Source organism: Micromonospora sp. MGP-C2 (genome assembly GCF_057766525.1).
Genome location: NZ_JBYMEN010000002.1, coordinates 456,044 through 511,595 on the forward strand (window position 1 = coordinate 456,044; position 55,552 = coordinate 511,595).

Annotated in this window: 54 protein-coding genes and 1 pseudogene (2 of these 55 cut by a window edge); 32 read left to right on the forward strand and 23 right to left on the reverse strand. The window is 71.0% G+C overall.

Features of this window, described 5'->3' with window-relative positions:
• Both AC3CF1_RS01625 and AC3CF1_RS01630 read left to right on the forward strand, forming a co-directional pair.
• Positions 1-216: the end of a winged helix-turn-helix domain-containing protein gene (locus tag AC3CF1_RS01625; protein WP_488449362.1), read on the forward strand. 369 nt of this gene lie to the left of the window's left edge; only the last 216 of its 585 coding nucleotides appear in the window; its start codon lies beyond the left edge, outside the window; its stop codon occupies positions 214-216.
• On the forward strand, positions 217-1,473 hold the full coding sequence (locus tag AC3CF1_RS01630; protein ID WP_488449363.1) for an MFS transporter: 1,257 nt from the start codon (positions 217-219) through the stop codon (positions 1,471-1,473).
• Between the two features lie 90 nt (positions 1,474-1,563).
• Here AC3CF1_RS01630 and AC3CF1_RS01635 read toward each other — a convergent pair whose 3' ends face one another.
• Positions 1,564-2,637 carry a glycoside hydrolase family 43 protein gene (locus tag AC3CF1_RS01635; protein WP_488449364.1) on the reverse strand — a complete coding sequence of 358 codons (1,074 nt, stop codon included), beginning with the start codon at positions 2,635-2,637 and terminating at the stop codon, positions 1,564-1,566.
• 133 nt (positions 2,638-2,770) lie between these two features.
• On the reverse strand, positions 2,771-3,934 hold the full coding sequence (locus AC3CF1_RS01640; RefSeq protein WP_488449365.1) for a S66 peptidase family protein: 1,164 nt from the start codon (positions 3,932-3,934) through the stop codon (positions 2,771-2,773).
• Between AC3CF1_RS01640 and AC3CF1_RS01645 the strand changes: the two genes are divergently transcribed.
• The 3 genes from AC3CF1_RS01645 to AC3CF1_RS01655 all read left to right on the forward strand — a co-directional run bounded on the left by AC3CF1_RS01645 (position 3,879) and on the right by AC3CF1_RS01655 (position 5,456).
• Complete coding sequence (locus AC3CF1_RS01645; RefSeq protein WP_488452156.1) at positions 3,879-4,211, forward strand: hypothetical protein; 333 nt, start codon at positions 3,879-3,881, stop codon at positions 4,209-4,211. The two genes, AC3CF1_RS01640 and AC3CF1_RS01645, sit on opposite strands and share 56 nt — an antisense overlap.
• Positions 4,212-4,502: 291 nt before the next feature.
• Entirely contained in the window at positions 4,503-5,246 is a 744-nt protein-coding gene (locus AC3CF1_RS01650; RefSeq protein WP_488449366.1) for a LolA-like protein, read from the forward strand.
• A gap of 21 nt (positions 5,247-5,267) precedes the next feature.
• Positions 5,268-5,456, forward strand: coding sequence for an SbtR family transcriptional regulator (locus AC3CF1_RS01655; protein ID WP_488449367.1), 189 nt, complete (start codon positions 5,268-5,270; stop codon positions 5,454-5,456).
• A gap of 17 nt (positions 5,457-5,473) precedes the next feature.
• On the opposite strand, the gene AC3CF1_RS01660 is transcribed toward AC3CF1_RS01655, so the two are convergent.
• Together AC3CF1_RS01660 and AC3CF1_RS01665 are read right to left on the reverse strand one after the other, a co-directional pair.
• Positions 5,474-6,640, reverse strand: coding sequence for a HEAT repeat domain-containing protein (locus tag AC3CF1_RS01660; RefSeq protein WP_488449368.1), 1,167 nt, complete (start codon positions 6,638-6,640; stop codon positions 5,474-5,476).
• Between the two features lie 408 nt (positions 6,641-7,048).
• Positions 7,049-7,768, reverse strand: a complete 720-nt coding sequence (locus AC3CF1_RS01665) for a DsbA family oxidoreductase (protein ID WP_488449369.1) — start codon at positions 7,766-7,768, stop codon at positions 7,049-7,051.
• Between the two features lie 116 nt (positions 7,769-7,884).
• Here AC3CF1_RS01665 and AC3CF1_RS01670 point away from each other — a divergent pair, with 116 nt between their 5' ends.
• Positions 7,885-8,316 carry a winged helix-turn-helix transcriptional regulator gene (locus AC3CF1_RS01670; RefSeq protein ID WP_488449370.1) on the forward strand — a complete coding sequence of 144 codons (432 nt, stop codon included), beginning with the start codon at positions 7,885-7,887 and terminating at the stop codon, positions 8,314-8,316.
• A 93-nt stretch (positions 8,317-8,409) separates the two neighbouring features.
• On the opposite strand, the gene AC3CF1_RS01675 is transcribed toward AC3CF1_RS01670, so the two are convergent.
• Together AC3CF1_RS01675 and AC3CF1_RS01680 are read right to left on the reverse strand one after the other, a co-directional pair.
• Positions 8,410-8,790 (reverse strand): hypothetical protein, encoded by a 381-nt coding sequence (locus tag AC3CF1_RS01675; protein ID WP_488449371.1) that lies wholly within the window; start codon positions 8,788-8,790, stop codon positions 8,410-8,412.
• 128 nt (positions 8,791-8,918) lie between these two features.
• On the reverse strand, positions 8,919-9,548 hold the full coding sequence (locus AC3CF1_RS01680; protein WP_210794195.1) for a TetR/AcrR family transcriptional regulator: 630 nt from the start codon (positions 9,546-9,548) through the stop codon (positions 8,919-8,921).
• A gap of 60 nt (positions 9,549-9,608) precedes the next feature.
• On the opposite strand from AC3CF1_RS01680, the gene AC3CF1_RS01685 reads away from it, so the two are divergent.
• The 4 genes from AC3CF1_RS01685 (at position 9,609) to AC3CF1_RS01700 (ending at position 12,475) form a co-directional block, all read left to right on the forward strand.
• Positions 9,609-9,911 (forward strand): antibiotic biosynthesis monooxygenase, encoded by a 303-nt coding sequence (locus tag AC3CF1_RS01685; protein ID WP_141909251.1) that lies wholly within the window; start codon positions 9,609-9,611, stop codon positions 9,909-9,911.
• Positions 9,908-10,903 (forward strand): ATP-binding cassette domain-containing protein, encoded by a 996-nt coding sequence (locus AC3CF1_RS01690; protein WP_488449372.1) that lies wholly within the window; start codon positions 9,908-9,910, stop codon positions 10,901-10,903. Before AC3CF1_RS01685 ends, AC3CF1_RS01690 begins: the two co-directional genes overlap by 4 nt.
• Complete coding sequence (locus tag AC3CF1_RS01695) at positions 10,900-11,727, forward strand: ABC transporter permease (protein ID WP_488449373.1); 828 nt, start codon at positions 10,900-10,902, stop codon at positions 11,725-11,727. The genes AC3CF1_RS01690 and AC3CF1_RS01695 overlap by 4 nt, the downstream gene beginning before the upstream one ends.
• A gap of 64 nt (positions 11,728-11,791) precedes the next feature.
• Entirely contained in the window at positions 11,792-12,475 is a 684-nt protein-coding gene (locus AC3CF1_RS01700) for a class I SAM-dependent methyltransferase (protein WP_488449374.1), read from the forward strand.
• Here AC3CF1_RS01700 and AC3CF1_RS01705 read toward each other — a convergent pair.
• Positions 12,465-13,067, reverse strand: coding sequence for a TetR/AcrR family transcriptional regulator (locus AC3CF1_RS01705; protein WP_210794191.1), 603 nt, complete (start codon positions 13,065-13,067; stop codon positions 12,465-12,467). The two genes, AC3CF1_RS01700 and AC3CF1_RS01705, sit on opposite strands and share 11 nt — an antisense overlap.
• Before the next feature lie 134 nt (positions 13,068-13,201).
• Between AC3CF1_RS01705 and AC3CF1_RS01710 the strand changes: the two genes are divergently transcribed.
• Entirely contained in the window at positions 13,202-13,558 is a 357-nt protein-coding gene (locus tag AC3CF1_RS01710; protein ID WP_488449375.1) for a DUF4267 domain-containing protein, read from the forward strand.
• A gap of 19 nt (positions 13,559-13,577) precedes the next feature.
• Here AC3CF1_RS01710 and bla read toward each other — a convergent pair whose 3' ends face one another.
• Together bla and rph are read right to left on the reverse strand one after the other, a co-directional pair.
• Entirely contained in the window at positions 13,578-14,516 is a 939-nt protein-coding gene (gene bla, locus AC3CF1_RS01715; protein WP_488449376.1) for a class A beta-lactamase, read from the reverse strand.
• On the reverse strand, positions 14,513-17,158 hold the full coding sequence (gene rph / locus AC3CF1_RS01720; RefSeq protein ID WP_488449377.1) for a rifamycin-inactivating phosphotransferase: 2,646 nt from the start codon (positions 17,156-17,158) through the stop codon (positions 14,513-14,515). Before rph ends, bla begins: the two co-directional genes overlap by 4 nt.
• 213 nt (positions 17,159-17,371) lie before the next feature.
• On the opposite strand from rph, the gene AC3CF1_RS01725 reads away from it, so the two are divergent.
• The 3 genes from AC3CF1_RS01725 to AC3CF1_RS01735 all read left to right on the forward strand — a co-directional run bounded on the left by AC3CF1_RS01725 (position 17,372) and on the right by AC3CF1_RS01735 (position 19,719).
• Positions 17,372-17,815: a DUF5990 family protein gene (locus AC3CF1_RS01725; protein WP_488449378.1), complete on the forward strand. Its 444-nt coding sequence runs from the start codon at positions 17,372-17,374 to the stop codon at positions 17,813-17,815.
• A 148-nt stretch (positions 17,816-17,963) separates the two neighbouring features.
• A complete protein-coding gene (locus AC3CF1_RS01730) occupies positions 17,964-18,632 on the forward strand; it encodes a HEAT repeat domain-containing protein (RefSeq protein ID WP_488449379.1) in 669 nt (222 codons plus the stop codon).
• Positions 18,633-18,639: 7 nt separating this feature from the next.
• On the forward strand, positions 18,640-19,719 hold the full coding sequence (locus AC3CF1_RS01735) for a HEAT repeat domain-containing protein (RefSeq protein ID WP_488449380.1): 1,080 nt from the start codon (positions 18,640-18,642) through the stop codon (positions 19,717-19,719).
• Between the two features lie 39 nt (positions 19,720-19,758).
• Here the strand turns inward: AC3CF1_RS01735 and AC3CF1_RS01740 are convergent, their stop codons facing one another.
• Entirely contained in the window at positions 19,759-21,267 is a 1,509-nt protein-coding gene (locus tag AC3CF1_RS01740; RefSeq protein WP_488449381.1) for a DUF1996 domain-containing protein, read from the reverse strand.
• A 207-nt stretch (positions 21,268-21,474) separates the two neighbouring features.
• Positions 21,475-22,521 carry a saccharopine dehydrogenase family protein gene (locus tag AC3CF1_RS01745; protein WP_488449382.1) on the reverse strand — a complete coding sequence of 349 codons (1,047 nt, stop codon included), beginning with the start codon at positions 22,519-22,521 and terminating at the stop codon, positions 21,475-21,477.
• A 94-nt stretch (positions 22,522-22,615) separates the two neighbouring features.
• Between AC3CF1_RS01745 and AC3CF1_RS01750 the strand changes: the two genes are divergently transcribed.
• A complete protein-coding gene (locus AC3CF1_RS01750; RefSeq protein WP_488449383.1) occupies positions 22,616-23,569 on the forward strand; it encodes a helix-turn-helix domain-containing protein in 954 nt (317 codons plus the stop codon).
• Between the two features lie 88 nt (positions 23,570-23,657).
• Positions 23,658-24,194 (forward strand): hypothetical protein, encoded by a 537-nt coding sequence (locus AC3CF1_RS01755; RefSeq protein ID WP_488449384.1) that lies wholly within the window; start codon positions 23,658-23,660, stop codon positions 24,192-24,194.
• Between the two features lie 8 nt (positions 24,195-24,202).
• Here the strand turns inward: AC3CF1_RS01755 and AC3CF1_RS01760 are convergent, their stop codons facing one another.
• The 4 genes from AC3CF1_RS01760 to AC3CF1_RS01775 form a co-directional block, all read right to left on the reverse strand.
• On the reverse strand, positions 24,203-26,254 hold the full coding sequence (locus tag AC3CF1_RS01760; RefSeq protein ID WP_488449385.1) for an amylo-alpha-1,6-glucosidase: 2,052 nt from the start codon (positions 26,252-26,254) through the stop codon (positions 24,203-24,205).
• A gap of 3 nt (positions 26,255-26,257) precedes the next feature.
• Complete coding sequence (locus AC3CF1_RS01765) at positions 26,258-26,620, reverse strand: SCP2 sterol-binding domain-containing protein (RefSeq protein WP_488449386.1); 363 nt, start codon at positions 26,618-26,620, stop codon at positions 26,258-26,260.
• An 80-nt stretch (positions 26,621-26,700) separates the two neighbouring features.
• The gene (locus tag AC3CF1_RS01770) at positions 26,701-27,909 is read right to left on the reverse strand and encodes a WD40/YVTN/BNR-like repeat-containing protein (protein ID WP_488449387.1); all 1,209 of its coding nucleotides are present in this window, start codon (positions 27,907-27,909) and stop codon (positions 26,701-26,703) included.
• On the reverse strand, positions 27,896-28,477 hold the full coding sequence (locus AC3CF1_RS01775) for a sigma-70 family RNA polymerase sigma factor (protein WP_488449388.1): 582 nt from the start codon (positions 28,475-28,477) through the stop codon (positions 27,896-27,898). The genes AC3CF1_RS01770 and AC3CF1_RS01775 overlap by 14 nt, the downstream gene beginning before the upstream one ends.
• Before the next feature lie 46 nt (positions 28,478-28,523).
• Here AC3CF1_RS01775 and AC3CF1_RS01780 point away from each other — a divergent pair, with 46 nt between their 5' ends.
• From AC3CF1_RS01780 to AC3CF1_RS01795, 4 genes and pseudogenes are all read left to right on the forward strand, one after another.
• Complete coding sequence (locus tag AC3CF1_RS01780; RefSeq protein WP_354981481.1) at positions 28,524-28,688, forward strand: hypothetical protein; 165 nt, start codon at positions 28,524-28,526, stop codon at positions 28,686-28,688.
• A 164-nt stretch (positions 28,689-28,852) separates the two neighbouring features.
• Entirely contained in the window at positions 28,853-29,803 is a 951-nt protein-coding gene (locus AC3CF1_RS01785; RefSeq protein ID WP_355160382.1) for an SRPBCC family protein, read from the forward strand.
• A 28-nt stretch (positions 29,804-29,831) separates the two neighbouring features.
• On the forward strand, positions 29,832-31,004 hold the full coding sequence (locus AC3CF1_RS01790) for a zinc-dependent alcohol dehydrogenase (protein WP_355160381.1): 1,173 nt from the start codon (positions 29,832-29,834) through the stop codon (positions 31,002-31,004).
• A 284-nt stretch (positions 31,005-31,288) separates the two neighbouring features.
• Positions 31,289-31,573: pseudogene (locus tag AC3CF1_RS01795) on the forward strand (DUF2267 domain-containing protein); the annotation flags it as partial.
• A gap of 118 nt (positions 31,574-31,691) precedes the next feature.
• On the opposite strand, the gene AC3CF1_RS01800 reads toward AC3CF1_RS01795, so the two are convergent.
• A complete protein-coding gene (locus tag AC3CF1_RS01800; RefSeq protein WP_088948006.1) occupies positions 31,692-33,170 on the reverse strand; it encodes a glutamate-cysteine ligase family protein in 1,479 nt (492 codons plus the stop codon).
• A gap of 155 nt (positions 33,171-33,325) precedes the next feature.
• Here AC3CF1_RS01800 and AC3CF1_RS01805 point away from each other — a divergent pair, with 155 nt between their 5' ends.
• Positions 33,326-33,664 carry a DUF3817 domain-containing protein gene (locus tag AC3CF1_RS01805; protein WP_088948007.1) on the forward strand — a complete coding sequence of 113 codons (339 nt, stop codon included), beginning with the start codon at positions 33,326-33,328 and terminating at the stop codon, positions 33,662-33,664.
• A gap of 50 nt (positions 33,665-33,714) precedes the next feature.
• Here the strand turns inward: AC3CF1_RS01805 and AC3CF1_RS01810 are convergent, their stop codons facing one another.
• Positions 33,715-34,263 (reverse strand): hypothetical protein, encoded by a 549-nt coding sequence (locus AC3CF1_RS01810; protein ID WP_172862027.1) that lies wholly within the window; start codon positions 34,261-34,263, stop codon positions 33,715-33,717.
• A gap of 142 nt (positions 34,264-34,405) precedes the next feature.
• Here AC3CF1_RS01810 and AC3CF1_RS01815 point away from each other — a divergent pair, with 142 nt between their 5' ends.
• From AC3CF1_RS01815 to AC3CF1_RS01825, 3 genes are read left to right on the forward strand one after another with little or no spacing between them, the layout of a single operon-like run.
• A complete protein-coding gene (locus tag AC3CF1_RS01815) occupies positions 34,406-35,530 on the forward strand; it encodes a baeRF2 domain-containing protein (RefSeq protein WP_354981479.1) in 1,125 nt (374 codons plus the stop codon).
• Positions 35,523-37,277, forward strand: coding sequence for a thiamine pyrophosphate-binding protein (locus AC3CF1_RS01820; RefSeq protein WP_210794172.1), 1,755 nt, complete (start codon positions 35,523-35,525; stop codon positions 37,275-37,277). The genes AC3CF1_RS01815 and AC3CF1_RS01820 overlap by 8 nt, the downstream gene beginning before the upstream one ends.
• Positions 37,278-37,326: 49 nt before the next feature.
• Complete coding sequence (locus tag AC3CF1_RS01825; protein WP_488449389.1) at positions 37,327-38,445, forward strand: iron-containing redox enzyme family protein; 1,119 nt, start codon at positions 37,327-37,329, stop codon at positions 38,443-38,445.
• A 230-nt stretch (positions 38,446-38,675) separates the two neighbouring features.
• Here the strand turns inward: AC3CF1_RS01825 and AC3CF1_RS01830 are convergent, their stop codons facing one another.
• Positions 38,676-38,906, reverse strand: a complete 231-nt coding sequence (locus AC3CF1_RS01830; RefSeq protein WP_099853162.1) for a CDGSH iron-sulfur domain-containing protein — start codon at positions 38,904-38,906, stop codon at positions 38,676-38,678.
• Between the two features lie 275 nt (positions 38,907-39,181).
• Between AC3CF1_RS01830 and AC3CF1_RS01835 the strand changes: the two genes are divergently transcribed.
• Both AC3CF1_RS01835 and AC3CF1_RS01840 read left to right on the forward strand, forming a co-directional pair.
• On the forward strand, positions 39,182-40,552 hold the full coding sequence (locus AC3CF1_RS01835; protein ID WP_488452028.1) for a hypothetical protein: 1,371 nt from the start codon (positions 39,182-39,184) through the stop codon (positions 40,550-40,552).
• 223 nt (positions 40,553-40,775) lie between these two features.
• Positions 40,776-41,918, forward strand: a complete 1,143-nt coding sequence (locus AC3CF1_RS01840; protein ID WP_088948013.1) for a SigB/SigF/SigG family RNA polymerase sigma factor — start codon at positions 40,776-40,778, stop codon at positions 41,916-41,918.
• A 66-nt stretch (positions 41,919-41,984) separates the two neighbouring features.
• Here AC3CF1_RS01840 and ctaD read toward each other — a convergent pair whose 3' ends face one another.
• From ctaD to AC3CF1_RS01865, 5 genes are all read right to left on the reverse strand, one after another.
• Positions 41,985-43,976 carry an aa3-type cytochrome oxidase subunit I gene (ctaD, locus tag AC3CF1_RS01845; protein ID WP_354981477.1) on the reverse strand — a complete coding sequence of 664 codons (1,992 nt, stop codon included), beginning with the start codon at positions 43,974-43,976 and terminating at the stop codon, positions 41,985-41,987.
• A 124-nt stretch (positions 43,977-44,100) separates the two neighbouring features.
• Positions 44,101-44,829 (reverse strand): STAS domain-containing protein, encoded by a 729-nt coding sequence (locus tag AC3CF1_RS01850; RefSeq protein ID WP_354981476.1) that lies wholly within the window; start codon positions 44,827-44,829, stop codon positions 44,101-44,103.
• A gap of 90 nt (positions 44,830-44,919) precedes the next feature.
• Entirely contained in the window at positions 44,920-45,378 is a 459-nt protein-coding gene (locus AC3CF1_RS01855) for a DUF4383 domain-containing protein (protein WP_088948016.1), read from the reverse strand.
• A 94-nt stretch (positions 45,379-45,472) separates the two neighbouring features.
• The gene (locus tag AC3CF1_RS01860) at positions 45,473-46,630 is read right to left on the reverse strand and encodes a glycosyltransferase (protein ID WP_088948017.1); all 1,158 of its coding nucleotides are present in this window, start codon (positions 46,628-46,630) and stop codon (positions 45,473-45,475) included.
• Positions 46,631-46,652: 22 nt separating this feature from the next.
• Positions 46,653-47,636: a glucosyl-3-phosphoglycerate synthase gene (locus AC3CF1_RS01865; protein ID WP_255509123.1), complete on the reverse strand. Its 984-nt coding sequence runs from the start codon at positions 47,634-47,636 to the stop codon at positions 46,653-46,655.
• A 223-nt stretch (positions 47,637-47,859) separates the two neighbouring features.
• Between AC3CF1_RS01865 and AC3CF1_RS01870 the strand changes: the two genes are divergently transcribed.
• The 6 genes from AC3CF1_RS01870 to AC3CF1_RS01895 all read left to right on the forward strand — a co-directional run.
• A complete protein-coding gene (locus tag AC3CF1_RS01870) occupies positions 47,860-48,870 on the forward strand; it encodes a Gfo/Idh/MocA family protein (protein WP_488449390.1) in 1,011 nt (336 codons plus the stop codon).
• On the forward strand, positions 48,863-49,951 hold the full coding sequence (locus AC3CF1_RS01875; protein WP_327644062.1) for a zinc-binding dehydrogenase: 1,089 nt from the start codon (positions 48,863-48,865) through the stop codon (positions 49,949-49,951). The genes AC3CF1_RS01870 and AC3CF1_RS01875 overlap by 8 nt, the downstream gene beginning before the upstream one ends.
• Positions 49,952-50,003: 52 nt before the next feature.
• Positions 50,004-51,809 carry an ABC transporter ATP-binding protein gene (locus AC3CF1_RS01880; protein WP_355160820.1) on the forward strand — a complete coding sequence of 602 codons (1,806 nt, stop codon included), beginning with the start codon at positions 50,004-50,006 and terminating at the stop codon, positions 51,807-51,809.
• Positions 51,810-51,932: 123 nt separating this feature from the next.
• Complete coding sequence (gene secA2 / locus AC3CF1_RS01885; protein ID WP_141909283.1) at positions 51,933-54,224, forward strand: accessory Sec system translocase SecA2; 2,292 nt, start codon at positions 51,933-51,935, stop codon at positions 54,222-54,224.
• Between the two features lie 180 nt (positions 54,225-54,404).
• Positions 54,405-55,145: a GAF and ANTAR domain-containing protein gene (locus AC3CF1_RS01890; RefSeq protein WP_327644065.1), complete on the forward strand. Its 741-nt coding sequence runs from the start codon at positions 54,405-54,407 to the stop codon at positions 55,143-55,145.
• Between the two features lie 366 nt (positions 55,146-55,511).
• Positions 55,512-55,552, forward strand: the 5' end (the start) of a protein-coding gene (locus AC3CF1_RS01895; RefSeq protein WP_328534464.1) for a DUF2231 domain-containing protein. 451 nt of this gene lie beyond the right edge of the window; only the first 41 of its 492 coding nucleotides appear in the window; the start codon lies at positions 55,512-55,514; its stop codon lies off the right edge, out of view.

Sequence of the window (55,552 nt, forward strand, 5' to 3'; positions counted from 1 at the left end):
CAGCATCAGCAGCACAAGCTGACCGACGAGTGGCAGGAGAGCGCCACCTTCCACAGCTACACGCTCTCGCTCAACCCGGAGGAACTACGGCACCTCACGCTGACCCTGGACGCCGTCATCCGGCCGTACCTGCGTCCGTTGCGCAACGCGCCTCCGAGCGACGCCCGGGCCGTCACCCTCAACCTCCAGGCATACCCGACGCCTGAGTTCATCTAGATGGTGGCGCTGCTGCGACACCGCGGATTCGTCCTGATCTGGGCTGCCGGGCTCTTCTCCAGTGTGGCGAGCTGGCTTCTGCTCACCGGCCTGCCGATCTACGTGTTCGGGGTGACCGGCTCGGCGTTCACCACCTCCGCGGTCTTCTTCGTCGAGCTGCTGTGCGGCGTCACCCTGGGATCGTTCGCCGGTGCTCTCGCCGACCGATTCGATCGCTTCCGGCTCATGAGCTGTGTCGCCGTGCTGCAGACGGCGGTGGTGATTCCCCTGCTCGGTCAACCTGACCACCAACTGTGGGTCATCTCCCTGGTCGCAGGCGCCCAGGCGGTGCTCACCCAGACGTTCGACTCCGCCCGCAACGCCGCGTTGCCACGACTCGTCGAACCCGCGCACCTGGTGCGCGCCAACAGCGTGGTGGCGCTCAACGTCAGTGTGGGACGGCTCATCGGAGGTTCGCTGGGCGGCTTCGCGATCACCCGCGACGGCACCCGCTACCTGGCTGTCGGCAGCGCCGTGGCCTTCGTGATCACGGCAGCTCTGATCGCCGCCGGCCGTCGGGCCGCGCACCACCACGCCGCAGGACAGGCGATTCCGGACCGTACATCGTCATTCCTCACCGAGTGGCGATCCGGCCTCAAGGCGATGCGACGCAACCGCGTCGTGCGGGTGACGCTTCTGAGCGTGGCGCTCGGCGGCATCGCGCAGGGCCTGTTCGTGGTGCTCTTCGTCGTCTTCGTCAGTCGTGCGCTGGATGCCGACGGCACCCTCACCGGTGTGCTGCGCGGCGTCCAGGCGATCGGCGGGGTGGCGGGCGGGCTCATCGTCGGCATGCTTGGCGCGCGGCTCAGTCCCCGGCTGCTGATGAGCCTCGGCGCGACCACGTTCGCCCTGATCAGCCTGGTCATCTGGAACGGGCCGGCGGTCACCCGTCAACCCGAGTGGTACATCCTGCTGTTCATCCTGGTCGGCGCGCCTGGAATCGCGTACGCCAGTGGAGCCTTCGCGCAGATCCAACAGAGCGTGCCCGACACCGAGCTGGGCCGGGCCTTCGGCGCCTACTTCGCGATCTACAACGCGTCGCAGGGGCTGGGCATGGCCGCCGCCGGCCTGCTCGGAGACGCGCTCAGCGTCGTGCTCGTGCTCAACGTGCAGGCCGTGCTGTACCTGGCGTCCGGTGCCGTCGCCTACGTGGGCCTGCGCTCCGTTCGGCGGCGGCGCCCCACCGAACGGCAACCCGCCACCGTCGACGTCGGGTAGGCCCCGGTCACCGGCCGCAAGCGGGTGCACCCGAAGCGTCCACAGTGTGACGTCGGCTGCGGTTCGGTGTCGGCCGCTGGCGCGCCCGGATCACTCGAAGAACTTGATGCTGAACCCGGTGTCGGCCGTCGGGCCGGGCACGTTGGCGCGGCGGTAGGTGGTGTTGCCCCACCAGCAGAAGGTGCCCGTATACCAGTGCCGGTTCGCCCAGGAGTACGCGGTGCCCTTGGGTACGCCGTGGTACATCAGCGGGAACCTCGGCCCGGCGGGCGGGCTCGTGGCGATGTCGCCGTTGAGCAGGACGAAGCTGTGGTGGCCGGGCCCGTTCACGTACAGGGTGGGATCCCAACCGGCCATCATGGTGGCCCGGTTCGAGCCGAACAGGCAGCCGTTCGACTTGTACCAGTCCCACACGTACGTGGGGTCGCCTCCGGCGCGCAGTCTCAGGTCGGCGAGGCAGTACTGGTCACTCCAACTGCCGTTGGCGGAGTAGACGATGTGTAGCTGCCCGTTGGGGTCCCTGATCGCCTCGGGGGACTCGTTGATGAACGGGTTGCCCACGACGCGCTCCCAGCTCTCGCGTGGCTGGGAGATGATGTACCGGCTGCCGGTCGGGGTGAGCGGGTCGCTCATCCGGCTGAGGTAGATGTTCTGCTCGACGTTCGCGTCGCCGGCCCAACCCGACCAGACGAACCACCGCTGCCCGTTGAAGGTGAACAGGCTACCGTCGATGGCCCACTTGCCGCCGGGCAGCGCGAGCTGGCGCTCAGCCGTGTAGCCGCTGGCCGGTGACGCCGAGTGGATCGCGTACATGCGGTGGGCGGTGCCGCGCCCGGCCGAGAAGTAGATGTAGTAGCGGCCACCATCGGTGACGATCTCCGGGGCCCAGACCTCACCGAGGTTGCGGCTGTCCGTCCACACCTGCCGCGCGGCTGCAGCGGCCAGCGCGTCGGGGGAGGCCGCCTGCCGGACGGCGATCCCGCCGTTGAGCGACTGGACGGAGATGTAGGTGGCACCGACGCGGATCACGCTCGGGTCGGCGGCCCGCAGGCTGGTCTGCCCGGCCGCCGCCGGCCCGGCACCGACCAGGGACAGACCGGTGGCGAGCACGACAGTCAGCAGGATGGAGAGGAGTCGCGGAAGGGTTCGGTTACCGACGTTCACGATCGGGATTCCTCTCCTCGAACTGACGTGATAGATAGCCATAGATTAGTTGAGGACGTGGCCAGCCACAGCGTTGGTTGCCAGAACCTGAACCGACCGCGGGCACATCGAGGCTGCGGGCCTTCTGATCGGCTCAGCGGCTCGATGCCGTGGTCGGGTGCGGCCGCACCGCCGGTTCGAGCAGCGACAACGTCCGCTGCCCCGCGTCGACGGCGACGCGGATGCCGACCGGCATCGGCAGATTCGGGCCGGCGTGTCCGAACTCGACGTTGCCCAGGACCGGGATGTCACGGTTGCCGAGGACGTCGAGGACTATCTCCGGCAGGGTTGGAGACTGGTCGGGCGCCCCGAGTCCGTCGATTGCATGCGGGACTCCCACGACCATGCCGGCGATCCGATCGAGGATGCCGCAGTGCCGCAACACCTGCAGATCGCTCCACACCCACGACGCGTAGCCGCCCATCTCCTCCCAGAAGAGCACCGCGCCGTCGAACCAGTCGAGCGGCAGCGCGTACCGCGTCGCCTGCGTCCGCATGATGCGATTGAGCACCCCACCGATCAGCGGGCCCTCGGCGCGACCGGCCCGCCAGCACTCCCACGACGGCGTGATCGGCAGCGTGCCGATCGCCTCCGTTCCGGTCAGCAGCGTTACGTAGAGCTTTTCCAGCTCGGCTTGGCGCGCTGCGGGCGCACGCTGCCATGCCCCGCCGAGCCCGGGTGTGGCCATGTCGGCGTGGAACCCGACCAGACCCGTGCGTGCGTAGAGCACCAGATGCAGCAGTGAGATGTCGCTGTAGCCGAGGATCGGCTTGGGATCGGCAACGATCGCGTCAACGTCGATCAGGTCGAGGTAGCCGAGCGCCGTCTGACCGCCGTCATGCGCCACGATGGCGCGCACCTCAGGGTCACGCAGCAAAGCGTTGAACTCTGCGGCGATCTCCGTCGGCGTGCCCGCGCTCCACCAATGGTGACGCCCCGCTTCGAGCAGCGGTGCTCGGCGTACGCGGAATCCCATCCGTTCGAGCACGGCCACCGACTGATCGAGATCGGGCTCGTAGACGGCTTGCAGTGGCCCGGACAGCGACGCGATGACAACGAGGTCTCCGGGCCTCAGAGCACGAGGCCGAAGGAGTTGCGGGAGCACAGGACCAGGCACCGCCGCAGTGTTCCAACACGGTACGAACCGTGCAACCTTGTTCGATCTCTGACCACGGCGCACAGGTGCGCTAGCGTCTGGGCCCATGGACTCCGTGGACGTGGCCTTGGCCGTCGTTTGCGCCGCCGCCAACCTGGCCATGGCCGCCGTTCTGCTCGTCAAGAGCCGTGGCGGCACGACGGTGCCCCTGATCTTCGGCCGCCCGCAGCACCTTCCACGCCTGCGGGCCGCGATGTACGCCTGCATCGGGCTGGGGTTGGGCGTGGGCTGGCTCGTCAAGGACGTCTTCCCGCCGCACTCCACGGGCGACACGGTGGTGTACAACGTGGTGAGGGTCCTGTTGGCGGCTGGTGTCGTCACCGCACTGCTGAGCGCCTTCCGGTACCCGCGGTCCCTCAGTGACAAGGCCGCTCGCTAGGCGTTGGCCCGCTGTGCCTGACGGCGAGGCACACGGACGCGGACAGCGTCGGGCCGGCTGAGGTTCGGTGCTGGCCGTTGACGCGTACCTTGATCGCCATGATCGCCCGCGCACCCCCGGCGCCGGCCGGCGTGGCGCGACTGGCCACCTTCGTCGGCCTGAGGTGGTCGATCATGCAGGTGTGGTGCCCGATCGGGGATGGATCGCGACTTTCCTGCCCCACCACAACCCCCTGATCGACCGGCAGGATCGGTAGGCTGCGCCGGTCGTCGATCAACGGGGAGTTCGATCATGGTTCGCAGATGGCTGCTCGTCGGCCTGCTCGTGCTGGTGGCCGGCTGCGACTCGGGCGGTGACGCCTTGCCGGAACCGACCCCTGCTGACCCGCTTGCGCAGGTGCGTGCCGCAGCCGCCAGGACCGCCGGGGTGCCGGCGCACGTGACGTTGAGCGTGCCCAACGTCGAGGTCGTCGGGGACACCGACCCGGCCGGCAGAGCACTGACCCTCACGGTCACCACGGGTGCCGACGGCGAGACCGTCGAGTCCAAAGTGCGGGTGGTCGGCGACGACGCATGGAGAACGCTGGGCAGTACCTACCTGCCAAACCTGGACCCGACGAAGTTCATCTGGTTCCGGACGTCGGAGTTCGCCACGGCGTCCCTGCTGCATCTGGGGGACACGTTCGACCCCGCGGGGATCAAGGGCCTCTCCGCGGCGATGACGGCCGCCACGCGTACGGGTGAGGGCACCTACACCGGCCAGCTCGACTTCACCGTGGCGCCAGCCGGGGTGTCCCGGGGCCTCCTGCCAGCGACGGCTGAGCAGTTGGAGCACCACGGTGGCGTGTCGCAGTCCGTGCCGTACGAGGCGTCGGTGGACGCTCAGGGCTACCTGACGTCGCTGACGGTCATGCTGCCGACCTACGCGAGCACGGCCACGTTCTCCGACTTCGGCAAGCCGGTCAAGATCGAAAAGCCCCGTGAGGTCGAGGTTGTCGAAGTGCCGGACGCGTTGCGCCGCGTCCTGTCGAGCTAGGTGGTGCGTCGGAGCCGTGGTGTGTCGGAGCCAACGACGGCCCACCGGGCGCGGGGCGACGTCACCATCAGCCATCTGCTCGCGCTGATCACCGGCATCGCCCTGGCCACGGAACGCCATCGGGATCCTGCCGCCGAAGCGAACCGGCTACTCGCCTTGGCGGTAGCGGGAATCAGCCCCACGCCGAGGAGCGCCGTCACCACGGGGTGAGCAGGCGACCCCCATCCCTACCCTTTGGCGGTGGCGCGACCTTCCAGGATCCTCTCCACGTCGTACACCTGCCATCGGCGCGAGTCTGTGGGACCCAGTTCGGAACCCATTTGGCGTAGCACCTCAAGGCCGTGCCGATCCCCGCGAACAGCGAGGCCAAGGGCTGCGTAGAACCGTGCGTTCAGATGGTCGTCGGTCAGGTGCGCGGCCAGCAGTTCGCGAATCGCCGGAGTGTCGATGCCCGACTCAGCCAAGATGGACAGAGCGCTGGCGCGGACTCCGCCGTCGCCGTCCGACGCGAGTTGGACGACCGTCGCCACCACGTTCGGCGGCGTGTCGAACGTCTTCGAAGACGGATTTGCGTACATCCCCAGGCGCGGGTGCTCGCCGATGGCGTTGCCGAGCACGCCAGCGACGTGTCCACGGATGATCGGGTCGGGGTGACCAGCATGGTGCAGGACGTCCGTCAGGTCACCATGGTCGGTGTACTCAGCGAACGCACCGATCACGTTGTTCAGGGCGATCTGATCCTCTTCGGCGTGCATTCGTGTCCTGAGCACCTCCAGCGCCTGCGCCTTCAAGGGTTGCTCCTGGCAGCCCAAAGAGTGCAACAGCTCGGTGGCGAATCTCCTTGTGCCCACTGACGGGTGTGCCACAAGGTCGGCAGCCCAGCGGAAACTGTCCTCAGCACCCCGATGCTGCGCCAGGACGACCTGGGCTTGGCTCCAGTCGCACGACTCCGGGTCCGCGTAGAAAAGGGCACGGGCCAACAACTCGTCGCGAGAGACAGGTATGTCGAACTGATCTTCGAGATGGGTGATGATCGCCCGATGGGCGATCTGCGTCTCGGCCTTGCGCCCGTCGGCGAGGGTCACCCGGATCCTGGTCGCCTGCGGCCATGGCCACTCGTGCCGGATCGCGATCCGCACATGCTCGACGAAGGCCGGCTCGTCCTGATGCGCACTGAGCCGACGACGCAGGTCCAACTCCGGGTCGAGGCTCAGCCACGCTCGGGCGATCTCCAGTGCACCGCGCGTCAGGTGCTGTGGGACCTGCTTACGCCACGGTGAGCCGCTGTACGTCAGCTCCCACAGGACCTCGTACGCTCCGAAGTCGGCCGCCCAGGACACCGGATCGACGCCGTCCTCCCACGGGCGGGCCGGATCGACCCCGGCGTCGAGCAAACTGGCGACGACATCAGCGTCACCGGCGAACGCCGCCGCACGGAGCAGCCTGCTGCCCTCGTCACCCGCGAGCGCGTCCGCCGGCGCCGTCCGCAACAGCTTCTCGACGGACTCGGTATCGCCGGCCTGCACCGCCGTGAGCAACTGAGCATCCATTCAGCCATCCTTTCCTAATGGACGCCGGCGGCCGATCGAGTTTCACAGCGCTGTCCTGCCGACGCCGCGCGGGCGTACCTTCAGGCGAGTGACCAGCGCGTCGGCCGAGGTCCGGCGGCCCGGCGTGGCGACCGGCCACGCTCGTCGGCCTGACCCGATGATCGGGGCCGATCATGGATTTGGTGCCCGTTTGCAGACGGGTCGCGGCTCTTGTCACCCACCACAAGTCCATGATCGACGGGCGCGGGCGGCTCAGCTGGTGCGGTCGGGTGCGGCACAGCCGTCCGGGGTGCACACGTCACCGGTGCCGGCAAGGGTCGGCAGTGGTTGTGGCGTGGGATGGCTCTCGGCCCACGCCTTGGCGATGACCGCGAGCAGGTCGTCGATGCCGATCGCCCCGGGAACGGCGAAGCGGCCGTCGAACACGAGGAAGGGCGCGCCACGTGCCCCGAGGCGTTCTGCCTCGCGCTGGTCGGTCGCCACCCGGGCGCGGTAGCGGCGGCTGCGCAGGGCCTCAGCGGCGTCGGCGCGGTCCAGGCCCACCTCGGCGGCGAAGTCGAGGACCTCCTCGGCGGTCCACAGCTTGCGGGCCTGCCCGAAGTGCGCGCGGAACATCGCCGTCCAGATCTCGGTGCCGCGGCCCTGGTCGGTCGCGTAGGCGAGCAGTTCGTGGGCCAGGTCAGTCGGCCCGAGCGTGCGGTCCACCGCGTGGTAGGGAGTCAGGCCCTCTGCCTCGGCGGCCCGTTCGATGGGCCGCAGGACCCGGTCGACGGTCGTCGCGGGGGCCCCGGCCATCGTGATCAACTCTCGTTGACTGACGCCCTCGCGGGGCAGGTCGGGGTGAAGCTGGAAGGACCGGTGGACCACCTGCACCTGATCGCCGTACGGGAACTGGTCCAGGGCCTGGTGGAGCCGGTGGTCCATCAGCCCGCAGTACGGGCAGACGATGTCCGACCAGAACTCGATCTTCATGGCACTCCTCCTCTATTCTCACTTCTTGTTCGTAACGCCATCATGCATGAGAATTGGAAGGCCACAAAAGGTACATTCATGTTCGTGGCAAGGGGCTGACGGAGAGGTGGCAGGGGATGAGCGCAGGGGATCTTCGGCGCAGGCGCACCAACGTCCGGGCTAACGTCCGGGCAGTTCCGGGGCCCTGTGCGCACTGGAACGACGACGATGCCGACTTCATCCGCGAGGTCCTGGACCTCGTCGGCGACAAATGGAGTGTGCTGATCATCGGCACGCTCGCCGACGGGCCGGTCCGCTACTCGAATCTGGGTGACGCGATCCCCGGCATCTCGCAGCGCATGCTGACGCTGACGTTGAAGCACCTCCAGCGCACCGGCCTCGTCACCCGGACCTCATATCCCGAGGTTCCGCCCCGCGTCGAGTACGCCCTCACCGAGCTGGGCAGGTCACTGCTCTCCACCGTCCTGGCCCTGGCGGCCTGGTCGGCCGACCATCATGCCGAGATCCGCCGCCACCAGACGACGTACGACAACGGCAACACGGACTGACGCTGGTCGATCATGAAGTTGTGGTGCCCGTCCGGGGATTAATTGTGGCTTTTGCGGACCACCACAACTCCATGATCGACCGGGTTCGGGGCCTCATTGAGCCGCCCGACGCCGGGCGAGCGCGTCGCGTACGGCGAAGATGACCAGTGCGAGCGGCACGAAGACCCACAGTTGAAGAACGCTGTAGCGGCGCAGGTCCCGGTCGATGTCGACACCGGTGAGTTCGGCGTCGAGGGCGCCGGGCCTCGTCAGTGCGATCGCGTGGATGGACAGTGGCGCGTAGTTGAGCCCCGCCCCGGTGAACCACAGGCCGATCGCCCGGCTGCCGAGGCCGCTCGACGACGCCAGCAACCAGATGCCCAACGCCACCATGGCAACCACACCGACCAGGAACTCGGCCAGGATGATGCGCCGTCGGCGGGCGGTGCCTCGGGTGCCGTGCATGTCGACGGCCGCCAGGCGACGAACGTTCATCGAACGATGATGCCACCGGCGGGCAGATCACCGGGCCTCGCTCGCGCGCCCACCCGTACGTCAGGGCACGGGTTGGTGGCAAGACGCGGTTCGGCCGGTCATGAGTTCGCGGTAGTCGAAAGCTCGTCCTAGGCGCAGAGCTGCGCGTGGAGCGTGTCGTAGACCCACTGTTCCCAGCGATCTTGGGTCCAGGCTCGTTCGCGGACGAACAGCAGGTACAACTGCGGGCTCAGTAGGCCGAAGAGCAGGTCGGCAGCGTGCTCGACGGGCAGGTCGGCCTTAGCGCCGGGCTTGGCCACGAGGCTGCGCGCCGCGACGGTCTGGACTTCGAGTCGCGGATCGGCGTCCTGCGGCCACATGCTGGCCAGACTCGGATCCTGCGCGCCGGCGGCGCTTAGTACGTCCATGATCGGCGCGACCCGCTGGAGCACCTCGCAGGTGCCTCGCACGTGTGCCCGCAAATGCGCCTCGGCAGTGTCGGTCGCGAGGGCGTCGAGGAACCAGGTCCGCTGCATCGTGGAGATGGGCTCGTCGTCGCCGGCGATGGTGACGTCAACCAGTTCCTTGAGCAGCGAGGGCTTGTTGCCGAAGGCGAAGTAGATGGTCTGTACGGCGACGTCGCCGCGCTCGGCGATGCCTTGCAGCGTCGTGGCTCCGTAGCCCTGAGCGACGAACAGTTCGTAGGCGGCCTGGAGGATCCGTCGCCGGGTCTGCCGGGACTTCTCGCCTTTCTTGCCGGTGCTCTTGACCCGTTGCATACCTGTACCTTAACACTAGAGTTAAGCTCTAGAGAACGACTCTAAAGAAGAGGTGCGGAGATGGCTCTCATCCGGACGACACGATTCACGGCCGACCCCGCTGACGCCGACGCGGTGCTGGAGCGGCGCACGAAGCTCATCGAAGCGATCCGGGCGGCATTCGCCGGTCCGACCGAGACCCGACTGATCCGCGTCGACGAGCGGACCTGGGTGGACATGTGGCGGTGGGACTCGCCCGAGGCCCTGCAAGCGGCCCTCACCGGAGCGCCGAGCCTGCCCGAGGCCGCCGCGGCGTTCGCCGTCGCCCGTGATGTCAGCGCGGAGCAGGGCGAGCTGGTCGACGAGGACGGCTGGACCCGATGACGAACTCCAGCGACCTGGCCGTCGAAGCTACGGGCCTGGTAAAGACGTTCGGCGCGACCCGAGCCGTGGACGGTATCGACCTGAGCATCCCCGCGGGCTCGGTGTACGGGTTTCTCGGTCCCAACGGCGCCGGCAAGACGACCACGATCCGCATGCTGGCCACGCTGTTGCGCCCCGACGCGGGTAGCGCGCGGGTGTTCGGCCACGACGTGGTCAGCCACGCCGCTGCGGTACGTGACCGGATCAGCCTGACCGGCCAGTACGCCTCACTCGACCATGGGCTCACCGCGCGGGAAAACCTCGTTCTCCTCGGTCGGCTGCACGGCCACTCCCGTGCTGGTACGGCAGCCCGGGCCGAGGAGCTGCTGAACGCCTTCTCTCTGACCGAGGTGGCCGACCGTCTGGTCGAGACGTACTCCGGCGGCATTCGGCGCCGGTTGGACATCGCCGCCGGGCTCATCGTGACCCCCGACCTGCTGTTTTTGGACGAGCCCACCACCGGGCTGGACCCGCGCAGCCGCAACGACGTGTGGAACGTGGTCCGGGTCCTCGTCGCCGAGGGCGCCACGGTCCTGTTGACCACCCAGTACCTCGACGAGGCGGACCAACTCGCCGACCGCATCGCCGTCATCGACCACGGCACCCTCATCGCCCAGGGCACCAGCAGCCAACTCAAGGCATCGGTCGGAGGTGGCACCCTGCACGTCCGTCTGGCCGAACCTGACGACTGGGCCGCCGCCGAACGGTTGCTGACCCAGGCGTTGCACGGGCCTGTGGCGCTCGGCTCCGATCCAGCCGCCGTGACCGCACAGGTGCCGGAAAGCGGGCCGGCCGCCACCGCGGCAGCGGTGCACGCGCTGGCCGAGCTGTCGCGAGCCCGGGTCGAGGTCACCGAATTCACCCTCGGACAGCCCAGTCTGGACGAGGTGTTCCTCGCCCTGACCGGCCGTCCGGCCACTGTGGACGCCGCCCGGAAGGAGAAGACCGCATGACCACGCTCGACAGTGTCACCGGCGCCCGACGGTCCGGGGCGGTGCTCGCCACCCGCCCGCGACCGTCCCGGCCCAGCACCCTGACCGCCAGCCTGGCGTTCACCCGACGCGCTCTGCTGAAGATCAGGCGCACCCCCGTCCAGATCTTCGACATCGCCGTCCACCCGGTCGTGTTCACCCTGATGTTCACGTACCTGTTCGGCGGCGCGGTCGGCGGATCGACCGGCGCGTACGTCGGCTACCTGGTCCCGGGGATCCTCGTGATGACACTGCTGGTGACCACCGGCACCACCGGCGCCGCGCTCAGCATCGACCTCGCCAGCGGCGCGTTCGACCGGTACCGCACGCTGTCGATCCGACCCGCCGCACCACTCATCGGGGCAATGCTCAGCGACACCGTACGGTACGTGCTCGCCTCGGCGGTGGTCGTGGGGCTCGGTCTCGCACTGGGGTTCCGCCCACACGGCAACGTCCTCGGTGTGGTGGCCGCGGTGCTGCTTGTCGTCACCTTCAGCGTCAGCCTGTCCTGGGTGTGGACAACGCTGGCGCTGCTCATGAAGTCACCCGGCGCCGCGCTCGGCGTGACCCAGGCGCTGCTGTACCCGCTGTCGCTGTTCAGCAACATCTTCGTCGACCCGGCCACGCTGCCCGGATGGCTGCAAGCCTTTGTCGATGTCAACCCGGTCACCCACCTGGTGACCGCCGCCCGAGAGCTGATGGCCGGCGGCACACCCGGCCTCCAGCTCGCCTGGATCCTGATCGCCTGCACGGTGCTGACGGCGGTCTTCGCGCCGCTGTCGGTGCGCCTGCTCCGCAGCAGCTGACGACACATCACGGCACCGAGGGGTGCTGGCCGCACCCCTCGGCCGCCGACTCGAAGGAGACAAGATGATCGACACGACAGCCGCTGAGCAGCGCTGGCTGAGCACCCTCTGGCCCTTCGTGCAAGCTCACCTGCCACCGGCACCATCCCATGTGGTGGAGATCGGATGCGGCCCGACCGGCGGCTTCGTCCCGGCCATGCGGGAGCACGGCTATGACGCCGTGGGCGTGGATCCAGCCGCACCGCCCGAGCCTGGCTACCATCAGACGGAGTTCGAAAACCACGAGGGGACCCGCCCGGTCGACGCGATCGTGGCTTGTGCCTCGCTGCACCACGTCAGTGACCTCGACCGGGCACTCGACCGAGCCGCGGCGGCCCTCGCGCCGGGCGGCGTGCTCATCATCGTCGAGTGGTCGTACGAGAAGTTCGACGAGGCAACCGCACGATGGAGCTTCGACCGGTTGCCCGGCAACGGCGAGCACGGCTGGCTACACCACCACCGGGAGCTGTGGCTCGCATCTGGGCAACCCTGGCAGACCTACCTCGATGACTGGGCCGAACGCGAGGGCCTGCACAACGGCCACGCCATCGTCCAGGCGCTCCAGGCCCGGTTTCACACCCGGCTGCTCACCGAGGCCCCCTATCTCTTCCCCGACTTGTACCCCAGTTCGGTAACCCACGAGCGGGCGGCCGCACACCGAGGCGAGATCCGAGCCACGGGCATCCGTTACATCGGAGTCAAGCCGTGACGGTCGCCGCGCCGCCCGCATTCGGCGCGGTGAACTGGGTGACGAGGAAGTCGAGTCGTGCGTCCTGGCCCTCTGGGGGGATGCGGCCGGTCTCCGACAGGACGGCCATGCCGTGCAACGCGCTCCAGGTGACCTCGGCGATCAGTTCGCGGCGCTCGTCGTCCGGGTCGAAGCAGCTCACGAACTCGTCGAAGCCCGCCCGCAGGGGAGCCGGTGTCTCGGGGCTGGCGAACCTCAGGTCGGTGGGCAGGACGAACATGGCCTGGTAGAGGGCGGGTCGTTCGGTGGCGAAATCCAGGTAGGCGCGGCAGACGGCACGCAGGGCCTGCCCCGGCTCGGGGGCGGCCAGTCGCGCGCGGCGCAGGTGGGCGGCGAGTTCGCCGAAGCCGTCGATGGCGACGGCGCTCACGATCGCTTCCTTGCCGTTGAAGTGGCTGTAGAGCACCGGCTGGCTGTATTCGACGCGTTCGGCCAGGCGTCGCGTCGTCACCGCCTCCCAGCCCTCGGTCTCCGCGAGTTCGCGCGCGGCCGTGACGATCAGCTGGTGACGGTGGGCGCGTTCGCGTTCGCGGCGCTCGTTGATGCCGGACATGACTGCATCCTAGCAACGCTTGACTTCCTGTCGAAGCTAGATCTAGCGTTGCTAGCACAACTAGCGCCGGCAACAATCGCTGCGGGCGCTGCCGTCAACAGGGGAGACAACCCATGCTCACCACCGTCGCCACCGTGCTCGCCGCACTGATCGACGTAGGCATCATCGTCATCGGCGCGCGCGTCTTCTGGGCGCCGCAGGCCGCAGTCGGGTTCGGCATCCCCGGCACGCCGACCGACGACAGGGCCTTTCAGGCCTGGCTCACCGTCAAGGGCGTGCGCGACATCGCGTCGGGGCTCTTCATCTTCGTCCTGATCATCGGAGCGACATCGCACCTGTTGGGTTGGTTCATGCTGGCCGCCACCCTCATACCCATCGGGGACGCGCTGATCGTGCTGCGCAGCAAGGGCCCAAAGGCGATCGCGTACGGCGTCCACGCGAGCACCGCCCTGGTGATGCTGGCGATCAGCGTGCTCCTGCTCGTCGGCTGAGCGCGTGCCGGCCGAGCGCTCACAGTTGGGCGACGACCACAGTGGTGGCCTGGGCGATGAGCGCGTCGTCGGGGGTGGCGTCCAACTTGTCACGGCTGGACAGCACGGCGACGACGATCGGGGCACGATCGGGCGGCCAGATCACCGCGATGTCGTTGCGGGTGCCGTACCCTCCGGTCCCGGTCTTGTCCCCAACCACCCAGCCGGCGGGCACCCCGGCGCGGACCAGCGCCGCGCCGGTGGTGTTGCCCTTCAGCCAACCGAGCAGCACGTCGCGGTCCGCGGGCGTCAGGGCATCCCCCACTGTGTACGCCCGGAGGTCGCCCGCCAGAGCCCGCGCCGTGCTGGTGTCCCGTCGGTCGCCCGGGGTCGCCTCGTTGAGGGCGGTCTCGTAGCGGGCCGGGTCGGTGACCGTGTCGCCGATCCCGCGCAGCTTCTTCTCGAACCCCTGCGGGCCGCCGAGGTGACGCAGCAGCAGATTCCCGGCCGTGTTGTCGCTGTAGCGCACGGCGGCGTCGGCGAGGGCACGCAGGCTCATGCCCTCGGCGACGTGCTTCTCGGTGATCGGTGCGTGCGACACCAGGTCCTGCGCCGAATAGCGCACCACCCGGTCCAGCTCGGCGTCGGTGGTGCCGTCCAGCACCTCGGCGGCGGCCAACGCCTTCCACGTCGAGGCGTACGCGAACCGCTCGTCGGGTCGGTGTTCCACAGTGCGGCCGGTGCCCGTGTCGACGGCGTAGACGCCCAGTCGCGCCTGGAACGTCTGCTCCAGCCGCTGGAACTCCTGCTCGGCGGCCGGCGACGGGCTGGCCGTCACCTCGGGGCTGGCCGTCGTGCGCGCCTCGGGGCTTGGCGTCGTGTGCGCCTCGGGTGCGTCGCCGGTGCCGCACCCCGCCAGCGACACCACTGTCGACGCCGTCGCCACGACGGCCACCAGACGTCGGACAGACATCGTCATCGTCGTTCCTCCTCCTGCGCCGCCGACCCGGGCAGAATCTCGACGTACCCGTCGCTGCCGTGCACCCGGATCCGCTGCCCGTCGCGGATCAGCCGGGTGGCGTCGAGCACGCTCACGACAGCCGGCAGGCCATACTCCCGTGCGATCACCGCGCCGTGCGTCATCAACCCGCCGACCTCCGTCACCAGGCCGGCGATGCCGACGAACAGCGGCGTCCAGCTGGGGTCCGTGTGGGTCGTGACGAGGATGTCACCCGCTTCGAGATCAGCCTGGGCCATGTCGAGGATGACGCGGGCGCGTCCTTCGACAGTCCCGGCGGACACCGGCACCCCGATCAGGGCGCCGGCCGGCACGTCGTCGCGTCGGTAGGCCCCGGTGATGACCTCGCCGTCCGAGGTCAGCACCCGGGGAGGCGTGAGCGCCTGGTACGACCGGAACGCGTCCCTGCGCTGCCGGATCAGCTCGTCGTCCACCCGGTGCGAGCGCACGACCTCGTGGAACTCCTGGAACGTGAGGTGGAAGACGTCTTCGGTCTCGGTGAGCACACCGGCCCGCACGAGGCGCTCCGCCTCGCCCAGCAGGGCCTGCTTGTAGACGAAGTAGCGGCTGACGATGCCGTACTTCGGGTACTCCCGATAGCCGACGAAGGTCCGTACCCGGTCGATCATCCGCTCGGTCTCGTCGGCCTTCTGCTGCCCGTCCGGCAGCGCCCGCAGGCGCGTCAACACCTCCTGCGCCTTCTGGTGCGCCCGCTGCTGCCCCTGCTCGAAGCGCCGTCTGGCGGCGCCCGGCTCGAAGAGCCGGACGTTGTCGAGGATCACGGGCACGAGCGTGCTGGGTCGTTCGCTCCACCGCGGCCTGGTGATGTCGATCTCGCCGACGCAGCGCATGCCGTACCGGTCGAGGTACGCCTCGATGGCGTCGCGCGCCTCGGTCCCACCCGCGAGTTTCGGCAGCTCGTCGAGGAAGCCGTCGTCCTCGACGCCCCGCAGGAACGCCACCACCTCCGGATGCGGACGGATCGCGTCGGCGACGTCGAGCAACGCCAGGCCCATCTCCGACGTGATGTTGCCGGGAGCCGACAGGGTGAGGGTGTCCGCGGCGTTCTTCTCGCCCAGCCACTCGTACAGCCGGTCGTTGAGCCACCAGGTGGCCTCCATGCCAGCCATGATCGCCTGCATGTTCAGCGGCTCACCGAGGACCCGCTTGTGCTCCCGGAAGGCCTCCAGCAGGAAGTCGAACAGCGCCGTACCGGTCACCGTCGCGATGTCGCGCCGCAACGCGGCGATGGACCCCTCGCTGCGCCCGATCAGTTCGGTCACGATGGCCGGGTCGGTCTCGATCGGGGCGGACGCGCCGCCGGTCGTCGGCCTGCCGGGACCACCGTCGTCCGGGAGCGTCGGAATGAAGTCCGGGCGATCGAGCAGCGTTTCCAACGCGTCGCGCATCAGCGGATCGGACTTCCCCGCCATCTCCAGGAAGCCGGTGCGGCTCGCGGGTGAGGCAAGCAGCCGAGTGGCGTCGACGAACAACCTCCCGCCGGCCTCCAGCATCGGGGCCATGGCCGTCAACTGCCACATCGAGAGCCCCAGCGGCCTCATCGCATCGGTCATCATCTGCTGGTGACCGACCGACAGGTAGACGTGGTTCTCCTGGTCAGCGGCCGCGGGAATGGGAAACAACGTGGTGATCGGCCGGCTCTGCACGATCTGGAAGTCGTCGTCGACCAGGCACCATTCGATGTCCTGCGGACGCCCGAAATGCGCCTCGATCCGTCGCCCGAGCCGCACCAGCCGCACGACCTGCTCCTCGGTCAGCGCCGGCTGCTCCTGCCGCTGCCTGTCGATCGCCACTTCCCGCGTACCGCCGCCAGGCAGAGCAGCGACGGCACGGTGTTTGGCGGCGACCGCGCCGGTGACGACCTCCCCGTCGCGCACCGTGAAGACGTCCGGGTTCACCAGGCCGGACACCAGGGCCTCGCCGAGCCCGAAGCTGGCGTCCACTGTCGCGACCTTCCGGTTGCCCGAGACCGGGTCGGCCGTGAACAGGATTCCGGCCGCATCCGGAAAAACCATCTGCTGTACGACGACAGCCATGTCTACCGCGCGGTGGTCGATGCCGTTGCGCAGGCGGTAGATGATGGCCCGCTCGGTGAACAGCGAGGCCCAGCATCGGCTGACGTGTCGCAGGACCGCCTCCGGCCCCACCACGTTCAGGTAGGTGTCCTGCTGGCCCGCGAAGGAAGCCGTGGGAGTGTCCTCTGCCGTCGCGCTGGACCGCACGGCGTAGGCGGCCTCCTCGCCGAACCGGGCGAGCGCGCGGGTGATCGTGGCCGCCAGCTCGGCCGGAATCGCGGTCTCCTCGATGCTCCGGCGGATCTCCGCGCTGAGCGCGCCGATCGCCTCCCGGTCGTCCGGGCCCAGGCGCGACAGCTGATCGAGCCGGTCGTCGATCGACGGTGCCTCCGCCATGACCCGCCGGAAGGCGGCCGTCGTCACGCAGAACCCGGCCGGCACGCGGACGCCGTCGATCCGCGACAGCCCGCCCAGGTGCGCGGCCTTGCCACCGACGACCCCTACCTGCGTCTCGTCAACCTCCCGAAGATCCAACACCGGTGCGAGGTCGCTGCGGTCCCCGTCCATCGACAACACACCCACGTCATGCCCCCCGTTACGTCCTGATGCTGGTCCGGCCGCAGATTCTGCGCCAGGACCGGGGTCTTGCCGCAAGCCCCCAGGTGCGATATACGTTAGAAGTGGCAGGGAGAGTTATCTCCTTGCCTTTGCTTTTTGTCCAGGGCGGTGCGGTGACCCGCCTGGCCGCCGCACACCCTCGTCCGGCCTAGAGTCGCCAGCATGCGGATCCGGATCGACGGCAGCGACCTCCCGGGGCGGCGCGCCGGGGCGGAGGCCGACGCGCTGCGGCTGGGCAACGTGCACGTCGGGGTCCAGCGCAAGGCCGAGGTGGTCGAGCTGGTGCCGGCCGACGCGGCGACGGCAACCTGGTGCTTCGAGGTGTCCAGCCGCGAGATCGACGGGATGCTCGACGTCGGCGGCCCCTGGGTGCACGGGCGGCCCGGGGCGCGGTTCCTGTATCTGAGCTGGGGAGCGGTGACCGAGGACGGCTTCGCGATGTTCCGACGAGCGAAGTTGATGTTCACCGACATCCCGACCGAGCTGCTGCGCGCCGCACACGAGGGCAACGGGACACTCGTCGGCCAGGTCGGGTTGACCGATGCCACGGGCGGACCACTGTCCGCGCGCGTCCGACCTCCCGGTGTCGCCTGGACGGTGGAGTGACGTCTGCCGTGGCGCGGCCGACGGCGCTGGTCGGTGTCGTCCGTCGACCAGCCAGCGCCGCACTCCGGGTGACCCGCGGGCCGCCCCTCGGCCGCCTTGACCTTGACACAGTGGCAAGGTCTTCAGTGGGGTCCGGGAGGTGGTCCCGATGACCAGGCCGGAAAAGGACACGAACACGATGCGGGCGCTCCAGGCGCTGGAGAACGCCGACCCGTCGGTGCGGCTGCGCGCGGCGCTGGCGGTCGGCACGGCCCCGGACCCACTGTTCGTCGACACCCTCGTCGAGCGGTGCGCGATCGAGCCCGAGTTCTCCGTACGCGAGATGCTCACCTGGGCACTGATCCGCCACCCAACCGCGCTGACCGTGCCGAAGCTCACCGACCAACTCACCTCGGAGCGTGCGCAGGCCCGGAGCCAGGCGTTGCACACGTTGTCCAAGATCGGCGATCGGCGGGCCTGGCCGGCGCTGACGCGGGCGCTTCTGACCGACCCGGACGACGAGGTGGCCCGAAGCGCCTGGCGGGCGGCGGTCGTCCTCGTGCCGCCGGGTGACGAGACCGAGTTGGCCGGCGTGTTGGCGACACAGCTCGGGCGCGGCATGCGGGACACGCGGTTGAGCCTCAGCCGGGCGCTGGTCGCGCTCGGTGCGGTGACCATGCCGATCCTGCGCGCCGCGATGACGGATCTCGACCCGCACGTACGCGCGCACGCGATCGCGACGGAACGGCTGGCGCGGGACCCGGATGCCGGTGTCGAGTTCGCGATCGAGGAGGCGAAGCGCGTGGTGGCCCTCGGCGCGATCGGTGAGAAGGGATGATGCGCAGGTGTTGATCGGTGACGTGGCGCGCCGGTCCGGGGTCAGCGCCCGCATGCTCCGGCACTACGACTCGCTCGGCCTGGTCCGGCCGACCGGTCGGAGTGGCGCCGGCTATCGGGAGTACTCCGACGAGGACATCCGGCTGATCTTCCAGGTCGAGAGCCTGCGGTCCCTGGGTCTGTCGTTGCGTGACGTCCGGCGGGCACTCGACGATCCCGGCTTCGCACCCTCCGACCTCGTCGACGACCTGATCCAACGGACGCGACAGCGCATCGCGGATGAGCTGGACCTGCTCACCCGACTGCGTCGGATCGGTGCCGCCGAACCCGCCGACTGGGAGGACGTCCTCCAGGTCGTCGCGCTCCTTCAGGCGCTGGGCTCGCCGAGCGCGGGCAGGCGTCAACGCGCGGCCCTGTCCTCGCTCGACGGGGCTCCGGTGCCCGTGGAGGCACTCGTCGAGGCGGCGCTCAACGAGTCCGACCCGAACGTCGCCGGAGCCCTGCGATGGGCGCTGGCACAGTCGGGGGACGGGGGCCTGGCGCTGCTCGCGGACGGCCTCCGCTCACCGCAGGCCGACGTACGCGAGCGTGCCGTCCAGACCATCGCCGAGATCCCGCACGACGCGGCGGCCGACGCGCTGCGCGACGCCCTCGCGAGCCCCGACGTCGTGGTCCGCAGGTACGCGGCGCTGGCGCTCGGTGCACGGGGGGCGGCGGACGCGGTCCCGACGTTGATCGACATGGTCGTCGAGGAGACGAAGGACGCCGAAGCGGCCGACGTGTTGGGCGTGCTGGCGACCGATCCCGCGGAGGCGGACCGGATCGCGACGACCCTCGTCGACTGCCTCGCCCGGGGGAGCCTGACCCCGTCCGCGCGTCGGCGGCTGACCGAGGCGCTGGCGGACATCCCGGGTAGCACCGCCGCACGCGCGCTGGTGGGCCTGTCGCAGGACGACGACCGTGCCGTCGCGCTGACGGCGACATCCATCCTGACGCTCCGCGAGGGGGCCGGGAAGCTCCGCGACGGGACCGGAAGGCGTCGCCACGGGGCTGGGCCGGGCCCGATGCCGGACGGCCCCCTCGACTGAGCGAGAGGGCCGTCCGTCGACAACGGGTGGACGCGCTGGTCAGCCGCCGGCGAACGTCGTGTCGATGCCGCACTTGGCGTTCTGGTTGAGGCAGGACTTCACCAGGTCGGCGAGGCGCTCCGGCTCCCAGGCGTTCATGAAGTCGCCGTGCATGGAGGACGGCTTGCCGGAGGAGAGGCTGAGACCGTCACCGCCCAGCGACTCGTAGTTGACCATGAAGGACAGGTCCGGCACCGCCACCGGGTACTTGCCGGTGCAGACGCCGTTCACCGGGTCGCCCATGTGCGACTTGTGGTCGGGCGAGTCGATGTTCCTGCCATCCCAGCAGTCCTTGAACACGAGCTGGAAGATCAGATTGCCGCCCGGGGCGCACCTCGGCCAGTTGCCGTCGGCGCTGCGACCGATCTCGGCGCTGCCCGCGCACCAGAACTGGTTGCTGCCGGCGTTCTTGGGGGTGTCCACCTGCCGCTTGGCGTCACCCTCGACCACCACCAGGCCCGGCGGGAAGGGCTTGACGGTCGACGGGTCCTTGACCCGTGAGCCGTAGTAGACGCGCATGCTCTTGATCGGGACCGGCTTGCCGTCCTTGCGCAGCTCCGGGGTCCAGTAGGCGCTCTTGTCTCCCGGGGCGTTGCAGGTGTTCGCCGCGGCGAACAGCTTGTCCGTCGTGGTGAAGGCGTCGACCTTCGGGCCGAAGAAGGTGTGCATGTGCGAGGCGCCCGACAGGCCGGGCAGGACGATCGGGTCGTCCGCGGCGGAGTTCGCGACACCGCAGTCGGTGTGGAACTCCGGCACCCGGGTGGTGCCCGGCGGCACCGCCTTGGGCTTGAGCGCGTTGAACGCGGCCAGCTCCTTGTTCCACTTGGCCTGGTCGACCGGCACCCAACCGCCGGCCGGCGCGGTCGGCGGCACCGACGAGGAGGGTGACGCCGACGGGGTGGCACTCGGCGCGGACGAGGCGGTGGGCGTCGGCGAGGCGCTGGCCGACGCGCTCGGCGACGTGCCCGCCGGGGGACCGAACGTGAACCAGTTGAGGTTCACGAAATCCGACGGCGAGGTGCTCCTCATGACGGCGAAGACGGTCTGCGCGCCGGTCGGCACACCGGACGCCTTCGCCGTGACGGTCTTCCACTGCTGCCACCCGCCGGTCTGCGCGATCGGGAAGCTGGCCAGCAGCTGGCCGTCCTGCGCGCCGAGGTGCAGCTCGACGGTGCCGCCGGTGGCGTTGTGCGAGGAAACCCGGGCCGCCAGGTCGACGCCGGTGATCGACACATCGTCGTACCGCAGCCAGTCGCCGTTGGCCAACCAGCCGACGTTCCGGCCGCCGCCGGTGTCGCCGGTGCCCTCGGTCTGCGCGCCGGAGTGCGCCGCGAAGGCCTCCGCCCGGACCCGGCCGGGCACGTCGACCTCTTCGGCCTGGGCGCCGGCGATGTAGATGCCACTGGCGCCGAGCGCGGCGACGACTGCGGAGGCGAGCGTGATGCGAGTGAGGCGACGACGTTTCAGCGCCCGGTCCGGGGGTGCGACGTGCGCGGGGGGAGTCCGCATTACCAGTGTTGTCCTTCGAGTCGGCGATAACGCTCCGGTCGGAAGAAGTATGTGCACGTCAGGAGCCTGCATCAACTCGCGGGGAAAGAATTAAGGAGGCCCCTCCGCAAAGGCGCAGGTGGCCGGCTCCGGCGCTCGGGATAACAATTTTTCACGCGCGCGGTCTTAAGTTTTTTTAAGTCTCCGGCGCGCCGCGCTATTGGATTATTACGCATTCTGGGTAACGAGTTCGGGCCGATTTTCGTCGGGGTGCCGGTCGACGGAAATTGAGGGCGACAGCGCGCGGAGGAAATTGGGCGCGTCGAAGATCTCGCCGGCGGAGGCGACACCGCTCGTCCTCGTCTGACCGGCGAGGATGCGGCGGACCGCCTCGACGGCCAGGGGTGCGCTGACCGCGTAGATGTCCCGGCCGGTGGCGACGACACGCCGTCGCGTGTCGCCGCGCCGCACCACGACGTCGACGGTGAACGTCTGCGCGGAGCGGCCCGACTCGTCGGCCGCGACCGGTGCCTGCGCGGCGGCCAGGTCGGTGGCGGCGTCGGCGGCCATGTAGGTGCGGACCTCGGGGATGGCCAGGTGGCTCGGGACGGTGACGACGTCGGCCATGGTGAATTCACCGAGCACCCGGCGCCGGCCCAGCGGCGGGGGAAAGTCCCACACCAGGCTCGGCAGATCGTGCTCGTCGACGTGGTACTCCAACCGGCCGCCGGTGTAGCGGACCCGACGGCCGTCGCGGCGCTCGCGGGAGACGGCGCCGGCGGCGACCGTCCCGGCCGTCGGGTGCCAGCTGCTCAGTCCGTACGCCACGTGCGCCTCGTCGGCCGACGTCCAGTCGCCCATCGCCGTGGTGACCAGCAGGTCGCCGAGCCCGCCGAAGAACGCCATCGCCGGGACGACCGCGATGCCAGCCGCACGGGCGGGCTCGCCGAAGTTCGCGAACGTGTCGACGTTCGCCTCGATTTCGGCCGCCACGTCCACGTACGGGATCCGGGCGCGCAGCGCGGCCTCGATCACCGGCGCGGCGGTCGAGGCGAACGGGCCGGCGCAGTTGATGACCGCGTCCGCGCCGATCAGTGCCTGGTCGAGCGAGGCCGGATCGTCGACCGACGCCACCCGGTAGGCGAGCCCCGACGCCGCCAGCCTGCTCTCGTCGCGGCCGAGCAGCAGCGGCACGAACCCGCGCTCGCGCAACTCCGTCACCACGAACCGTCCGGTGTGCCCGTACGCCCCGAACACCGCTACACGCTGACCCATTGCTGCCCCCTGAGAAGATCGACTGAGTACAGCCTCCAGCAGCGGCCGATAACCGACCAGTGTCGGGAACGCCATTACCCGTACAGTTTCGGACATGACCTTTGTCGCGATCGCCGCCACCGACGGGATGCTGCACTTCGAGGTGGGCCTGGCCTGCGAGGTCTTCGCCCGCGACCCCACCGGCCAGGCGGACCCGTGGTACGAGGTGGTGGTCTGCGGTCCCGGCCCGGTCCGGGTCGGACGGTTCCAGATGGAGCCCGACGACGGGCTGGACCGACTCGCCCGCGCCGACACCGTGATCATCCCTGCGGTGGAGGACGTCGACGTGGACGTGTCGCCCGCCCTGCTCGACGCGGTGCGCGCCGCCCACGCGGCGGGCGCCCGAATGGTCTCGCTGTGCACCGGCGCGTTCGTGCTGGCCGCCGCCGGGGTGCTCGACGGGCTGCGCGCCACCACGCACTGGGCCCACACCGAGGCGCTGGCCGCCCGCTACCCCCGGGTGCGGGTCGACCCGGACGTGCTCTACGTCGACAACGGCACCGTGCTCGCCTCCGCCGGCAAGGCCGCCGCGATCGACCTGTGCCTGCACCTGATCCGCCGCGACCACGGCTCGACGGTCGCCAACGCCGTCGCCCGCCGCCTGGTCGTGCCGCCGCACCGCGCCGGCGGTCAGGCCCAGTACGTCACCACCCCGGTGCCCGCCCGCGACGACCACCCGCTCGCCGCCCTGTTCCCCTGGGTGCTGCAACGGATGGACCGACCGCTGACCGTCGAGGACCTGGCCCGGCAGGCGAACATGAGCTCGCGCAACCTGGCTCGGCACTTCCGGGCGGTCACCGGCACCACCCCGCTGCTGTGGCTGTCGACGCAGCGGATCCGCCGCGCCCAGGAGCTGCTGGAGAACACCGACGACAGCGTCGACGTCATCGCCGAGGCGGCCGGCCTGGGCACCGCCACGACACTGCGGCGGCACTTCCACCGCACCGTCGGCGTGCCGCCGGACGCGTACCGGCGCACCTTCCGGGCCACCGGGCCCGCCGGGGGTTGAGCCCTGACCGGGGTACGCGCAAAGGGGCGTCGCTCGTCGGCGTCGGGCAGAATGCCAAGTTCCTGCTCTGCTGGCGGTCGGGGGTCCGATGGGCTACAGCTTCGAACACGTTGATCTGCCCGAACCCGCCGCTACCGCGCGCGCCCACGCCGAAGCGTGCTTAGACCTGAACGGGTCGTGCGGCAACTGGCCACAGTGCTACGACGAGTACTCGTCGCTCGCCGACGCCTACCAGTTCGCCCTGAACATCGCCGGCATGGGGTTCTGCCGGGAACGCATGCGATGGGCCGGCATGACCTACCAGGCAACGCCGCAGCCCTTTCCGGACTGGCCGTTCGACAGCGTCGCCGACTGGCGCAACGACCAGCGTCGACGCGACGCCTACAAGGAGGCCGAACGGGCGGCATCCGCGCAGACCAGCCCCGGCAAGGTGGGGATCCCCGAGTTCAAGTTGACGAGCAACGGCCCCTGGGTGGTGGGCGAGACCGAGATCGAGCAGGCGTTGATCCTCTACGACGCGTCGCCGACGAGCCTGCGCGCCGAGTGGGAGACCGACGAGCTGTGGGTGGCCTGGCTCGACTGGCTGCGGGAGACACGTACCCACGGCGGCTTCACCGTCAGTTGAGCGTCTCGCTAGCGCTGGTTGGGGCGGTGACGTGCGAAGGCGTCGGCCTTGCCCCAGCGGCCGGGGATGTCCAGGAGCGCGATCCGCCCGAAGGCGGCCGGTAGCGCGGGGGCCACGGCCAGGTGGTCCTCGTGCGGATCGAGGCCGAGCATGGTGCGGATGAGCAGCATGCACGCTCCGCTGGACCACGCCTGCGGGCTGCCGGCGGTCGGGTACCGGACCGGGTACCGGGTGGTGTCACGGTCGAACCCGCCGAACGCCTCGGGCAGCCGACCCTCGAAGTAGGTGGCGGCGGAGAGGATGCTCTCGGCGATGCGGCCCGCCTCGGTGGTGAACCCGTACCGGCGCACACCCCAGGCGATGAACGAGTTGTCGAACGGCCAGACCGTGCCGTTGTGATAGCCGAGTGGGTTGTAACGGCCCTGCCCCTCGGCGAAGGTGCGCACACCCCAACCGGAGAAGAGTCTGGGACCCATCAGGTGTTCGACGACCCGCGGGGCCCGCTCCGGCGGCACGATCCCGCTCCACAACAGGTGCCCGATGTTGGACGACAGGCTGTCGACCGGAGTGCCGTCGTGGTCGAGCGCGAGGGCGTAGTAGCCGCGGTCCTCCAACCAGAAGTCCCGGTTGAAGCGGTCGTACAGCGCCGCCGCCTCGCGCTCCAACTGGTCGGCGAAGTCCGGGTCATTCCAGACGGTACGGGCCAGCCGCGCTCCCCGGATCTTGGCGTCGTAGGCGTACCCCTGGGTTTCGCAGGTGGCCCTCGGGAAGCCCGGCAGCCGCCCGTCGGCGTAGGAGATGCTGTCCCAGGAGTCCTTCCAGCACTGGTTGTCCAGGCCGGTGGCGCGGTTACGTCGCTGGTACCAGATGTAGCCGGTGGAGGTCAGGTCCGCGTACTGGTCGATCCACGCCAGGGCCGCTCGCGCCTCCTGCTCCAACTCGGTCACCAGCGCAGTGTCGCCGCTCCACCGCTCGTACTCGTCGAGCAGCACGACGAACAGCGGCGAGGCGTCCACAGTGCCGTAGTAGGGGGAGTGCGGCTGCTCCTCGAACGCGGCCGACTCCCCGTAGCGCAGCTCGTGCAGGATCCGGCCGGGGTCCTCCTCCAACACGTCGTCGGTGCGGACGCCCTGCAGCGACCCGAGGATCCGCAGCGTCGGTGGGGTCAACGACGGGGTGACGGCCAGGGTCTGCAGGCAGGTCAGCAGGCTGTCGCGGCCGAAAAGGGTCATGAACCAGGGCAATCCTGCCGCGGGTACGGCGGCGCCGCTGAGCGAGAGCGGCGCGAAGCGCAGCGCCGCCAGGTCCACCAGGCTGCGGTGGTACACCTGCTTGAGGGCGACGCTGTCGGTGTCCAGCGTCGGGGCCGCCTCGACCCAGGCCCGCAGGCTGGTGGGCAGGGTGGAGGCGTCCGGCCGCTGAGCCCGCAGAGCCGAGCGCAGGTCGACGCCGTCCGGACGCAGCGCCCTCATGTCAGCCTGCAACTGCGTCGACCACTGCTCGCCAGGGCGCAGCCTGACCCGGAAGCGGATGCCGTCCGGGTCGAACTCGGCCGGCTCACTCGCCGACACGACCACCTCACGTTGGTAGGTGCCGCGCCGGTAGCCCAGGCGCAACTCGTTCGGACCCACGTGGGTGTAGTGCGTGCCGACCTTCTCACCGACGTCGAACTTGATCTCGAAGATGTCGGCGAAGTCGGCTGCCACCTCCAGGCGTACGTCGAGGTCGGTGTCCTTGTCGCCGTAGTTGAAGATCGTCAGCGATTCGGTCAGGTCCGGGCCGATACGCCGGCGCCGGATGGCCGACAGGTCGGCCTGCACGTAGTCGACCGCCGCGCCCGGCACCACGAAGAACGTGACCTCGTAGTACTGGCTGTCGTCCACCGACAGCGCGGTCATGCACTCGCCGTTGACGAAGAGCATCCAGCGGGACAGGAAGCGCGTGTCAGCGGCGAACAGCCCGACCGGCGTGGCGGGAGAGGACTCCACATCGCCGCTGGAGTCGGACACCATGAAGGTGTTCCCGTCGATGCACGCCACAGTGCCCGCGATGTCCCTCATCGGTCACCTGCCGCTGTCGTGGTCGTCGCGCTGAAGCGGCCTCGCCTCGCGCGGGAAGAGCCGCCCGAGTCGCAGCGCCAGGCCGAGGTCACCGTCGACCAGGATGTCCCCGCGGGTGATCGCCGCCAGGCCGTTCACCTCACCTCGCGCCATCGCGTCCGCGACCTGCGCGGACACCTGGATCACGGTGGTGGCGGGACCACCGTTCCTGGTCACCCGCATCCGGCCATGATCGATTTCCAGGAGCCACTGCTCCAGGTGGCCTCCGTCCCGGATGTCGAACCGCACGCTCCCGCAGACCTTGCTGAACCGTGGGTCCCGGCCGGCAACGGTCAACCGCTCGAAGAAGGCGTTCGTCGCCGTCATCCCACCTCCCCGACCGCCGGTAGCAGCGGATGCCGGCTACCCGGTACGGGTCACTGTTAACGCCGGGCGGCACGCCGTTTTCATGGTTTGAGCGCGAAGCGGGTCCAGGTGGTCGCGTCCGTGGTGACGATCAGATGGTCCGGCTCGCCCGTCGACCCGTCGTCGCGCCCGAAGAGCCAGGCGTAGCCGGGCACCACACTGACCGACCCGACAACCGTGCCGTAATCACGCGCGACAGTGAAGCGCCGCCCGTCGTCCCGGCTGACCAGGAGCCGCGCGAGCTCGTTCGGCTCGGTGCCCCCGTTGGTGGTGATCGCGAGCAGGGAGCCGTCCGACCCCACCGTGAGGTCCCACGTCCGCTGCGGCAGGTCGGCGCCGGTGTCCGTCCAGGTCTTCGCGCCGTCCGTGGTGTGCAGCAGCCGCATCCCGCCGCTCGTCGTCCGTGGCTCCGCCAGCGCGTACCCCTCGCGGTCGTTGAGCCCGACCACCGCGAGCACGTTCGCGTCGTCGCCCGCGTCCCAGGTGGTCCAGGTCGCGCCTCTGTCGGAGCTGCGGGCGACGGTCGACCCCGAGGCGCCTCCCATCCGGTACACCGCCCAGATGGCGCCGCCGGCAGCGGGGTAGAGGCTGAACAGTGGACGCCACGAGGGTGCCGTGGTGAGGCGGTACACGGTCCCGTTCGACGGATCCACAGCGAGTGGTTCGGACAGTGGCTCACAACCGAACCCGCAGAAGACCGGCCGGGCCGTCGCCGGAAATCGTGGTACGGGAACGATCGCGGAATTCCCGTCCCGCCAGGTGCGACCGTAGTCGGTGGAGAGACGGGGCAGCCCGACGTCGCTCACCAGGTAGGACCGGTCACTGAGCACGGAGACCTCGACAGGACCGGACGGTGTCGCGGTGCGGGAACTGGCCACACACCTGGTGCCCTGGAACCGGGCCGCGTCCCAGTCCGACCAGGTCCGGCCGCGGTCGCCGGTGTACGCGAAGCGCACGACGCAGCCGTCCTCCGACACGTCGACGTCGACCCCCGACTCGGGCCCGGTCAGCGTGAAGTTGTCCCCGTGCACGGGCGACGGTTGCGCGGGGACCACCGGGTCCGCGCCGTCCGCCCCCGCCACCAGCGGCAGGACGGCCAGCCCGGCCAGTGCGACCAGTGCGGCCGCCATCATCGCGACCGACCGGTGCCGGCGGGACCGGGCGGTGGACCGCAGCGCGTCGAAGGGCGGCGGCGACACGGCCTCGGTGAGGGTGTTCACGTCGAACCCAGAGAACTCACGACCGGACATCGATCCTCCCGGTTTCCGTAGCGTCGGTGGCGCACTTGGTGCCAGTGCCAGTGCCAGTGCCAGTGCTGGTGGTGGTGTCGGAGGTGTCGGTGTCGGTGAGCAGCGCCGCCAGGGCGACCCGGCCCCGCGACAGCCTTGACTTCACAGTGCCGGACGAGACGCCCAGCGTGGCCGCGACCTCGTCCACCGGCAGATCGACGAGGTAGTGCAGAGCCAGGGCGTGCCGCTGCCCCTCCGGCAGCACACGCAGGGCGGCGAGCAGGGCGAGGTGCTCCGGGGAGTGGTCGGCGACAGCCGGCGGCGGGCCGATGCGGCGCAGCAGCCCGTCGAGCACCCGGCGGCGCCGGTACCGGCTGCGGGCCCAGTTCACCGCGACCCGGCGCAACCACGCCTCCGGGTTCTCCAGCGCGGCGAAGCGCCGTGGTGACACCAGCGCCCGGGTGAACGCCTCCTGGACCGCTTCCTGCGCCTCGGTCAGGTCGCCGGTCACCGCGTACAGCTGCACCACCAGGCGTCGGAAACAGCCGGCGTACAGCTCGGAGATCAGATCGCCGTCGGACACCGTCACCCCCCTTCTCCACCACTCCCACCAACGGGCCGGGAAGAAGGTTCCGGTGGCCGGCCAGAATATGTGGCCCGGTGATATTCGGCTGTCGGTGCGGCACCCGTACCGCTCACGGTGGGACGCGCTGGGCTGCCTGGTGGCAGGGCTGACCGGTCTGGTCCTGGTGGCGCTCACCGTCGTCGGCCTGATCACCGTGCTCCGCTGGGCTTGGTAGGCCAGCGGAGCAGTCGTGGCAGGAGCGTCGCCCGCGCTGCCCGCATCGGGCGTTCTATCCCGAACCGGGCGCGCACGTCACGCCTACGGCATAGCGTCACGGGGGCGGGACCACCGCCGCTCCGCCGGCGGACCGGCGGTCACGTCCACCGGAAGGGACCAGGCATGACCCGGATCGACAGTGTGCTCCTGCCCGAGCTGGACGGGCCGGTGCCGGCGACGCTGCCGAGCGCCCTGGGCCTGCTGAGCCTGGCGCTGGGCGTGGGCGCCCTGGTCGCGCCCGGACCCGTCGCGCGACTGACCGGGGTGGACGACTCCCCGTCCGCGCGGGCCGTGCTCCCGGCCGTCGGCCTGCGGGAGTTGGGCAGCGCCGCTGGTCTGCTCAGCGGCCGTCGCCCCGCCGGCTGGGCCTGGAGCCGGGTGGCCGGCGACGCCATGGACCTGACCCTGCTCGGGAGGGCACTCGCGGACCGCAGCGGTGAACGCCGCCGCCGGGTCGCGCTGAGCACCCTCGCGATCGCCGGCATCACCGCCGTCGACGTGCTCTCCGCCGTGCGGATCGGGCGGGCCCAACGGGCCCGGGCCCGGATGATCCGGATGGAGATCGCCGTGACCGTCAACCGTTCACCCGCCGAGGCGTACCGGTTCTGGCGGGACATGGAGAACCTTCCCCGGTTCATGGCGCACCTGGAGTCCGTACGCGCCGACGACCTGCGCCGCTCGCACTGGATCGCCCGTGGCCCGGCCGGTCACCGCGTCGAGTGGGACGCCGAGATCATCGACGACCAGCCGAACAAGTCGATCACCTGGCGTTCGCTGCCGGGCACCCGGGTGCCCAACGCCGGGCGGGTCCGGTTCGTGCCCGCACCCGGTGACCGGGGAACCGAGGTCCGGGTCGAGCTGCGGTACGCGCCTCCGGCCGGCGCGCTCGGGCGGGTGGTGGCGAAGCTCTTCGGCGAGGAACCCGAGCAGCAGGTCCGCGACGACCTGCGCCGGTTCAAGCAGGTGCTGGAGACCGGCGAGGTGGTCCGCTCCGAGGGCAGCCCCAACGGCATCTCCGTACGCCAGCAGGCCATGCAGCGTCCCGCCCAGCCGCTGCCGTCGTCGCGCCGTTGACCGTCCACGCATCCGAAAGGGACCGACCATGAAGGCCACCGCCTGGATGGGCACCGACAGCGTCAAGGTGATCGACGTGCCCGACCCGAAGATCATGAATGCCCGGGACGCGATCGTCCGGATCACCACCACCGCGATCTGCGGCTCCGACCTGCACCTCTACCACGGCTACATCCCGGCGATGCGCAAGGGCGACATCCTCGGCCACGAGTTCATGGGCGAGGTGGTCGAGGTGGGCCCGGAGGTCCGTAACCTGAAACCGGGCGACCGCGTGGTGGTGCCGTTCCCGATCGCCTGCGGGCACTGCTCGTCCTGCCAGCGCGGCCTCTACTCGGTCTGCGAGAACTCCAACCCCAACGCCGGCATCGCCGAGAAGATCATGGGGCACTCGCCGGCCGGCATCTTCGGCTACTCCCACCTGCTCGGCGGCTACGCCGGCGGCCAGGCCGAGTACGCCCGGGTGCCGTTCGCCGACATCGGCCCGCTCAAGGTGCCCGACGAGGTCAGCGACGACCAGGCGGTCATGCTCGCCGACGTGTTCCCGACCGGCTACATGGGCGCCGAGATGTGCGACATCAAACCCGGCCAGGTGATCGCGATCTGGGGCGCCGGGCCGGTGGGGCTGTTCGCCGCGGCCAGCGCCCGGCTCCTGGGCGCGGAGCGGGTGATCGTCATCGACCGGTTCCCGTACCGGTTGCGGCTGGCCGAGGAGCACACCGGCGCCGAGACGATCAACTACGAGCAGGCCGACGTGCTGGACACCCTCAACGAGATGACCGCAGGCCGGGGGCCCGACGCGTGCATCGACGCGGTCGGCCTGGAAGGCCACCACGGCAACGCCGCCATGTACGCGTACGACCGGGCGAAGCAGGTCGCCCGGGTCGAGACGGAACGGCCGTTCGCCCTGCGCCAGGCGATCCTCGCCTGCCGCTCGGGTGGGGTGGTCTCGGTCGTCGGCGCGTACGGCGGCTTCGTCGACAAGTTCCCGATGGGCGCGTTCATGAACCGCTCACTGGTCATGCGGACCGGTCAGTGCCACGTCCAGCGCTACACGCGGCCGCTGCTGGAGCGCATCCAGCGCGGCGAGATCGACCCGAGCTTCATCGTCAGCCACCGCATGCCGCTGCGCGACGCCCCGAAGGGCTACAAGATCTTCCAGAAGAAGCAGGACGACTGTACGAAGGTGCTGCTCAAGGTCTGACCGGAGGTCAGGTCTGCCGGCGGGGGAGTGCTTCGCGCGCTGCCTGTGGAGCTGATGTCGTAAACGATTCAGCTCCATAGGAGCCGACCACCACCGCAGCTCGCCCTGCCCGCCCGACGCGACTGGCATGTTTTGTGAGACCCCGCCCGTCGATGGCGGGGAGTCCGGATCCGCGCGTGACCCCGTTTGTGACCAGGGAGCCGGGGAACTCGCCCCGTTCGTCCGCAGGCAGGCCTGACGGCATGCCGAGGAGACCGAAGGAGCGGAGCATGGAGTACGAGCAGATGATCGCCACGGTACGACAGCGCGCTGGTCTCGGTGAGAACGAGGCGGTGCGGTCCGTGCAGGCCGTCCTGTCGGTGCTCGGCGAACGGCTCGCCGGACGGGAGGCCGACAACCTGGCGGCACAGCTACCGGAGCGGTTGAGCGGGTCCGTCACTCGCAATCCGGAGGGCCGCCGGTGGGACATCGGTGATTTCCTGAAGCACGTCGGCGACCGCGAACAGGTCGCGAACGCAGACCATGTGCGTCAACACGCCCAGGCGGTGCTGCGGACCGTCGCCGAGGCGCTGAACGATGACGAGCGACACGACCTGCTCGCCCAGCTTCCCGGCGGCATCATCGATCTCTTCGGTGTTCCCCACCCCGCGAGGCTGAGCCCCGCGCGGATCGGGCCAGCCGGGGCGCTCACGGGATGGGCCACTCGTGCACCGGTCGGTTGCTGTGCATCAGGTCCACGTAGTGGCGGACCACCTCGCGCAGCGCCTCCGGCCGGTCCAGGTGGTCGGCGGACTCCAGTCGGTGCAGCGTCTCCACCTGCCAGGTCGCGCCGTTGCGGCTGGTCAGGCAGCGCTGCTCGATGACGCCGAGCAGCCGGTCGCGCTCGGCCGGGTCGAGCCCCCACCGGTCCAGACCGTGATGCGCCATCGGCAACAACCGGCGCAGCACCAGCTCGGTCACCGGCAGGTAGCCGAGGCCGGGCCAGAACACCTGCGCGTCGATGCCGTGCCGGGCGCAGCTGGTGAAGTTTTCCTCGGCGGCGCTGAACGACATCTGTGACCACAGTGGCCGGTCCGATTCGGCGAGGGCGCGGACCAGTCCGAAGTAGAAGGCGCCGTTGGCGATGGTGTCCAGCACGGTCGGGCCGGCGGGCAGCACCCGGTTCTCCACCCGCAGGTGCGGTCGGCCGCGCGACACGTCGTACACCGGGCGGTTCCACCGGTAGACGGTGCCGTTGTGCAGGCGCAGCTCGGCGAGACTGGGCACCTCACCGGCCGCAAGGGCCTGCGTCGGGTCCTCCGGGTCGCAGACCGGCAGCAGCGCCGGGAAGTAGCGCACGTTCTCCTCGAACAGGTCGAACACGTTGGTGATCCAACGTTCGCCGAACCAGACCCTGGGGCGTACCCCCTGGGCTTTGATCTCTTCCGATCGGGTGTCGGTGGCCTGCTGGAACAGTGGGATGCGGGTCTCGCGCCACAGCTCGCGGCCGAAGAACAGCGGCGAGTTCGCGCCGACCGCGACCTGGATGCCGGCGATCGCCTGGGCGGCGTTCCAGTAGTCGGCGAACTGGGCCGGGCTGACCTGCAGGTGGAACTGGGTGCTGGTGCAGGCCGCCTCCGGGGTGATCGTGTCGGCGGTGACGGCCAGCCGCTCCACGCCGCTGATGGCGATCGGCAGATCCTCACCGCGGGCCGCGAAGATCTGCTCGTTGAGCAGCTTGTAGCGGGGGTTGGCCGAGAGCGTCTCGGCGGTCAGGTGCTCCGGGCGCAGTGTCGGCAGAATGCCGATCATGACCATGTGGGCGCCGATCGCCCGGGCCTTCACCTCGGCGGCGTTGAGGCTGGCCCGCACGTACTCCTCGAAGTCGGCGGTGCCGGTGCCGGTCAGCCGGCGCGGCGGCACGTTGATCTCGACGTTGAACTGGCCCAACTCGGTCTGGAAGCTCGGATCGGCGATGGCCGCCAGCACGTCGGCGTTGCGCATCGCCGGATTCGACGCCTCGTCGACGAGGTTCAGCTCGATCTCCACGCCGGTCAGTGGGCGGTCCACGTCGAAACGGGACTCGCGCAGCATCTCGGCGAAGACGTCCAGGCAGCGGCGGACCTTGTCGCGATAACGGGCCCGGTCTTCTCGACTGAAGGTTCGTACGCCGACGTCCTCGCCCATGGTCACCACCTTGTCACCGCTGGTCCCCCCTAACCTCGCACGTCCGGGGCGGGCGGGGAAAGACCCGATGGTCCCTTCCTACCCACCTGCCCGCCCTGATAGCCCAGTCAGGCCGCCCCGATAGCATTGCGGCCCTGAGAGGTGGTGGCGTGCGGATGCGCGAGAAGGTGACCCGGTTGTTCGTCGCGGCGGCGATCGCCGAGGCCTGCTCCTGGCTGGCCCTGCTGGTCGGCATGCTGGTCAAGTACGGCCCGCCGGACAACGAGCTGGGTGTCAAGATCTTTGGGCCGATCCACGGCGGCCTCTTCGTCGCGTACGCCCTGCTGGTGCTGGCCGTGGCCCGGCTGCGCCGGTGGAGCCTGCTGGCCACGGCGGTGGCTCTGGCCAGCGCGGTGCCGCCGTTCGCCACCCTGGCCTTCGAGCGTTGGGCCCGCCGCCGGGGGATGCTCGGCGTCGACCGCCAGCCGGCCCGCGAGCCCGCCCCGGTCGGCTGAGCCGCCAACCCGCCCCGGTCGGCTGACCCGCCGGCCGCCTGCCCGAGCGGTCAGGTCAGCGCGGAGCAGGCCACGACGCCGGCCAGCAGCAGCGCGCCCAGGAACGCCTGCAACAGCAGCGGCGGCCCGAGGTGCGACCAGAGCGTCGCGGTACGCGGGGTCAGCAGCTGCCCGGTGGTGAGGTTGACGATCCGTTCGATCCGGGGCGGCAGCTCCGGGTCCCGTTGCGGGCGCAGGGTGAGCTGCACCTGGTCCGCCGGGTGCAGGGCGCTCTGCGGCAGGTGACCGTGCAGCTCCACCTCGCAGAGCTGCCCCGCGGTGTTACGCAGTCGCACCGGCGTGACCAGATATTCCGGACCCTGCTTCAACTGCTTCCAGCGCCGGCGGGTGCCGCCACCGCCGAAGGAGAAGAGCGAGCGCAGCAGCAGGGCGGGCAGCCGCGCGAACGCCGCCGCCGCGAGCACCGCCACCAGCACCGGCTGCCCGATGCGCACCTCGCGCGTGTAGCCGTCGAGCAGGCGGATCAACCGCCCGGTGACGATGCGCTCCGTCGGGTGCACGATCCGTCGCGTTTCGAGTCCGCTGTCCATTCCCACCACCGAGAGTCCGCATGTGTTCACAGATCGTATCGACGTCCTCAGTTGAACGACGTGAATGAAACCTGGTCACGGGCTCACGGCCACGAGGTGACATCCCGGGCGACCCGGGTAAGCGGGGGGCCGAGCTGGAAAGGGGTCGAGCATGCAGCTGTCCTTCCTGCGCCCGCTCTACGACCGTCCCGGGCCGTGGTGCTCGGTGTATCTGGACGCCTCCGCGGACACGGAGGACGCCCATCCCGCCCTGGACCTGCGCTGGCGCGCCCTGGAGCGCCGGCTCATGGAACAGGGAGCTGACGAGGCGAGCATCGCCGCTTTGGACCGGGTGGTCCGTGGCCACGACCCGATGGTCGGGGACTACGGTCTGGCGGTCTTCGCCAGTCACGGCCGGGTGGTGCTCTCCGAGTACCTGTCCGCGCCACCACTGCGCGATCTGGCCAGTTTCGCGCCGCTTCCGCACGTGATGCCGTTGCTCGCCCAGCGGGGCGAACAGGTGGCCTGGGTGCGGGTGCTGGCCGACCGGATCGGCGCGGACGCCATCGCGATCAGTGCCGGAGGAGTGCCCCGGCGGGCCCACGTCGTCGGCCGGGAGACCTTCCCGCTCCGCAAACCACAGCCCGGCGGCTGGTCCCAGGACATCTACCAGAAGGCCGCCATGGAGGCCTGGCACCGCAACGCCGGTGACGTCACCGCGGCGACCGTGCAGCTGGCCGAGAAGGTCGGCGCGGAGGTGGTGGTGATCGCCGGCGACGTCCGGGCCACGGGGATGATCGCCGCCCAGATGCCCGAGCGCTGGCAGGACCTCATGGTGCGCACCGATGCGGGCTCGCGGGCCGAAGGCGCCGACCAGACCCTGCTGGACGACCTCACCGTGCAGACCATCGCGGAGGTCGCCGATCAACGGATCAGCGCCGCGCTGGACAGGTTCGGTGTGCAGGAGGACGTGGGCGGCGGGCTCGACGCGGTCGTCTCGGCCCTGCAACGCAACCAGGTGGACACCATGATCATCGTGGACGACCCGTCGGCCAACGGCGAGCTGTGGATCGGCGCAGAGCCGACCGAGATCGCCGTCGACCCGGGGCAGCTGGCCGCGATGTCGGTGACCGACCCGCAGCGGGTACGCGCCGACGCGGCACTCGTCCGGGCACTCGTCGGCACCGACGCGGCGCTGACCGTGCTGGGCCCCGAGGAGGCGCCCGAGCTCACCGACGGCGTCGGCGCGGTGCTGCGCTACGTCGACCCCAGCACACCGGGGCGCGAGAATGGCTGAGCGGCGGGTCGCGGATCTGGTGGTGGAGCGGCTCCTGGCCTGGCGGGTGCCCCGCGCCTTCGGGTATCCGGGCGAGGCGATCGCCCCGCTGATCGAAGCGTTGGACCGCACCGGCGGTGAGCCGGCGTTCATCCCGGCGCGGCACGAGGAAACCGCCTCGTTCATGGCCACCGGGCACGCCAAGTTCACCGGCGGTATCGGGGTCTGCCTCGCCACCCAGGGGCCCAGCGCCGTCCAACTGCTCAACGGCCTCTACGACGCCAAGCTGGACAGCAAGCCGGTGGTGGCGATCGTCGGGGAGGACATCTCCGGGCCGCTCGGCGGCGCCCACCAGGAGATCGGGCTGAGTCGCCTATTCGGCGACGTGTGCAACCAGTTCGTCCGCTACGGCCGCAGCCCGGAGGACGTGGGGGCGCTGCTGGACCAGGCGTTCCGTACGGCGGCGGCGACGCGCAGCCCGACCTGCGTCGTGCTGCCCCGGCAGTTGCAGGAAGCCGTGGTGCCCGACCTGCAGACGTACGCCGCCGGGGTGATCACGGCGACCCCGGGTGAGCCGCTGGCCCGGGTGCTGCCCCACGAGGTGGACCTCGACGCCGCCGCGCAACTCCTCGGCGGCGGCCAGCGCGTCGCGATCCTGGTGGGTCAGGGCGGTCGCGACGCGGCCCCCGAGATCATCGAGATCGCCGACCGGCTCGGCGCCGGGGTGGCCACCTCACTGCTGGGCAAGCCGGTCCTCGACGAGCGGCTGCCGTTTCACACCGGGGTGCTCGGCGAGGTCGGCACCCCGGCGGCGGCCGAGCTGATGGGCGGCTGCGACACGCTGCTGATGGTCGGCACCAACGACCCGTGGACCGACTACTTCCCGATGCCCGAGCAGGCCCGCACGGTGCAGATCGACATCGACGGTCGCCGGATCGGCACCCGCTACCCGGCCGACGTGCCGCTGGTCGGTGACGCCGCCGAAACGCTGCGGGCGCTGCTGACCCGCCTGCGCGGCCGGCCCGAGCAGCAGTGGCGCGCCACCGTGGAGAGCTCGGTGGACCGGTGGCGGGAGGTCGCCGCCGAGCGGGTCGCCGCGCCCGCCGACCCGGTCAACCCGCAGCTCGTCCTCCAGGAGCTGTCCGCCCGGATGCCGGGCAGCGGCGCGGTCGCGGTCGACGTCGGCTCGGTCCTCTACTGGTACGCCCGGCACCTCACCCTGCCACCGGGGGTGAAGGCTCAACTGTGCGGCACACTCGGCTCGATGGGCTGCGCACTGCCGTACGCGGTGGCCGCCAAGCTCGCAGCCCCCGACCAACCGGTGATCGCGCTGGTCGGCGACGGGGCGATGCAGCTCAACGGGCTCGCCGAGCTGATCACCGTGTCGCACCACTGGCAGCAGTGGCGCGATCCTCGGCTGGTGGTGCTGGTGCTCAACAACCGCGACCAGAACGGCATGGGTGGCGGTCGTGAGCCGTCGACCGACCCGACCCGCCGTCGACCCGACGTGCCGTACGCCGGTTGGGCCCGGCTGCTCGGGCTGCACGGGGTGCGGGTGGACCGCCCGGAGCTGGTCGGCGCGGCCTGGGACGAGGCCCTCGCGGCGGACCGCCCCTGCGTACTCGAGGCGGTTGTCGACCCGGCGGTGTCGTTGGCGCCGCCGGAACCGGCGTTCGCCGACCTGCGCGGCCTGTACGCCGAAGGCGCTCCCGCCCGGAAGGTCCGGGAGCAGGTGACGCTCACCGCGAACGCCGACGACCTCGTTTAGTCGCCCTGGGCCAGGGCATCAGAAGCGGCCCGACGATGCTGGAGGTCCCATGTCCGAGACCGCTGACCGCCGCTACGGCCCGGCGATCCTGCCGCGGCCGCGTGGCCCGCTCTCCGCGGCGGTGGTCGAGGCTCTGCGGCGCCCGCCGCACGACCTGCCGACCGGTCTCGGCGTCGACCTCGACCCGGCGGACCCGATCACCGACGAGGACCTGCAACTGACCCTGTTCCTCTGCTACGAGCTGCACTACCGGGGCTGGCTCGGGGTGGACGACTCGTGGGAGTGGCAGCCGACGTTGCTCGCGTTGCGCGCCCGCTGCGAACGGGTCTTCGAGGCGGCACTGCGCCGGCTGGTCGGGACGCCGACGGTGCCCGCCGCCGGGGTGGCTGCCGGCCTGACCGAGCTGGTCGCGGCCGACGACGGGCCGCCGCTGGCCGCGACGCTGCAACGACGTGCCGACCTCACCCAGTTCCGCGAGTTCGTCGTCCACCGTTCCGTCTACCACCTGCGTGAGGCGGACCCGCACAGCTGGGCGCTGCCCCGCCTGGGCGGCCCGGCCAAGGCCGCGCTCGTGGAGATCCAGACTGACGAGTACGGCAACGGCCGGCTGGACCGGATGCACGCCGAGCTGTTCCGCCGCACCCTGGACCGGCTGGGGCTGGACACCGCGTACGCCGCTCACCTGGACGCCGTGCCGGCGGTGACCCTGGCGACCAACAACCTGATGTCGCTCTTCGGCCTGCACAGGCGGCTGCGCGGAGCGCTGCTCGGGCACCTGGCCGCGTTCGAGATGACGTCTTCGCTGCCGAACCGCCGCTACGGCAACGGGCTACGCCGACTCGGTTTCGACGAGGTCGCCACCCGCTTCTACGACGAGCACGTCGAGGCCGACGCGGTGCACGAGCAGATCGCCGCGCACGACATGTGTGGTGGCCTGGTCCGTGTCGAGCCGGACCTCGCCCCCGACGTGCTCTTCGGCGCGGCGGCCGGGCTCGCGGTGGACCGGTTGTTCGCCGGGCACCTGCTGGACAGTTGGGCCGCCGGTCGCAGCTCACTGCGGCCACCCGCCCCGCCGACGGTGCCGCCGACCGTCTCGATCGGCAGGGCCGCGCCCGCCGTGGCCGCGCCCGCCGCTGTGACCCCGCCGGCCCCGCCCGCGCTCGTCTGATCCGAAGGGCTTGTCACACCCCGGAAGCCGACAAATCACACCCAATCGTTTGGGGTCCGTCTAGAGCGCCGGCCGTTGGGTGAGGGCTTGCCGCTCCCTTTGCTCTGCACCCGCCCACGCGCCACACACGCTCCGTAACCGGTGCGTGGATGGGTGCAGAGCAAAGGTGGCGTCGTGCCTATGGTCTGGGCCGTCCGCGCGCTCTCGCTACGTGACGTGGCGACGTGGGGTCACCCCTCGCGGGTGGTGCCCGCGCGGAAGTTGATCGCCTTGTGGGTGCCGTCGCAGAACGGCTTGAGCCCCGACTTGCCGCACCGGCACAACGCCACAGTGCCCCGGCGCGCGTCGATGCGCTCGCCGTCCGGCGTGACCAGCTCGAAGTCGCCGCGGACCAGCAGCGGGCCGTCCTCGTACGGGGTGATCGTGGCGGCGGCTGGCTCGCTGGTGTCCTCGGTGCGCATGGCCCCGGAAGTGCCCGCCCTGGCCCGGGCGAAACACGTCCCGCCGCCGTGTTCCGGCACATGGCAGAAGGCCGTTGCCGGCCCGCTCCCGCCGATCGTCGCCGAACGCCGAGGATGACCGGCGCACCCCGCCGACCGGCGGAATGTGCCGCCGGGTGGGTGATGCCCCGTTTGAACCCCATCGGGACGGGAAGCCGGGCCGCGTGGTGAGCGAACGAGGCAAGGTGGGCCCGGTGCACAAGGTGCACAAGGGGCTGACGGCCGATGGCGCCGGTATGGCCGGCGACCGGGTCGTGGCCGCGGGCAGCGCCGCCCGGGTTCTGGTCGCCGCCACCGCCCGGGCGCTGCGCGGGGTGGACTGTGCCGACCTGGGCCAGACCGGCCCGACGTCGCGGTTCCCCGGTGCGCCCGAGCCGGTACGCCGTGCCGCGGTCACCCGCGCCGCCGGTCGGGTCGCGCTGACCGTGGCCCAGGCCGACGAGGTGGACGCCGCCCGGGTGGCCCGCTGGTTCGTCGACCAGTACCCCCGCCGGCGCTACCCGGGAGTGCTGATCGGCTCTCCGCACGGCGGTGCGGCACACCTCGCGGTGGCCCTCGGCGTACCGCTGCTGCCGGCCGGCTTCGACATGATCGTGCACTGGTCCGACGGAGCGGTGGACCGCCCGGCGGCCGCCCTGGAGCACGGCGCGACACTGGCCACCCGGCTGCTCGCCGGCAACGCCGACCTGCACCTGCGGCAGGTGCACTGCCCGGCCAGCCGCGGCGCTCTGGCCGGCGCGACAGTGGCGCTGACCGCCGCGTGGAGGGCCCTGCCGGCCGCGTACGCGCAGTTCCTGACCGACCGCCTGCTCCCCGGCGCCCCGGTGCTGCTGGTCCACGACGCGCGCACCTGGCCGGTCCTGGAGCGCAACGCTGGGCACAGCTTCCAGGTCGGCTGCCCCGCCAGCGGGCTGGACCCGGTGGACTTCCACCCGGACAGCCACGCGCTGCGGCAGGTCCTGCGCTCCGTCGGCGGCAGCGTGGCCCGGTGGGAGCCGCCGGAGGTGTCCGTGCCGTCGGGTCACGCCGAACACGGCGTCGACCCGGGCTTCGAGACCGCCACGCGGGACTGGTCGGCGCGCCACGAGCACCCGCTGCACCGGGTGCTGGTGCCCCGACCGGCGGCGTTGAGCGCGGGCGTCGCCGACCTGTACCGGCGGTGGCTGCGCGGCGCCGGCAAGACCGGTGACCGGTTGGTGGTGGAATGCGGCCGGCTGCTCGATCCGTGGCAGGTGGTGCGCGCGGGGCTGGTGCCGTACTGGTGCGAGAACGCCACCCGGCGCACCGTCGACGAGGCCGAGTGGTGGCTGGCCGGCAGCGAGGCGTTCAGCTCGGTGGACGTGTTGCCCGAGCCGCCCGGGATGCGCTCGCCCGCGCTGGCGGGGCTGCCCCAGTGGCTGGCCGTGGCCGGGTTCGGGCGACGGCGTCGGGCGTTGGACCGGACCAGCGCCCGCGGCTACCCGGTGACCTCCGTGCCCACCCGCCGAGCCACCGAGGTCATGCGTGCCCAGCCGTACGACCTGCCCGTGCCGCCCCCGCTGGGGGCCGCCGAGGCGTTGGCAGTGCTCCGCGACAGCGGCGGCCACCAGGGGTTGCTGGTCTCCTGAGGCGGAGCACGCCGAAACATCCTCGCGAACCCGGGGTCCCGTGATTGAGTACCTACGGAGCGGGAACATCGCTGGCTGCGACGGCCTGATTGCGCCGCGTAGAGGCGGTGTCGCCCGCTGGCATCCCAGTCACTGACCCACTTTTCCGGCCCGGTGCGTGGCTCGACCACGCGCACGACCGGTTTCCCGATCCGGGCGGGGGACCTTCCTGAGGGAGGCGCGGATGTTCGGACAGACGAGTACGACCACGACCACACCACCACCCACCGAGCGAGGTCTGGAGGATCTCGACGCGGCGGCACTGGCGTACGCGGCCCGGATCGAAGGGCTGCCACCGGAGCGGCGGGGAGAGGCCCGGGACGACCTGGTTCGCTTCGCGTTGCCCTTCGCCGGGCGACTGGCCCGCCGGTACCGGGGTCGTGGCGAGCCGCTGGAGGACCTGGAGCAGGTGGCCCGGCTGGGGCTGGTCAACGCCGTCGACCGGTATGACCCGGAACGGGGTTCGTTCACCGCGTACGCCGCGATCACCATCGTGGGTGAGATCAAACGACACTTCCGGGACCGGACCTGGGGCGTACACGTGCCCCGCCGGCTGCGCGACCTCATCCTCGAGGTGGGGCAGGCCACCGCCGCGTTGACCAGCGAGTTGTCCCGGGCCCCGTCGGTGGCCGAGCTGTCGGCCCGACTGGAGACCCCGCAGGCGGAGATCCTCGCCGCGCTGGAGTCGGCGGCCGGCTACAGCCCCGCCTCACTCAACGCCCCGGTGGGCGGGGAGAGCTCCGCGGAGTTCGGGGACCTCGTCGGCGAGTCGGACAACGCGCTCGAATCCGTCGACGACCGGGTCACGGTGAGCGGCCTGCTGCACCGGCTTCCCTGGCGTGAGCGGCGCATCCTGGCGATGCGGTTCTACGGCAACCAGACCCAGGCGGAGATCGCCGCCCGGTTCGGCATCTCGCAGATGCACGTGTCCCGGCTGCTGTCGCGGGCGCTCACCTGGCTGCGCCAGGCGATGCTCGCCGACGCGCCGCCGCCGTGGCAGAACGGCGCCGCCGAGCCCGACCCGGGCAAGACCCGGATCTCGGTCAAGCAGAACGGCGACCGGGTGGTCGTCGAGGTCGGCGGCGAGATCGACCGCGACGGCGCGGACCAGCTGCGCCGGGCCATGCTGGAGGCGGTCACCGGCCAGCCCAGCGAGGTGGTCGTCGACCTGGTGGGGGCGGGTGGTTTCGACGCCGGCGGGATCGCCGCGCTGATGGCCGGACGGGACGCGGCGGAGCGGACCGGGGTGCCGCTGCGGCTGACCCGGGTGCAGCCCGCCGTGCGCCGCTCGCTCACCGCCGCCGGCCTGGCGCCGGCCCGGGACTGACCGCACACGTACGGGCGAAGGGCCGACACCCACCGGGTGTCGGCCCTTCTGTGCGCGTACCCCTGGTCAGCGCTCCTCGGGGTTGCCGTCGCTGTGCGGGTGGCGCCAGCGTTCGTGCGGCTTCGGCGCGTCGTCGGCGTCCTCGGGCGGGTCGCTCTCCTCGAAGCTGGGCCGGCGGACGCCGTCCGGGTCCGGCACGTCCACCGGCCGTGCCCCGGACCGCGGCGCCGGCTGGTACTCGGCCGCCTCGGTGGCGCCGTGCGCGCCCTCGGCTGACGGCGACTCCGGGGCGTGGTGTTCCATCCGCAGCTCGTCGCTGAACTGCTGCGGCGGCTTGGTGGTGCGTTGCGGCAGATCCCGGCCCAGGTCGGCGACGAGCGGGCCGTACTTCAGGTCGAACGCCGGACGTTCCGACCGGATCCGCGGCATCCGGTCGAAGTTGCGCAGCGGCGGCGGGCAACTGGTGGCCCACTCCAGAGAGTTGCCGAAGCCCCACGGGTCGTCCACGGTCACCATCGCCCCGTACCGCCAGGACTTCCACGCGTTGTAGATGAAGAACAGGGTGGACGCGCCGAGGATGAACGAGAAGATCGTGGAGATGGTGTTCAGGGTGGTGAAGCCGTCGCTGGGCAGGTAGTCGGCGTACCTCCGGGGCATGCCCTCGTTGCCCAGCCAGTGGTGCACGAGGAAGGTGCCGTGGAAGCCGATGAACATGGTCCAGAAGTGCAACTTGCCGAGCCGCTCGTCGAGCAGCCGCCCGGTCATCTTGGGCCACCAGAAGTAGTAGCCGGCGAAGAGCGCGAAGACCACGGTGCCGAACACCACGTAGTGGAAGTGAGCCACCACGAAGTAGCTGTCGTGGGTGTGCCAGTCGACCGGCGGGCTGGCCAGCAGCACGCCGGTGAGGCCGCCCAGCAGGAACGTGACCAGGAAGCCGATGGCGAACAGCATCGGTGTCTCGAAGGTGAGCTGGCCCTTCCACATGGTGCCGATCCAGTTGAAGAACTTCACGCCGGTGGGCACCGCGATCAGGTAGCTGAGGATGCTGAAGAACGGCAGCAGCACCTGCCCGGTGGCGAACATGTGGTGCGCCCACACGGTCATGGACAGCACGGTGATCGCGATGGTGGCGAGCACCAGCCCGGTGTAGCCGAAGATCGGCTTGCGGGAGAAGACCGGGATGACCTCGGTGATGATGCCGAAGAACGGCAAGGCGATGATGTAGACCTCGGGATGGCCGAAGAACCAGAACAGGTGCTGCCAGAGCATCGGGCCGCCGGTCGCCGCGTCGTACACGTGAGCGTTGAGCAACCGGTCGGCGGAGAGCGCCAGCAGCGCGGCGGCCAGCAGCGGGAAGACGAGGATCACCAGCACGCTGGTGAACAGCATGTTCCAGGTGAAGATCGGCATCCGGAACATGGTCATGCCGGGGGCGCGCAGGGTCAGGATCGTGGTGATCAGGTTGACCGCGCCGAGGATGGTGCCGAGTCCGGACACGACCAGGCCGAGCACCCACATGTTCGCGCCCACCCCGGGGGAGTTCTCGACGCTGCTCAGTGGGGTGTAGGCGGTCCAGCCGAAGTCGGCCGACCCCTGCGGTGTGAGGAAGCCGCCGACCACCATCAGCCCGCCGAACAGGTACAACCAGTAGGCCAGGGCGTTGAGGCGGGGGAACGACACGTCCGGCGCGCCGATCTGGATCGGCACGATGTAGTTGGCGAACCCGAAGGCCGCGGGCGTGGCGAACAGCAGCAGCATCACCGCGCCGTGCGAGGTGAAGAGCTGGTTGTACTGCTCCGGGGACAGGAACTGCATCCCCGGGCGGGCCAGCTCGGCCCGCATCACCATCGCCTCCAGGCCGGCCAACACGAAGAAGGCGAAGGAGGTCAGCAGATACAGCAGGCCGATCTGCTTGTGGTCGGTGGTGGCGAGGAACTTGATCAACGAGTTGCCGGGGACCGGCGCGCGTACCGGTCCGGGGAAGCCCCCGAAGCGGGCCGGAGCCAGGATCGCCGGGCCCCGATCTCGACCGGGTTCCGTGGTTACCCGCTTGGGCATGGTTGCTCACCCCGTCGTGACGGCAGAAAGGACGGGCGTGCCTACCCGACCCTCTCCCCATGTAACCAGCCCAGAGCGGTAATTTCGGTCAGATCGCCAGTACCGGCACACCTACCGTCATCGCTCAGGTCGCGGGCAGCATCGCCCAGACGGCCTTGCCCTGACCGGCCGGCACGCTGCCCCAGCGCTGGGTGAGCTCCCGGACCAGCAGCAACCCCCGCCCGCCCTCGGCGTGCAGGTCCGTCCCGCCCTCCCGGGCCTGGGCACTGCTGCCGTCCACCACGGCCAGGTGCAGATACGGCCGGCGCAGGGTCACCGTCACCTGCATCGGCGTGCCGGCGTGCCGAACCACGTTGCCGACCAGTTCGCTGAGCACCAGGGCCGCCGGGCCGGACGCGTCCGGCAGATTCCAGCGCGCGCACGCGTCGGTGACCAGCTCCCGGGCTCGCCGGCAGGCGCCGGCAACGGGCTCCAGTCGGGCCCGCATCCGCAACGGGGAGGTCGTGCCCGCCACCCGGGTCGCCTCCGCGCAGTCGGGGGACACCGGGACCACCCGGCACGTCGTCGACTCGGACAGCCAACGGGCGGCGACCGGCGACGGGCAACAGAGCACCACCGGCACGCCCGGCCACTCCTCAGCCCGACGGGCCGTCGCGGCGAAGACGGACAGGGCCAGCCGGTCCTTGACGTCGACCTCGGCCATGTCGACCACCAGCGCGTCCGGCTGGTCGACCAGCGCGTCGCGGAGCGCGTGGTGCACCGACCGCATGGTGCCCAGGTCCAGGGCGCCGGTGAGTCGGACGACCGCCACCGGTGCCGTGGTGCGCACCTCGCAGGTGATCCGGCTCGACATTGGTGCCCTCGATTCGCTACGGGGTCGGGATCTCACCACTACCCGAGGTCGAAGCGGATCAAACGGACCCGGTGCCGAGGGCGAGGCAGGTCACCGCCGGGGTCGCCCGGTCAGCAGGCCCAACGCGATCATGCCGATGCCCAGGCCCAGGTGCAGCCAGCCGTCGGCGTCGTTCACCGGCAGCACGTTCGCCCCGGTGTCGTGGTCCACCGCCAGCCCGTACAGCCAGAGCACCAGGTAGACGGCGCCGCCGCCGACCAGGAACGCCCGCGCGCCGGTGACCGTCCGCGCCAGCACCAGACCCGCCACCCCGAACGCCAGGTGCACCAGGTTGTGCAGCACCGACACCTGGAAGACGCCGAACAGGAAGGCGCCCGAGCCGTGGCCGGCGAAGCGCAGGTCGTTGGTGCCGCTGGTGATCCCCGGCACGAAGCCGAGCACACCGATCAGCAGGAACAGCACCCCGACCGTCGCCGCCGCCCGCCGGACCAGCGGCTTGCCGTCGGCCGGGTTGGGTCGGGCCCGGGAGTGGGCCATCGGTCCGACCATTCCCGGCTCCTCGCTGCGCGGCGGGCATGAGCGCTGCCGCCTACCCGCTGCCGACGCCGACAAACCGGCCGCCCAGACACCGCCGCTCCTACCTTCAGGCGGGCAGCAGCCTCGGCGCGCTGGACAGCTTACGGACCCGCTCGTACAGCTCGACGTAGCGCTGGGCCATCACCGCCGGGGTGAACCGCTGCGCGGCCACCCGCCGGCACTCGTCGGGATCGAGCAGGTCGGCGGCGACCACGAGGTCGCCCAGCTCCTCCTCGTCGGTGGTGAGCAGCCCGGTGCGGCCGTGCTCGATCAGCTCCGGCAGGCAGCCACGGGCGGTCGCCACCACCGGCGTGCCCAGGGCGAGCGACTCGACCACCGCCGTGCCACCGGGCTCCTCCCAGCGCAACGGGAACAGCGACGCGCGGGCGCTGGCGAGCAGGTCGTCCCGCTCCTGACCGGCCACGGTGCCGATCCAGCGGACCAGGTCACCGTCGACGTGCGGCGCCACCTCGTCGAGGAAGAACCGCACGTCCGGGTTCTGCCGGGCCTCGTCACCCGCGGCAGCCAGATCGGCGGGCCGATGGTACGGGCCGACCGGCCCCGCCAGGACCAGCGGGAACCCGACCCGGTGTGCCAGCCGGGCACCCACGTCCTGCCCCTTGCCCGGGTTGATCCGGCCGAGGATGAGCAGATGCTCGCCCTTCTCCGGTCGGGGCCGCCGGTCGGCGTCCACGGCCAGGGGGGTGGACAGGTGCACGTGCCCCACCGAGTGCTCCCGCAACGCGAGCGGGGCGCGGGCCAGCTGCGACGCGGAGACACCGTTGACCCGGACCCGGTCACCGCCGTCCAGCCCGCCGTAGAGCGCGGGGTGCTTGGCCAGGTCCCAGTGCAGGGTGTGCAGGGTCGGCGGGCCGGCGGGACCCATCGCGGCGAGAGTGGCCAGGCCGACCGCCTCCACGTGGTCGTGCACCAGGTCGATGTCGTCGCGGGAGTGCAGCTCCCGGACCACACCGGCCAGGTGCGCCTGGGCGATCCCGCAGACCTGGTTGTACGGCCGTTGCAACGCCGCGAACTGCCCGTCGTCGAAGACCGACATCTGTTCGTCCACCGGCAGGGTGCTGCTGCCCACCGAGGCGAGCACCACCCGGACGCCGAGTCGCCGCAGCTCCGGCACCAGCGTGGCGATCACGTTCTCGATGCCGCCGTAACCGGGCGGCGGCACGGACAGCCACGGACCGGCGTTCATCAACACGGTGAGGCTCATCGCGCTCGTCCCTTCCTGGCGTTCACGCGGCGGCCACCCGGCGACGGGGCACGCGGTGGCGCAGTTCGGCCAGCGGCGGGCGTTCCTCGATGGACACGTCGCTGACCACGATCTCCCGGTCCAGGTGCGGCAGCGTGTCCGACCCACCGCGACGGAACTGGGTCAGCAGCGCCTCCGGCGTCGCGCCGGGGACCGCCCAGCCGCGCCGCTGCAACCGGGACCAGGCGGTCAGCATGATCTGGGCGGACATCCGGCCGAGGGCCGCCGTGTCCTGGTGGCGGTGCTTGCGCTCGCCCAGGTCGACCTGGGCCAACGCGTCCAGCCCGACCAGCTCGAGCAGGTCGATCAGCATGGCCGTCTCCACGCCGTAACCGGAGACGAACGGCACCCGGGCCAGCACGTCACGGCGGCCGGCGTACTCGCCGGCGAGCGGCTGCACGAAGCCGGCCAGCTCGGGCCAGAAGAGGTTGAGCAGCGGGCGGGCCATCAGCTCGGTCACCCGGCCCCCGCCGTCCGGCTCCACGCTGGCGGTGCCCACCAGCGGCCGGTGGTAGAAGCCCTTCACGAAGTCCACCGACGGGTCGGTGAGCAGTGGGCCGAGCAGCCCGCTCACGAAGTGCGGCCGGAACTCCCGCAGGTCGGCGTCGATGAACGCCACCACGTCCCCTTCGGCGGCGGCGAGCCCGGCCCAGAGCGCGTCGCCCTTACCGGTGAGCTGCGGCAGCCCTCGGGTCATCTCGTCCTGACTGACCACCTCCGCGCCGGCGGCACGGGCCACCTGCGCGGTGCGGTCGGTCGACCGCGAGTCCACCACGATCAGCTCGTCGACCAGGGCGACCCGGTCCATCAGGTGCTCGCGGATGGTCGACACGATCGCGCCGACGGTGGCCTCCTCGTTGCGCGCCGGCAGCACCACGCTGACCCGGCTCCCTCCCTTGGCGCGTAGCAGCCGGCGTGCCGGCCAGTCCGCCGCCGAGGTGGTCCGGTACGTGGCCCACGCCTCCACCACCGGTGACACGGTCGTATCCCGCACGGGCACCCCCTCCGTTCGTGCGTGGAAATAGCGACACAGTTACTTCCCATTCGCCACCACGCGCTAACCGCTTCCAGGGCGTCAGCTTGATCACAACGGTGACATTGTCGCGTTCCCAGGGCATGAACGTTTGATTGCGGACACCCCAGGGGACTGCTCCCATCGAAAAGGAAACGTTCTCGAAAGAGGTTGTCGCATGCGGAAATGCCGGGTTGGTCTCGTGGGCGCTGGCGGGGTGGCACAGCGCCATGCCCGGGTGCTGTCCGGGTTCGACGACGTCGAGCTCATCGGGGTGACCGACGTGGCACCGGAGGCGGCGGCAGCGCTGACGGCGCAGCACGGCGGCCAGGTCTTCCGCGACGTCACCGAACTGCTGGGCGCGGCCCCGGACGCGGTGTACGTCTGCGTTCCGCCGTTCGCGCACGGTCCCGCCGAGGAGGCGGTGATCGAGGCCGGAGTGCCGATGTTCGTCGAGAAGCCCGTCGCGGTCGACCTGGGCACCGCCGAGCGGATCGCCGACCTGGTCGCGCGCAGTGGGCTGCGCACCGCCGTCGGCCACCACTGGCGCTATCTGAGCGTCCTCGACCAGGCCCGAGACCTGCTCGCCGACCGTCCGGTGCGGATGGTCAGCGGCGCCTGGCTCGACAAGGTGCCCCCGGTGGCGTGGTGGTCGAGGCGGGACCGCTCCGGCGGCCCGGTGGTCGAGCAGGCCGCCCACGTGCTGGACCTGATTCGCGTGCTGGCCGGCGAGGTGACCGAGGTCACCGCGTACGGCAACGGCACCCCGCCGCCGGTCGACGGCGCCGACATCGACTCGGTGACCACCGCCGCGCTGCGCTTCGCCGACGGGGCGGTCGGCACCCTCAGCGCGGCCTGCGTGCTGGGTTGGAAGCACCGAGCCGGCCTGGAGATCCTCGCCGATGGGCTGGCCCTCTCGCTCACCGAGGACGGCCTGACGATCCGCGACGCCGACGGGGAACGACACGTCCCCGCCGACCCGGAGGCCGCCCGGATCGCTGTGGACCGCGCCTTCGTCGACGCCGTCCGCGGCATCGGCGACGACGTCCGTGTGCCGTACGCCGAGGCGCTGGCCACCCAACGGCTGGCCCTCGCGGTGGCCGACTCGGCCCGCACCGGCACCACAGTGCGGCTCGCCACCCCGACCGCCCCGGCGGCAGTCAGCACGGGGGTGACCGTCGATGCGTGACAAGGTCGTGGTGGTCACCGGGCCCGGCCGGGTCGAGCTGGTCGAGCAGGACGCCGCCCCGCTGCGTCCCGGCACGTTCCGGGTCGAGACGCTCTACAGCGGCGTCTCCGCCGGCACCGAGCTGAGCTACGTCAAGGGCACGAACCCCTACCTGAACGTCACCTGGAACGCCGACCTGGGGCTGTTCCAACCAGGCGAGGCGAGCACCCCGTACCCGGTGAACCGCCTCGGCTACATGCAGGTCGGCCGGGTGGTGGAGAGCGACACCCCGGCCGTCGCCGTGGGCACTGTCGGCGCGATGACGTACGGGCACCGCACCGGCTGGCTCGCCGACCCGGTCGCCGAGCGGTTCGTGCCGTTGCCGGACGACCTGGATCCGCTGCTCGGCGTCTACGTCGCGCACATGGGTCCAATCTGCGCCAACGGTCTGCTGCACGCCGCGGCCGACCTGCACGGCACCGACGTCCGCTCCCTCGGCGACGGGGTACGCGGCCGGCGCGTCGCCGTGGTCGGCGCCGGGGTGGTGGCGCTGCTGACGGCGCTGTTCGCCCGGCGCAACGGCGCCGCCTCGGTGGTGGTGCTCGACCCCACCCCGCACCGTCGCCAGGTCGCCGAGGCGCTCGGTCTGGAAACCCTCGACCCGGACGCGGACGACCCGGCGGTCGTGCTCAAGACCCGGTGGGCCCACACCGCCGGTGACCGGGGCGCCGACGTGGTGTTCCAGTGCCGGGGGCAGGCGTGGGCGTTGCAGCTCGCCCTGCGGCTGCTGCGCCCCCAGGGCACGGTCATCGACCTCGCCTTCTACCAGGAGGGCGCGGACGCGGTTCGGCTCGGTGAGGAGTTCCACCACAACGGGCTCTCGCTGCGCTGCGCGCAGATCGGCCGGGTGCCGCGCGGGCTCGCACCCACCTGGGACCGCGAGCGGCTCTCCGCCGAGACCATCGACCTGCTCCGGACGTACGGGGACGTGATCCGCAAGCACCTCGTCTCGGCGGTGGTGCCGTTCGACGAGGCGCCCACCCTGCTCACCGATCTGGCCGACCGTCGTCGCCAGGAGCTTCAGGTGGTGCTGTCCACCTGATCCGGCGGGGAGCGCGCCCGCCCGGGTGACGCGGCGGACTACCGTTCCCGGCATGAGCACCTCGACGCACCGGCCGACCGGCGGCACCTCGACGGACCGGTCGGCCGGTGGCGCCGCCGCGGGCCGACCGGTCGGTCTGGGGGCGCTGCTGCCGTACCTGCGGGAGCACCGCGGCACCCTGGTCGTGGTGGGCGTGCTGTCGCTGGTCGGCGCGGCCGCGTCGCTGGCGCAGCCGCTGCTCACCCGTACGGTGCTCGACCGGATCGGCGCCGACAATCCTGTCGCCGACCTGGTGGCGGTGCTGGTGGCGCTCGTGGTGCTGGGCGCGGCCATCGGTGGGCTGCGCGACTACCTGCTGCAACGCACCGCCGAAGGGGTGGTGCTGGGCACCCGGCGACGGCTCGCCGGTCACCTGCTGCGGCTGCCCATCGCCGAGTACGACCGCCGGCGCACCGGCGACCTGCTGTCCCGGGTCGGCTCGGACACCACCCTGTTGCGAGCGGTCGTCACCTCCGGGCTCTTCGAGACGGTCACCGGGGCGGTGACGGTGGTCGGTGCCGGCATCGCCATGGTGCTGCTCGATCCGCTGCTGTTCGGCGTCACCCTGCTCGGTGTGGCACTGGGGCTGGGCTTCGCCGCCACCTTCGCCCGCCGGGTCCGGGCGCTGGCCCGAGCCGCCCAGGAGCGGATCGGTGAGATGACCTCGGCGGTGGAGCGGGCGATCTCGGCGGCCCGGACCATCCGGGCCAGTCGCGCCGAGGCCCGGGAGGCGGAGACCGTCACCGGCAGCGCGCGGGAGGCGTACGACGCCGGCCTGCGGGTGGCCCGGGTGCAGTCACTGGTCGGCCCGATCGGCTCGATCACCGTGCAGGGCGCGTTCCTGCTGGTGCTCGGCATCGGCGGGGCACGGGTCGCCGCCGGGGCGATCTCCGTCGGTGACCTGGTCGCCTTCGTCATGTACCTGTTCCTCCTGGCGCTGCCGCTGGCCCAGGTGCTGCGGGCGTACACCCAGTTGCAGTCCGGTCTGGGTGCCCTCCAGCGGATCGAGGAGATCCTGGCCGTGCCCGCTGAGGGCGCTGCCGACCGGGCCGCTCCCGCCGCCGTGACGACCACCCCGCGCCGGCCCGCACCGATGATCGAGTTCGATCGGGTGGGGTTCGGCTACCCGGGCGGAGAGCCGGTGCTGCACGAGGTCAGCTTCGCGGTGCCCGCCGGTACGCGTACCGCGCTTGTCGGCCCCTCCGGCGCCGGCAAGTCCACACTGCTGGCCCTGGTCGAGCGCTTCTACGAGGTCAGTGCCGGCGCGGTCCGACTGGACGGCCACGACGTACGGGACCTGCCCCGCGACGCGCTGCGGGCCCGGCTCGGCTACGTCGAGCAGGAAGCACCCGTGCTGGCCGGTACGCTGCGGGAGAACCTGCTGATCACCACCCCGGACGCCACCGACGACCGGTTGCGCCAGGTGCTCGACGAGGTCAACCTCGCGCACCTGGTCGAGCGCACCCCCGAAGGTCTGAATGTCCAGGTGGGGGAGGGTGGGGTGCTGCTCTCCGGGGGTGAGCGGCAGCGACTGGCGATCGCCCGCGCGCTGCTCGCCGGCCCGCCGGTGCTGCTGCTGGACGAACCGACCAGCAACCTCGACTCGCGCAACGAGGCCGCGCTGCGCCGCGCCATCGACGCGGTGGCCGTCCGCCGGACGCTGTTGATCGTGGCGCACCGGCTCGCCACCGTCGTCGACGCCGACCAGATCGTCGTCCTCGACGGCGGCCGGGTGGTGGCCGTCGGCACCCACGCCGAACTGACCGCCACCGACCCGCTCTACCGGGAGCTCGCCACCCACCAACTGCTGGTCGGCTGACTCCGTCCGTTCGGGGGCCGACCTGTACTCCTCCGCCTGGGTTGTGGTGCTCTCTCCGTTCGGTGTCGACTTGCCGGCGGCCGGGCCGCGCAAGCCGGCCGGAATCGCGTACCGTTGCCGCTCATGGGTGTGTCGCAACGGTTCAAGAGCAAGTTCCGGCGGTTCCTTCAGCGCCCCGGCTCGACCGTGGATCTTGCTCCGCTGGAGAAGCTGCTGCCGGCTGTCGAGGCGCGCGAGGACGAGCTCGCCGCGCTGGACGACGCCGAGCTGACCGAGGCCGCGGGTGCCGCCACCGGTTACGAGGAGATCTGCGCGATTGGCCGCGAGGCCGCCCGCCGCGGCCTCGACCAGCGGCCGTACGACGTGCAGCTGCTCGGCGCGATGTCGCTGCTGTCCGGCAAGGTCGCCGAGATGGCCACCGGTGAGGGCAAGACACTCACCGCCACGATCGCCGCGTACGGGCACGTCCGGCTCGGCAACGGGCCGGTGCACGTGCTCACCATCAACGACTACCTGGCCCGACGCGACGCCCAGTGGATGGAGCCGGTCTACACCCTGCTCGGCCTCACCGTCGGCTGGGTCAACGAGGCCTCCACCCCGCAGGAGCGGCGCGACGCGTACGCCTGCGACGTCACCTACGTCTCGGTCAGCGAGGCGGGCTTCGACTACCTGCGCGATCAGCTGGCCACCGACGTGGAGGACCGGGTGCAACCGGCCCTGACCACCGCGATCGTCGACGAGGCCGACTCGATCATGATCGACGAGGCTCGGGTGCCGATGGTCCTGGCCGGCGCCGTGCCGGGCGAGCAGGACCCGGTGCACGCCGCCGCCGCGCTGGTCCGTGGCCTGCGCAAGGGCAAGCACTACACGGTCGCGGACGACGGCCGCAGCGTGGCGTTCACCTCCGCCGGCCTGGCCGCCATCGAGGCCAAGCTCGACATCGACCTGTACGACGAGGAGCACGTCGAGCAGCTCTCCGCGGTCAACGTTGCGCTGCACGCGCACGCCCTGCTGCACCGTGACGTGGATTACATCGTCCGGGACGGCTCGGTCGAGCTGGTCGACGAGATGCGCGGGCGGGTGGCCCAGCGCCGCCGCTGGCCGGACGGGCTCCAGGCCGCGGTCGAGGCCAAGGAGGGCCTGGACGCCACCGCCGAGGGCGAGGTGCTGGGCACGATCGCCATGCAGGCGTACATCGCGCTCTACCCGAAGGTCTGCGGCATGACCGCCACGGCGGTGCTGGTCGGCGACCAGCTGCGGGAGTTCTTCGGACTTGAGGTCGCGGTGATCCCGCCGAACACCCCCTGCATCCGCGAGGACGAGCCGGACCGCATCTACGCCACCCGGGCCGAGAAGGACGAGGCGCTGATCGACGAGATCCAGCGCTGGCACGCCAAGGGGCGGCCGGTGCTGGTCGGCACGTTGGACGTCAAGGAGTCCGAGGGCCTGGCCGCCGGTCTCAACGCGGCCGGGGTGCCCTGCGTCGTGCTGAACGCCAAGAACGACGACGAGGAAGCGGCGATCATCGCCGAGGCCGGCGCGTACGGCGCGGTGACCGTTTCCACCCAGATGGCCGGCCGGGGCGTCGACATCCGACTGGGCGGCAGCGACGGCCGCGACCAGGAGCGGGTCGCCGAGCTGGGCGGCCTCTACGTGATCGGCAGCGGCCGGCACGACAGCCGCCGGGTGGACGACCAGCTGCGTGGTCGTGCCGGCCGGCAGGGCGACCCGGGCGGCTCGGTCTTCTTCGTCAGCCTGGAGGACGACCTGGTCGTCCGGCACGCCGCCGACTCGGTGCCGGCGTCGCCGCGGATGAACGCCGACGGCCTGGTGACCGACGAGCAGGTCGACTACGCGGTGGAGCACGCCCAGCGGGTCGCCGAGGGCGTCAACCACGAGATCCACCGCAACACCTGGCGCTACAGCGTGGTGATCGAGCAGCAGCGCAAGGCTCTCGCCGCGCGCCGCGAGCGGTTGCTGACCAGTGACGTGGCCGCCGTGATGCTGCTGGAGAAGGAGCCCGAGAAGGCCGGCGAGATGGACGAGGACCTGCTCGCCCGTGCGGCCCGCTCGATCGCGCTCTTCCACCTGGACCGGCTCTGGGCCGAGCACCTGGCCGAGTTGTCGGAGGTCCGCGAGGGCGTGCACCTGCGCGCGCTGGGCCGGCTCGACCCGCTGGACGAGTTCCACCGGGCCGCCGTGCCGGCGTTCAACGACCTGATCCCGGAGATCGAGGCCCGCACCATCGCCACCTTCACCGAGACCGAATTCGATGAGGACTGGCAGCCCGACGACGGCACCCTGGTCCGGCCCACCGCCACCTGGACGTACCTGGTGCACGACAACCCGTTCGGGTCCGAGCTGGACCGGCTGATCGCGTCGATCGGGCGGCGACTCAGCGGCACCTCGCGCTGACGTAAGGCCATCGGGGCCCCTGTCGTGCCTCCGCATGCGGCAGGGGCCCCGATTTACGTCGTTTCGACCCAGGTTTCCTCGGGTAGTAGCGCTGGTCGGTCAAGTCGGGAGAGAGCAGACGATGACACAGGTGACGATGATCGCGGGCCGGGCGCGAGGGCGCACGGAGGCTGTGAACCGGTGAACCTCGACACGCGGGAGCCGGTGGTGCAGACCCTCGGTGTCCTGGAAACCGCAGCCCTGTTACGCGAGCTGACCGCCGGCCTGATCGCCCTGACCGACTTTGACGAGGCGCTGCTGGCGCTGGTCCGGGTCACCCGGGACGCCGTGGCCGGAGTGCGCTGGTGCGGGTTCACCGCCCTGCGCGCCGGCGAACCCGCCGGTGTGGCCGCCTCCGACGAGCGGCTGGCCGGGCTGGACGACCTGCGACACGGGCCGGACTCTCCGGCGATGAGCGCCATCCAACGCCGCGAGATGATCCTCGCCGCCGATCTGGCCGGCGAGACCCGCTGGCCGGTCTGGACGGCGCGCGCCCGGGATCTCGGCGTGCGCGGGGTCATCTCCGCGCCGGTGGACATCGACGACCAGGTGATCGGCGCGATCAACCTCTACGCCGCCTCGCCGGAGCTGCTGACCCCGCAACACCAGTTGACCGCGATGCTGCTCGCCGAACACGCCGGCCTGCTGTTGGCGGCCGTCCGTGACCGCAAGCGGCAACTCACGCTCGCCAGCGAGCGGGACGCCTCGCTGCTGCACGACGGGGTGGTGGGCCAGGCCGTCGGGGTGATCATGACTCAGCGCGGGTGCCCGCCAGCCGAGGCCCTCGACGTGCTGCGCACCGCCGCGTCGTCATTGGACATTCCGCTGCGCGAGGTGGCCGAGCGCCTGGTCCGGACAGTCTCCCGCCCCCGCGACGCCTGACCGGCGCGACGCCTGACCGGACCGCGCGCCGAGGCTCACCCGGGCGGGTCGGCGTTCGTGGTTGGGCGTTCGGCGCTACGGCCTTGATCGACTCGGGTTCCTTGAATCCGGGGTGTTCGCGGCTCGTGGATGGACCGGTTTCCTGAATCCCGAGTCGATCAACCTCCCGGCGGTCCGTGTGCGCGCGGTGGTGCCTGTGCCCGCGGCGGTGCGTGTGCCCGCGGCGGTGCGTGTGCCCGCGGCGGTGCGTGTTCTTTCGGTGGTGCCCGTTCTCTCTCGGCGGCGAGTCGGGCGGCGTCGTTTCGTCCCGACCGGCCCCGGGTAGCACTCTGGTCAGGTGAGCTGCGCCGACCTGGGGGAGGACCGATGCAGAGCCGGCTGCGGGTGCAGGGGCACCCGATCCAACC

Coding starts and splice junctions, on each gene's coding strand:
- AC3CF1_RS01630 (WP_488449363.1), top strand. CDS start 217: ATGGTGGCGCTGCTGCGACACCGCGGATTCGTCCTGATCTGGGCTGCC.
- AC3CF1_RS01645 (WP_488452156.1), top strand. CDS start 3,879: ATGGACTCCGTGGACGTGGCCTTGGCCGTCGTTTGCGCCGCCGCCAAC.
- AC3CF1_RS01640 (WP_488449365.1), bottom strand. CDS start 3,934: ATGGCCAGGTTGGCGGCGGCGCAAACGACGGCCAAGGCCACGTCCACG.
- AC3CF1_RS01650 (WP_488449366.1), top strand. CDS start 4,503: ATGGTTCGCAGATGGCTGCTCGTCGGCCTGCTCGTGCTGGTGGCCGGC.
- AC3CF1_RS01665 (WP_488449369.1), bottom strand. CDS start 7,768: ATGAAGATCGAGTTCTGGTCGGACATCGTCTGCCCGTACTGCGGGCTG.
- AC3CF1_RS01670 (WP_488449370.1), top strand. CDS start 7,885: ATGAGCGCAGGGGATCTTCGGCGCAGGCGCACCAACGTCCGGGCTAAC.
- AC3CF1_RS01675 (WP_488449371.1), bottom strand. CDS start 8,790: ATGAACGTTCGTCGCCTGGCGGCCGTCGACATGCACGGCACCCGAGGC.
- AC3CF1_RS01680 (WP_210794195.1), bottom strand. CDS start 9,548: ATGCAACGGGTCAAGAGCACCGGCAAGAAAGGCGAGAAGTCCCGGCAG.
- AC3CF1_RS01685 (WP_141909251.1), top strand. CDS start 9,609: ATGGCTCTCATCCGGACGACACGATTCACGGCCGACCCCGCTGACGCC.
- AC3CF1_RS01690 (WP_488449372.1), top strand. CDS start 9,908: ATGACGAACTCCAGCGACCTGGCCGTCGAAGCTACGGGCCTGGTAAAG.
- AC3CF1_RS01695 (WP_488449373.1), top strand. CDS start 10,900: ATGACCACGCTCGACAGTGTCACCGGCGCCCGACGGTCCGGGGCGGTG.
- AC3CF1_RS01700 (WP_488449374.1), top strand. CDS start 11,792: ATGATCGACACGACAGCCGCTGAGCAGCGCTGGCTGAGCACCCTCTGG.
- AC3CF1_RS01705 (WP_210794191.1), bottom strand. CDS start 13,067: ATGTCCGGCATCAACGAGCGCCGCGAACGCGAACGCGCCCACCGTCAC.
- bla (WP_488449376.1), bottom strand. CDS start 14,516: ATGACGATGTCTGTCCGACGTCTGGTGGCCGTCGTGGCGACGGCGTCG.
- rph (WP_488449377.1), bottom strand. CDS start 17,158: ATGGACGGGGACCGCAGCGACCTCGCACCGGTGTTGGATCTTCGGGAG.
- AC3CF1_RS01725 (WP_488449378.1), top strand. CDS start 17,372: ATGCGGATCCGGATCGACGGCAGCGACCTCCCGGGGCGGCGCGCCGGG.
- AC3CF1_RS01730 (WP_488449379.1), top strand. CDS start 17,964: ATGACCAGGCCGGAAAAGGACACGAACACGATGCGGGCGCTCCAGGCG.
- AC3CF1_RS01740 (WP_488449381.1), bottom strand. CDS start 21,267: ATGCGGACTCCCCCCGCGCACGTCGCACCCCCGGACCGGGCGCTGAAA.
- AC3CF1_RS01745 (WP_488449382.1), bottom strand. CDS start 22,521: ATGGGTCAGCGTGTAGCGGTGTTCGGGGCGTACGGGCACACCGGACGG.
- AC3CF1_RS01750 (WP_488449383.1), top strand. CDS start 22,616: ATGACCTTTGTCGCGATCGCCGCCACCGACGGGATGCTGCACTTCGAG.
- AC3CF1_RS01755 (WP_488449384.1), top strand. CDS start 23,658: ATGGGCTACAGCTTCGAACACGTTGATCTGCCCGAACCCGCCGCTACC.
- AC3CF1_RS01760 (WP_488449385.1), bottom strand. CDS start 26,254: ATGAGGGACATCGCGGGCACTGTGGCGTGCATCGACGGGAACACCTTC.
- AC3CF1_RS01765 (WP_488449386.1), bottom strand. CDS start 26,620: ATGACGGCGACGAACGCCTTCTTCGAGCGGTTGACCGTTGCCGGCCGG.
- AC3CF1_RS01770 (WP_488449387.1), bottom strand. CDS start 27,909: ATGTCCGGTCGTGAGTTCTCTGGGTTCGACGTGAACACCCTCACCGAG.
- AC3CF1_RS01785 (WP_355160382.1), top strand. CDS start 28,853: ATGACCCGGATCGACAGTGTGCTCCTGCCCGAGCTGGACGGGCCGGTG.
- AC3CF1_RS01790 (WP_355160381.1), top strand. CDS start 29,832: ATGAAGGCCACCGCCTGGATGGGCACCGACAGCGTCAAGGTGATCGAC.
- AC3CF1_RS01800 (WP_088948006.1), bottom strand. CDS start 33,170: ATGGGCGAGGACGTCGGCGTACGAACCTTCAGTCGAGAAGACCGGGCC.
- AC3CF1_RS01805 (WP_088948007.1), top strand. CDS start 33,326: ATGCGCGAGAAGGTGACCCGGTTGTTCGTCGCGGCGGCGATCGCCGAG.
- AC3CF1_RS01815 (WP_354981479.1), top strand. CDS start 34,406: ATGCAGCTGTCCTTCCTGCGCCCGCTCTACGACCGTCCCGGGCCGTGG.
- AC3CF1_RS01820 (WP_210794172.1), top strand. CDS start 35,523: ATGGCTGAGCGGCGGGTCGCGGATCTGGTGGTGGAGCGGCTCCTGGCC.
- AC3CF1_RS01825 (WP_488449389.1), top strand. CDS start 37,327: ATGTCCGAGACCGCTGACCGCCGCTACGGCCCGGCGATCCTGCCGCGG.
- AC3CF1_RS01830 (WP_099853162.1), bottom strand. CDS start 38,906: ATGCGCACCGAGGACACCAGCGAGCCAGCCGCCGCCACGATCACCCCG.
- AC3CF1_RS01835 (WP_488452028.1), top strand. CDS start 39,182: ATGGCCGGCGACCGGGTCGTGGCCGCGGGCAGCGCCGCCCGGGTTCTG.
- AC3CF1_RS01840 (WP_088948013.1), top strand. CDS start 40,776: ATGTTCGGACAGACGAGTACGACCACGACCACACCACCACCCACCGAG.
- ctaD (WP_354981477.1), bottom strand. CDS start 43,976: ATGCCCAAGCGGGTAACCACGGAACCCGGTCGAGATCGGGGCCCGGCG.
- AC3CF1_RS01850 (WP_354981476.1), bottom strand. CDS start 44,829: ATGTCGAGCCGGATCACCTGCGAGGTGCGCACCACGGCACCGGTGGCG.
- AC3CF1_RS01855 (WP_088948016.1), bottom strand. CDS start 45,378: ATGGTCGGACCGATGGCCCACTCCCGGGCCCGACCCAACCCGGCCGAC.
- AC3CF1_RS01860 (WP_088948017.1), bottom strand. CDS start 46,630: ATGAGCCTCACCGTGTTGATGAACGCCGGTCCGTGGCTGTCCGTGCCG.
- AC3CF1_RS01870 (WP_488449390.1), top strand. CDS start 47,860: ATGCGGAAATGCCGGGTTGGTCTCGTGGGCGCTGGCGGGGTGGCACAG.
- AC3CF1_RS01875 (WP_327644062.1), top strand. CDS start 48,863: ATGCGTGACAAGGTCGTGGTGGTCACCGGGCCCGGCCGGGTCGAGCTG.
- AC3CF1_RS01880 (WP_355160820.1), top strand. CDS start 50,004: ATGAGCACCTCGACGCACCGGCCGACCGGCGGCACCTCGACGGACCGG.
- secA2 (WP_141909283.1), top strand. CDS start 51,933: ATGGGTGTGTCGCAACGGTTCAAGAGCAAGTTCCGGCGGTTCCTTCAG.